This is a genomic window from Streptosporangium oxazolinicum, from assembly GCF_039537505.1.
GTDB lineage: Bacteria > Actinomycetota > Actinomycetes > Streptosporangiales > Streptosporangiaceae > Streptosporangium > Streptosporangium oxazolinicum.
Genome location: NZ_BAABAQ010000003.1, coordinates 561,713 through 618,220 on the forward strand (window position 1 = coordinate 561,713; position 56,508 = coordinate 618,220).

At 71.1% G+C, this 56,508-nt stretch carries 54 protein-coding genes, 3 tRNA genes and 1 riboswitch (2 of these 58 only partly in view); of the genes, 24 read left to right on the plus strand and 33 right to left on the minus strand.

The annotated features are described in order from the left end of the window. Positions 1–291 carry the final stretch of a FecCD family ABC transporter permease gene (locus tag ABD817_RS11990; protein WP_344917900.1) on the plus strand. It extends 813 nt beyond the left edge of the window, so the window shows 291 of its 1,104 coding nt (coding positions 814–1,104); its start codon lies beyond the left edge, outside the window; it ends in the stop codon at positions 289–291. Beyond that, positions 288–1,085, plus strand: coding sequence for an ABC transporter ATP-binding protein (locus ABD817_RS11995; RefSeq protein WP_344917901.1), 798 nt, complete (start codon positions 288–290; stop codon positions 1,083–1,085). Before ABD817_RS11990 ends, ABD817_RS11995 begins: the two co-directional genes overlap by 4 nt. 155 nt (positions 1,086–1,240) lie before the next feature. On the opposite strand, the gene ftsY is transcribed toward ABD817_RS11995, so the two are convergent. Together ftsY and smc are read right to left on the minus strand one after the other, a co-directional pair. Further along, on the minus strand, positions 1,241–2,428 hold the full coding sequence (ftsY, locus tag ABD817_RS12000) for a signal recognition particle-docking protein FtsY (protein WP_344917902.1): 1,188 nt from the start codon (positions 2,426–2,428) through the stop codon (positions 1,241–1,243). A 360-nt stretch (positions 2,429–2,788) separates the two neighbouring features. After that, positions 2,789–6,475 (minus strand): chromosome segregation protein SMC, encoded by a 3,687-nt coding sequence (gene smc, locus ABD817_RS12005; RefSeq protein WP_344917903.1) that lies wholly within the window; start codon positions 6,473–6,475, stop codon positions 2,789–2,791. 163 nt (positions 6,476–6,638) lie between these two features. Between smc and ABD817_RS12010 the strand changes: the two genes are divergently transcribed. Continuing rightward, on the plus strand, positions 6,639–7,433 hold the full coding sequence (locus ABD817_RS12010; RefSeq protein WP_344917904.1) for an alpha/beta hydrolase-fold protein: 795 nt from the start codon (positions 6,639–6,641) through the stop codon (positions 7,431–7,433). 87 nt (positions 7,434–7,520) lie between these two features. Here ABD817_RS12010 and ABD817_RS12015 read toward each other — a convergent pair whose 3' ends face one another. The 9 genes from ABD817_RS12015 to recG all read right to left on the minus strand — a co-directional run bounded on the left by ABD817_RS12015 (position 7,521) and on the right by recG (position 14,696). Beyond that, positions 7,521–7,715, minus strand: a complete 195-nt coding sequence (locus ABD817_RS12015) for a hypothetical protein (RefSeq protein ID WP_329085202.1) — start codon at positions 7,713–7,715, stop codon at positions 7,521–7,523. Between the two features lie 191 nt (positions 7,716–7,906). Further along, a complete protein-coding gene (locus ABD817_RS12020; RefSeq protein ID WP_344917906.1) occupies positions 7,907–8,182 on the minus strand; it encodes an acylphosphatase in 276 nt (91 codons plus the stop codon). Next, complete coding sequence (gene mutM / locus ABD817_RS12025) at positions 8,179–9,045, minus strand: bifunctional DNA-formamidopyrimidine glycosylase/DNA-(apurinic or apyrimidinic site) lyase (RefSeq protein ID WP_344917907.1); 867 nt, start codon at positions 9,043–9,045, stop codon at positions 8,179–8,181. The genes ABD817_RS12020 and mutM overlap by 4 nt, the downstream gene beginning before the upstream one ends. Positions 9,046–9,261: 216 nt before the next feature. Next, on the minus strand, positions 9,262–9,945 hold the full coding sequence (rnc, locus tag ABD817_RS12030) for a ribonuclease III (RefSeq protein WP_329094214.1): 684 nt from the start codon (positions 9,943–9,945) through the stop codon (positions 9,262–9,264). Between the two features lie 264 nt (positions 9,946–10,209). Further along, positions 10,210–10,389: a 50S ribosomal protein L32 gene (gene rpmF, locus ABD817_RS12035; RefSeq protein WP_012894381.1), complete on the minus strand. Its 180-nt coding sequence runs from the start codon at positions 10,387–10,389 to the stop codon at positions 10,210–10,212. A 1-nt stretch (position 10,390) separates the two neighbouring features. Then, positions 10,391–10,942, minus strand: coding sequence for a YceD family protein (locus tag ABD817_RS12040; protein ID WP_344918105.1), 552 nt, complete (start codon positions 10,940–10,942; stop codon positions 10,391–10,393). 66 nt (positions 10,943–11,008) lie between these two features. Then, positions 11,009–11,485, minus strand: coding sequence for a pantetheine-phosphate adenylyltransferase (gene coaD, locus ABD817_RS12045; protein WP_329085210.1), 477 nt, complete (start codon positions 11,483–11,485; stop codon positions 11,009–11,011). 15 nt (positions 11,486–11,500) lie between these two features. Further along, entirely contained in the window at positions 11,501–12,142 is a 642-nt protein-coding gene (locus tag ABD817_RS12050) for an RsmD family RNA methyltransferase (RefSeq protein ID WP_344917908.1), read from the minus strand. Between the two features lie 382 nt (positions 12,143–12,524). Then, positions 12,525–14,696 (minus strand): ATP-dependent DNA helicase RecG, encoded by a 2,172-nt coding sequence (recG, locus tag ABD817_RS12055; RefSeq protein WP_344917909.1) that lies wholly within the window; start codon positions 14,694–14,696, stop codon positions 12,525–12,527. Positions 14,697–15,072: 376 nt separating this feature from the next. Between recG and rpmB the strand changes: the two genes are divergently transcribed. Further along, complete coding sequence (rpmB, locus tag ABD817_RS12060; protein WP_012894387.1) at positions 15,073–15,258, plus strand: 50S ribosomal protein L28; 186 nt, start codon at positions 15,073–15,075, stop codon at positions 15,256–15,258. Between the two features lie 180 nt (positions 15,259–15,438). Here the strand turns inward: rpmB and thiD are convergent, their stop codons facing one another. The 3 genes from thiD to ABD817_RS12075 all read right to left on the minus strand — a co-directional run bounded on the left by thiD (position 15,439) and on the right by ABD817_RS12075 (position 18,600). Continuing rightward, positions 15,439–16,248 (minus strand): bifunctional hydroxymethylpyrimidine kinase/phosphomethylpyrimidine kinase, encoded by an 810-nt coding sequence (thiD, locus tag ABD817_RS12065; RefSeq protein ID WP_344917910.1) that lies wholly within the window; start codon positions 16,246–16,248, stop codon positions 15,439–15,441. 186 nt (positions 16,249–16,434) lie between these two features. After that, a complete protein-coding gene (locus ABD817_RS12070; protein ID WP_344917911.1) occupies positions 16,435–17,418 on the minus strand; it encodes a hypothetical protein in 984 nt (327 codons plus the stop codon). A 225-nt stretch (positions 17,419–17,643) separates the two neighbouring features. Further along, on the minus strand, positions 17,644–18,600 hold the full coding sequence (locus ABD817_RS12075) for a thiamine-phosphate kinase (RefSeq protein WP_344917912.1): 957 nt from the start codon (positions 18,598–18,600) through the stop codon (positions 17,644–17,646). A gap of 51 nt (positions 18,601–18,651) precedes the next feature. Between ABD817_RS12075 and ABD817_RS12080 the strand changes: the two genes are divergently transcribed. Both ABD817_RS12080 and ABD817_RS12085 read left to right on the plus strand, forming a co-directional pair. After that, on the plus strand, positions 18,652–18,885 hold the full coding sequence (locus ABD817_RS12080; RefSeq protein ID WP_344917913.1) for an Lrp/AsnC ligand binding domain-containing protein: 234 nt from the start codon (positions 18,652–18,654) through the stop codon (positions 18,883–18,885). 79 nt (positions 18,886–18,964) lie between these two features. Then, positions 18,965–19,411 carry a DUF3515 family protein gene (locus tag ABD817_RS12085; RefSeq protein WP_344917914.1) on the plus strand — a complete coding sequence of 149 codons (447 nt, stop codon included), beginning with the start codon at positions 18,965–18,967 and terminating at the stop codon, positions 19,409–19,411. Here the strand turns inward: ABD817_RS12085 and ABD817_RS12090 are convergent. From ABD817_RS12090 to ABD817_RS12105, 4 genes are all read right to left on the minus strand, one after another. Then, positions 19,394–20,503 carry a D-alanine--D-alanine ligase family protein gene (locus ABD817_RS12090; RefSeq protein ID WP_344917915.1) on the minus strand — a complete coding sequence of 370 codons (1,110 nt, stop codon included), beginning with the start codon at positions 20,501–20,503 and terminating at the stop codon, positions 19,394–19,396. The genes ABD817_RS12085 and ABD817_RS12090 overlap by 18 nt on opposite strands. Before the next feature lie 50 nt (positions 20,504–20,553). After that, the gene (locus tag ABD817_RS12095; RefSeq protein WP_344917916.1) at positions 20,554–21,768 is read right to left on the minus strand and encodes a trans-sulfuration enzyme family protein; all 1,215 of its coding nucleotides are present in this window, start codon (positions 21,766–21,768) and stop codon (positions 20,554–20,556) included. A 28-nt stretch (positions 21,769–21,796) separates the two neighbouring features. Beyond that, positions 21,797–22,807, minus strand: coding sequence for an NAD(P)H-dependent glycerol-3-phosphate dehydrogenase (locus ABD817_RS12100; protein ID WP_344917917.1), 1,011 nt, complete (start codon positions 22,805–22,807; stop codon positions 21,797–21,799). 280 nt (positions 22,808–23,087) lie between these two features. Then, positions 23,088–23,810 carry a lysophospholipid acyltransferase family protein gene (locus ABD817_RS12105; protein ID WP_344917918.1) on the minus strand — a complete coding sequence of 241 codons (723 nt, stop codon included), beginning with the start codon at positions 23,808–23,810 and terminating at the stop codon, positions 23,088–23,090. Positions 23,811–23,877: 67 nt separating this feature from the next. Between ABD817_RS12105 and cofC the strand changes: the two genes are divergently transcribed. Next, positions 23,878–24,573: a 2-phospho-L-lactate guanylyltransferase gene (cofC, locus tag ABD817_RS12110; protein WP_344917919.1), complete on the plus strand. Its 696-nt coding sequence runs from the start codon at positions 23,878–23,880 to the stop codon at positions 24,571–24,573. Between the two features lie 89 nt (positions 24,574–24,662). Then, entirely contained in the window at positions 24,663–24,866 is a 204-nt protein-coding gene (locus ABD817_RS12115) for a hypothetical protein (protein WP_344917920.1), read from the plus strand. A 132-nt stretch (positions 24,867–24,998) separates the two neighbouring features. Here ABD817_RS12115 and ABD817_RS12120 read toward each other — a convergent pair whose 3' ends face one another. The 4 genes from ABD817_RS12120 to leuC form a co-directional block, all read right to left on the minus strand. Next, complete coding sequence (locus tag ABD817_RS12120) at positions 24,999–25,298, minus strand: HU family DNA-binding protein (protein ID WP_344917921.1); 300 nt, start codon at positions 25,296–25,298, stop codon at positions 24,999–25,001. Positions 25,299–25,461: 163 nt separating this feature from the next. After that, complete coding sequence (locus ABD817_RS12125) at positions 25,462–25,716, minus strand: SCO5555 family protein (protein ID WP_344917922.1); 255 nt, start codon at positions 25,714–25,716, stop codon at positions 25,462–25,464. Then, entirely contained in the window at positions 25,695–26,282 is a 588-nt protein-coding gene (leuD, locus tag ABD817_RS12130) for a 3-isopropylmalate dehydratase small subunit (protein WP_344917924.1), read from the minus strand. The genes ABD817_RS12125 and leuD overlap by 22 nt, the downstream gene beginning before the upstream one ends. A 12-nt stretch (positions 26,283–26,294) precedes the next feature. Beyond that, a complete protein-coding gene (leuC, locus tag ABD817_RS12135; protein ID WP_344917926.1) occupies positions 26,295–27,671 on the minus strand; it encodes a 3-isopropylmalate dehydratase large subunit in 1,377 nt (458 codons plus the stop codon). A gap of 70 nt (positions 27,672–27,741) precedes the next feature. On the opposite strand from leuC, the gene ABD817_RS12140 reads away from it, so the two are divergent. Then, entirely contained in the window at positions 27,742–28,458 is a 717-nt protein-coding gene (locus ABD817_RS12140; RefSeq protein ID WP_329085241.1) for an IclR family transcriptional regulator, read from the plus strand. A 175-nt stretch (positions 28,459–28,633) separates the two neighbouring features. Next, a complete protein-coding gene (locus tag ABD817_RS12145; RefSeq protein ID WP_344917927.1) occupies positions 28,634–30,373 on the plus strand; it encodes a hypothetical protein in 1,740 nt (579 codons plus the stop codon). A gap of 284 nt (positions 30,374–30,657) precedes the next feature. Here ABD817_RS12145 and ABD817_RS12150 read toward each other — a convergent pair. The 3 genes from ABD817_RS12150 to ABD817_RS12160 form a co-directional block, all read right to left on the minus strand. After that, positions 30,658–30,730: transfer RNA gene (locus tag ABD817_RS12150), tRNA-Glu, on the minus strand. A 13-nt stretch (positions 30,731–30,743) separates the two neighbouring features. Further along, positions 30,744–30,819: transfer RNA gene (locus ABD817_RS12155), tRNA-Glu, on the minus strand. Between the two features lie 62 nt (positions 30,820–30,881). Continuing rightward, positions 30,882–30,953: transfer RNA gene (locus tag ABD817_RS12160), tRNA-Gln, on the minus strand. 175 nt (positions 30,954–31,128) lie between these two features. Between ABD817_RS12160 and ABD817_RS12165 the strand changes: the two genes are divergently transcribed. Then, positions 31,129–33,108, plus strand: coding sequence for a M3 family metallopeptidase (locus tag ABD817_RS12165; RefSeq protein ID WP_344917929.1), 1,980 nt, complete (start codon positions 31,129–31,131; stop codon positions 33,106–33,108). Between the two features lie 116 nt (positions 33,109–33,224). Next, positions 33,225–34,895, plus strand: coding sequence for a carboxylesterase/lipase family protein (locus ABD817_RS12170; RefSeq protein ID WP_344917931.1), 1,671 nt, complete (start codon positions 33,225–33,227; stop codon positions 34,893–34,895). A 246-nt stretch (positions 34,896–35,141) separates the two neighbouring features. On the opposite strand, the gene gltX is transcribed toward ABD817_RS12170, so the two are convergent. Beyond that, positions 35,142–36,473 carry a glutamate--tRNA ligase gene (gltX, locus tag ABD817_RS12175; protein WP_344918106.1) on the minus strand — a complete coding sequence of 444 codons (1,332 nt, stop codon included), beginning with the start codon at positions 36,471–36,473 and terminating at the stop codon, positions 35,142–35,144. Between the two features lie 28 nt (positions 36,474–36,501). After that, on the minus strand, positions 36,502–37,278 hold the full coding sequence (locus tag ABD817_RS12180) for a fumarylacetoacetate hydrolase family protein (protein WP_344917932.1): 777 nt from the start codon (positions 37,276–37,278) through the stop codon (positions 36,502–36,504). Positions 37,279–37,507: 229 nt separating this feature from the next. Between ABD817_RS12180 and ABD817_RS12185 the strand changes: the two genes are divergently transcribed. The 7 genes from ABD817_RS12185 to ABD817_RS12215 all read left to right on the plus strand — a co-directional run bounded on the left by ABD817_RS12185 (position 37,508) and on the right by ABD817_RS12215 (position 41,607). After that, positions 37,508–38,002 (plus strand): Asp23/Gls24 family envelope stress response protein, encoded by a 495-nt coding sequence (locus ABD817_RS12185; protein WP_425583324.1) that lies wholly within the window; start codon positions 37,508–37,510, stop codon positions 38,000–38,002. 461 nt (positions 38,003–38,463) lie between these two features. Then, the gene (locus ABD817_RS12190) at positions 38,464–38,922 is read left to right on the plus strand and encodes a hypothetical protein (RefSeq protein WP_344917933.1); all 459 of its coding nucleotides are present in this window, start codon (positions 38,464–38,466) and stop codon (positions 38,920–38,922) included. Beyond that, positions 38,919–39,107: a hypothetical protein gene (locus ABD817_RS12195; protein ID WP_344918111.1), complete on the plus strand. Its 189-nt coding sequence runs from the start codon at positions 38,919–38,921 to the stop codon at positions 39,105–39,107. The genes ABD817_RS12190 and ABD817_RS12195 overlap by 4 nt, the downstream gene beginning before the upstream one ends. Then, positions 39,104–39,697, plus strand: coding sequence for an Asp23/Gls24 family envelope stress response protein (locus ABD817_RS12200; RefSeq protein WP_344917934.1), 594 nt, complete (start codon positions 39,104–39,106; stop codon positions 39,695–39,697). Before ABD817_RS12195 ends, ABD817_RS12200 begins: the two co-directional genes overlap by 4 nt. Then, positions 39,697–40,494 (plus strand): DUF6286 domain-containing protein, encoded by a 798-nt coding sequence (locus ABD817_RS12205; protein WP_344917935.1) that lies wholly within the window; start codon positions 39,697–39,699, stop codon positions 40,492–40,494. The genes ABD817_RS12200 and ABD817_RS12205 overlap by 1 nt, the downstream gene beginning before the upstream one ends. Positions 40,495–40,499: 5 nt before the next feature. Beyond that, positions 40,500–41,081 (plus strand): Asp23/Gls24 family envelope stress response protein, encoded by a 582-nt coding sequence (locus ABD817_RS12210; RefSeq protein WP_344917936.1) that lies wholly within the window; start codon positions 40,500–40,502, stop codon positions 41,079–41,081. Between the two features lie 106 nt (positions 41,082–41,187). Then, positions 41,188–41,607, plus strand: coding sequence for an antibiotic biosynthesis monooxygenase family protein (locus ABD817_RS12215; protein ID WP_425583328.1), 420 nt, complete (start codon positions 41,188–41,190; stop codon positions 41,605–41,607). A 37-nt stretch (positions 41,608–41,644) separates the two neighbouring features. On the opposite strand, the gene ABD817_RS12220 is transcribed toward ABD817_RS12215, so the two are convergent. After that, complete coding sequence (locus ABD817_RS12220) at positions 41,645–42,241, minus strand: HD domain-containing protein (protein ID WP_344917939.1); 597 nt, start codon at positions 42,239–42,241, stop codon at positions 41,645–41,647. 318 nt (positions 42,242–42,559) lie between these two features. Between ABD817_RS12220 and ABD817_RS12225 the strand changes: the two genes are divergently transcribed. Further along, positions 42,560–44,239: a heparinase II/III family protein gene (locus ABD817_RS12225; protein WP_344917941.1), complete on the plus strand. Its 1,680-nt coding sequence runs from the start codon at positions 42,560–42,562 to the stop codon at positions 44,237–44,239. A 130-nt stretch (positions 44,240–44,369) separates the two neighbouring features. Here the strand turns inward: ABD817_RS12225 and cimA are convergent, their stop codons facing one another. Continuing rightward, positions 44,370–45,944: a citramalate synthase gene (gene cimA, locus ABD817_RS12230; RefSeq protein WP_344917943.1), complete on the minus strand. Its 1,575-nt coding sequence runs from the start codon at positions 45,942–45,944 to the stop codon at positions 44,370–44,372. 528 nt (positions 45,945–46,472) lie between these two features. Between cimA and ABD817_RS12235 the strand changes: the two genes are divergently transcribed. Together ABD817_RS12235 and ABD817_RS12240 are read left to right on the plus strand one after the other, a co-directional pair. Continuing rightward, on the plus strand, positions 46,473–47,126 hold the full coding sequence (locus ABD817_RS12235; protein WP_344917944.1) for an O-methyltransferase: 654 nt from the start codon (positions 46,473–46,475) through the stop codon (positions 47,124–47,126). A 103-nt stretch (positions 47,127–47,229) separates the two neighbouring features. Then, entirely contained in the window at positions 47,230–47,817 is a 588-nt protein-coding gene (locus tag ABD817_RS12240) for a Uma2 family endonuclease (protein WP_344917945.1), read from the plus strand. Positions 47,818–47,959: 142 nt separating this feature from the next. On the opposite strand, the gene ABD817_RS12245 is transcribed toward ABD817_RS12240, so the two are convergent. Together ABD817_RS12245 and ABD817_RS12250 are read right to left on the minus strand one after the other, a co-directional pair. Further along, complete coding sequence (locus tag ABD817_RS12245; protein WP_344917946.1) at positions 47,960–49,054, minus strand: branched-chain amino acid aminotransferase; 1,095 nt, start codon at positions 49,052–49,054, stop codon at positions 47,960–47,962. 173 nt (positions 49,055–49,227) lie between these two features. Then, entirely contained in the window at positions 49,228–50,274 is a 1,047-nt protein-coding gene (locus tag ABD817_RS12250) for a 3-isopropylmalate dehydrogenase (RefSeq protein ID WP_344917947.1), read from the minus strand. 140 nt (positions 50,275–50,414) lie between these two features. Further along, positions 50,415–50,648, plus strand: a riboswitch (cyclic di-AMP (ydaO/yuaA leader). Between ABD817_RS12250 and ABD817_RS12255 the strand changes: the two genes are divergently transcribed. Continuing rightward, positions 50,636–51,244, plus strand: a complete 609-nt coding sequence (locus ABD817_RS12255) for a C40 family peptidase (protein WP_344917948.1) — start codon at positions 50,636–50,638, stop codon at positions 51,242–51,244. (Overlaps the previous riboswitch by 13 nt.) A 652-nt stretch (positions 51,245–51,896) precedes the next feature. On the opposite strand, the gene serA is transcribed toward ABD817_RS12255, so the two are convergent. Beyond that, a complete protein-coding gene (serA, locus tag ABD817_RS12260) occupies positions 51,897–53,486 on the minus strand; it encodes a phosphoglycerate dehydrogenase (RefSeq protein WP_344917949.1) in 1,590 nt (529 codons plus the stop codon). 296 nt (positions 53,487–53,782) lie between these two features. Between serA and ABD817_RS12265 the strand changes: the two genes are divergently transcribed. After that, on the plus strand, positions 53,783–54,637 hold the full coding sequence (locus ABD817_RS12265) for an SPOR domain-containing protein (protein ID WP_344917950.1): 855 nt from the start codon (positions 53,783–53,785) through the stop codon (positions 54,635–54,637). Positions 54,638–54,858: 221 nt separating this feature from the next. Here the strand turns inward: ABD817_RS12265 and ABD817_RS12270 are convergent, their stop codons facing one another. Beyond that, on the minus strand, positions 54,859–56,508 hold the 3' portion of the coding sequence (locus ABD817_RS12270) for an FtsX-like permease family protein (RefSeq protein ID WP_344917951.1). It continues 960 nt past the right edge of the window; the window shows 1,650 of its 2,610 coding nt (coding positions 961–2,610); its start codon lies beyond the right edge, outside the window — the gene reads right to left on this strand; it ends in the stop codon at positions 54,859–54,861.

Consider the following 56,508-nt stretch of genomic DNA (forward strand, 5'->3'; position numbering starts at 1 on the left):
GTGATGATCCTCGCGGCCGTGCTGCTCGCGGCGACGGCGACCGCCTCGGCCGGGCCGATCGCGTTCGTCGCCCTGGCCGCCCCGCAGATCGCGCTGCGCCTGGCGGGGGTGGCCCAGCCCCCGCTGGTCGTCTCGGCCCTCGTGGGCGCGGTCCTCACCACCGGCGCCGACCTGGTGGCCCGCGTCGCGTTCACCCCGAACGAGCTGCCGGTGGGCGTGGTCACCGCGGTCCTCGGCGCCCCCTACCTGATCTATCTCCTCGTCCGTGTACGCAGAAAGGCCCGCCAGTGAGACTGCAAGCCGTCGATGTCAAGCTGGGATACGGAGACCGCGTCGTCGTCGACGGTCTCGACCTCGGGATCGAGGCCGGGACGGTGACCACGATCATCGGTCCGAACGGGTGCGGCAAGTCCACCCTGCTGCGCGCCCTGGGGCGGTTGCTCAGGCCCTCGGGCGGCGAGGTGCTGCTCGACGGCAAGCGCATCGACAGGATGCCCTCCAAGGAGGTCGCCAGGATCCTGGGCGTGCTGCCGCAGGCCCCCTCGGCGCCCGAGGGGCTCACCGTTGCCGACCTGGTCGCCAGGGGACGGCACCCGCACCAGACCTGGTACCGCCAGTGGTCCTCCGACGACGAGTCCGCGGTCGGCGAGGCCCTGGCCATGACCGGCCTGCTCGACCTGGGCGACCGCCCGCTGGACGAACTGTCCGGCGGGCAGCGGCAGCGGGCGTGGATCTCCATGGCCCTCGCCCAGGGCACCGACCTGCTGCTGCTCGACGAGCCGACGACCTTCCTCGACCTGGCCCACCAGATCGAGGTGCTGGAGCTGGTACGCAGGCTGCACGGGGAGCTGGACCGCACCGTGGTGATGGTCCTGCACGACCTCAACCTCGCCGCCCGCTACGCCGACCGCCTGGTGGCCATGCGGGACGGCAGGGTCGTCGCCGCGGGGCCTCCGGCCGAGGTGCTCACCGAGGCCCTGCTGGCGGAGGTCTTCGAGCTGGACGCCAAGGTCATCGAGGACCCGGTGGCCGGCACCCCGCTGGTCATCCCCATCGGCACCCTGTCCCAGCAGCCCCGGCACTGACCCCCCCACATCCGCCCGGGACCGGGCCGGAAGCGACCCGAGCACGAGCGCTCGTGCGGGACCGGGCCGAGCATCCGTACGGAAACGACCCGAGCACCCGCGACGCCCCGAGCCGATGACGGCACGGGGCGGGGCAGGACGGGACGGGCGGGGACTCAGTCTCCGAGGAGCGCGTCCACGAAGACCTCGGGGTCGAACGGGGCCAGGTCGTCGGGCCCCTCACCGAGGCCGACCAGCTTGACCGGGACGCCCAGCTCGCGCTGGACGGAGATGATGATGCCACCCTTGGCGGTGCCGTCGAGCTTGGTCAGGGCGATGCCGGTGATGTTGACGGCCTCGGCGAACACCTGGGCCTGGCGCATGCCGTTCTGACCCGTGGTGGCGTCGAGGACGAGCAGGACCTCGTCGACCGTGGCCTTCTTCTCGATGACGCGCTTGACCTTGCCGAGTTCGTCCATCAGGCCGGTCTTGGTGTGCAGCCGCCCGGCGGTGTCGACGATCACCACGTCGGCCTTCTCCCTGATGCCCTCGGCGACGGCGTCGAAGGCCACCGAGGCGGGGTCGCCGCCCTCGGGCCCGCGTACGACCTCGGCTCCGACGCGGTCTCCCCAGGTCTGCAGCTGGTCGGCGGCGGCGGCGCGGAAGGTGTCGGCGGCGCCCAGCACCACCTTGCCGCCGTCACCGATCAGGACGCGCGCCAGCTTGCCGGTGGTGGTGGTCTTGCCGGTGCCGTTGACGCCGACCACGAGGACCACCGCGGGGCGCTCGCCGTGCGGCGTGACGTGCAGCGTACGGTCCGTGTCGACGCCGATCTGCGCGAGCAGCTGCTCCTTGAGCAGGGCGCGCGCCTCCTCCGGCGTCCGGCTGCCCAGCACCTTCACCCGGGTGCGCAGCTCGTCGACCATCGCCCGGGTCGGCGTCACGCCGACGTCCGCGGTGATCAGGGTCTCCTCGATCTCGTCCCAGGCGTCGTCGTCGAGACGGTCACGGGAGAGCAGCTCCAGGAGCCCCTTGCCCAGCGTGCTCTGCGACCGGGCCAGCCGGGCACGGAGCCGCACCATCCGTCCGGCGGACGGCGGAGGAACCTCGATCACCGGGGCGACGACGGTGACCTCCGCGGGCTCGACCGGCTTGGCCGGCGGCGGCACGGTGGTCGTCGCGTCGTCCTCCAGGACCGAGCCCCGGCCGGGGGCCTTCGTCTCCTCGGGGATCGACGGCGCCTCGGGCGGTTCGACCCGCGGCGGCGCGGCCCTGCCCCCGGACCTGAACAGCAGGAGCATGCCGCCCGCCGCCAACAGGGCGATGACGACGATGATCGCGATTATGCCGAGATAGGCTTCCACAAGAGCACAGTTTTCCAGACGCCCCGGGATGCTCCGACACCCCGGTGCTCCGGACGGGCTCGCGGTCCCTCACATACGGTCACCGTTCGCCCCCTCGGCCCCGCGCTCCCCCGCCCGAGGAACCGCCTCACCCCGGCAATGGCCCGGACCCGCCCCTCCGCCCGGGGAAGCGCTGCCCTCGGGACCCGCCCGAACCTCCCGGCGGAGCCCCCTCACCCGAGAGACCACCACCCCTGGGACCAGCCCGTACCACCCGGCGGCGCCCCCCAGCCGAGAGACCACCGCCCCTGGGACCCGTTCGAACCGCTCCCGGATCCGCGCCTGCCCGAGGAACGAATCCGGCGATCCTCGACGGACGGCTCAGACGGACTCGTGTTCCCTGAGGCGCTGGCTGATGACCTGGGTGACGCCGTCCCCGCGCATCGACACCCCGTACAGCGCGTCGGCGATCTCCATGGTGCGCTTCTGGTGGGTGATGATGATGATCTGCGAGGTCTGCCGGAGCTCCTCGAAGAGGGTCAGCAGGCGCTGGGTGTTGGTGTCGTCCAGCGCGGCCTCGACCTCGTCCATCACGTAGAACGGCGAGGGGCGCGCCTTGAAGATGGACACCAGGAACGCCACCGCGGTCAGCGACCGCTCGCCACCCGACAGCAGCGACAGCCGCTTGACCTTCTTGCCCGGCGGCCGGGCCTCGACCTCGACGCCGGTGGTCAGCATGTTCTCGGGGTCGGTGAGCAGCAGCCTGCCCTCGCCGCCGGGGAACACCCGCGTGAAGATCGTCTCGAACTCGCGGGCCACGTCCGCGAAGGCGGCGCCGAAGACCTGCTCGACCCGGTCGTCGACCTCCTTGACCACGTCCAGCAGCTGACGGCGGGTCTTCTTGAGGTCTTCCAGCTGCGAGGTGAGGAACGAGTGCCGCTCCTCGAGCGCCACGAACTCCTCCAGCGCGAGCGGGTTGACCTTGCCGAGCTGGGCCATCTGACGGTCGGCCGCCCTGGCCCGCTTGAGCTGCTCGTCGCGGTCGTAGGGGACGGGCTCGCCGTCGGCCGTCGGGACCGGCTCACCGGGGCCGTACTCGGCGATGAGGGTGTCGGCCTCGACGCCGTACTCCTCCACCGCCCGCCCCTCCAGCTGCTCCAGGCGGAGCCGCTGCTCGGTGCGGGCCACCTCGCTGCCGTGCGCCCGGTTGACCAGCTTGTCCAGCTCGCCGGAGAGTTCCCGGACGCGGATCCTGACGGCCTTGAGCGAGGCGTCGATCTGCCCGCGTGCCCGATCGGCCTCGTCGCGCTCACCGGCCGCGACCCCAAGGGAGGTCTCCAGGGCGCGCAGCGCCAGCTCGGCGCCCCGGACGACCGCCTGCGCCGTCCTGGCCTGCCTGCGCCGCCACTCGCGGCGCTCAGCCGCCCTGGAACGCTCCTCGCGCTCACGCTCGGCGGCGCGCGTCAGCTCGTCGGCCCTGCCCTCGATGCCCCTGACCCGCTCCTCCGCCGTCCGTACGGCGAGCCGGACCTCCATCTCGTCCTGCCTGGCCGTCGCGCAGATCTCGGCGAGCTCGTCGCGCAGGTCGGTGGTGGGCTCGGTCTCCAGCTCCTCGGCGCCGACGGCGGCGGCGAGCCGCTCCTCCAGCTCGGCGAGACCGGCCGCGTCGCGGTCGCGCGCCTCCTCGGCGGCCCGTACGCCCCTGGCCAGGCGCTCGCACTCGTCGCGGGCCGCCGTGGCGGCGGCGCCCAGCTGGGCGAGCCGCTTCGCCACCGCGGCGACCTTCTGGTCCGCGTCGCGCTGCCTGGCCCTGACCCGGTCCAGGGCGGCCTGCGCCGCGTTCACCCCGGCCTGCGCGTTCTGCACGCCCGTCTGCGCCTCGGCGACCCGCGCCTGGGCGGTCTCGACCGCGAGCTGCGCCTCCGCCTCGGCCTCGGCGGTCTCCTCCAGCCCCGTTCCCGCCACCTCGGCGGCGACCCTCGCCCCGGCCAGGTCGGCGGCGGCCTCGTCGAGGGCGGCTCGCATCTGCAGCGCGGAGGTGCCGCCCGCGGAGCCTCCCCCGGCGGTGTGGACGCCCAGGAGGTCACCGGCCCGGGTGACGGCTCGCAGCTCGGGGCGCTGCTCGACCGCCTTCCTCGCCGTCGCGAGGTCGTCCACGACCAGCACGTTCGCGAGCAGGTGGGTGGCGGCGGCCCGCAGCTCGGCGGAGACCGTGACCAGGTCGATCGCCCACTCGGCTCCTGCCAGGGGCACCTGCCCGGGTGAGCCCTTCCCCGCCTCGCCGGAGGCGATGACGAGGGTGGCGTGGCCGCCGTCGTGGCCCCTGAGGAACTCGATGGCGTCGGCGGCGCTCTGCAGCGACTCGACGGCGACGGCCTCGGCGGCGGCCCCGAGCACGGCGGCGACGGCCACCTCCGCGCCGGACCGCACGGACAGCATGGTCGCCACCGGGCCGAGCACCCCGGCCAGGTCGGCGGCGAGCAGCGCGGCGCCGCCGTCGGCACCACCGGCCAGGCCCATCTCCAGCGCCTCGAACCTGGCCTCCAGAGCGGCCACCTGACGCTGCGCCTGCTGGTCGGCCTTGCGGGCGGCGGCGAGGGCGGCCCTGGCGGCGCCGAGTGCGGAGTTCGGGCCCGCGACGGCCGCCTTCGCCTCCTCGACCCCGGCCCTGGCCAGCTCGACGGACTCCCTGGCCTGCTCGACCGTCTCCAGGGCGATCTCCAGCTCCTCGGCGAGGGCGGGGTCGGCGGACGGCTCGGCGCGCTCCTGGCCCTCGTGCTCGGCCCGCGCCTCCTCGGCGCGCTGCTCGGCCTCCTCCAGCGAACGCCGCAGCCTGCCGATCTCCTCCTCGGCGGCCCCCGCCCGGCTGCGCGCGGCCCCGGCCTGCCCCCGGAGCCTGGCCAGGCTCTCGCGCCGGTCCGCGGCGGCCCTCGCCTCCGCGGCCAGCCGCCGCTCCTCGGCGGCGAGCGCGGCCTCGGTCTCGGCGCGCCGGGCCACCGCTCCAGCGAGCGACTCCCGCTCCCCGTCGAGCAGCTCGGCCAGGACCCGCTCCTGTTCGCGGACCTCCTCGGCCTCGCGCTCGAAGTCCTCGGGGTCGCGCCCGCGCCGCTCCACGGCGGTGTCGGTGGCGTGCCGGTGCCGCTCGGCGGCGAGCCCGGCCAGGCCCCTGAGGCGCTCGCGGAGGGAGGAGAGGCGGAAGAACGTCTCCTGGGCGGCGGCCAGGCGCGGCTGGGCCTCGGCCTCGGCGGCCTCCAGCTCGGACTCGGCGACCTGGCCCTGCTCCAGCTCGGTCTCCACCGTGGCGCGGCGGGCGAGGACGGCCTCCTCGTCGGCCATCTCCCGCTCCAGGGTGGTCCGCAGGGTGAGCACGTCGTCGGCGAGCAGCCGGAGCCTGGCGTCACGCAGGTCGGCCTGGATGACGGCGGCCCTGCGGGCGATCTCGGCCTGGCGGCCCAGCGGTTTGAGCTGGCGGCGCAGCTCGTTGGTGAGGTCCTGGAGCCGGGTCATGTTGGCCTGCATGGCGTCGAGCTTCCGCAGCGCCTTCTCCTTGCGCTTGCGGTGCTTCAGGACGCCCGCCGCCTCCTCGATGAACGCCCTGCGCTCCTCCGGTCCCGCGTGCAGCACCTGGTCGAGCTGGCCCTGCCCGACGATGACGTGCATCTCGCGGCCGATGCCGGAGTCGGACAGGAGCTCCTGGATGTCGAGCAGGCGGCAGGTGTCGCCGTTGATGGCGTACTCGCTCTGGCCCGCCCGGAACATCAGGCGGCTGATCGTCACCTCGGTGTAGTCGATCGGGAGCATGCCGTCGGTGTTGTCGATGGTCAGCGTGACCTCGGCGCGTCCCAGCGGGGCCCGCGAGGAGGTGCCGGCGAAGATGACGTCCTCCATCTTGCCGCCGCGCAGCGACTTGGCGCTGTGCTCGCCCATCACCCAGGCCAGGGCGTCGACCACGTTGGACTTACCGGATCCGTTGGGACCCACGACGGCGGTGATGCCCGGTTCGAACCGGAGCGTGGTGGCCGAGGCGAAGGACTTGAACCCGCGCAGGGTAAGGGTCTTGAGATACAACGAAACCCCCCATCCACGGCGCGGTCGCACCGGCCGGCGTGTCACGCGCCGCGTCCCGGGCGCCGGTGAACGCGTCTTCCCTTGTCAGCCCACGGCCTCGGTCACGCGGGAAGACTACCGTTCTTCACCCGCGCCCGCCCGCGCACCGCCTATGGTGCCCTGCATGGACGCGGAACGCGGTGGGGGCGAAGCTCCATCACACCCATCGGGCGGCAGGGGTCTTCTCAGGCGGCGCGCCTTCCTCGTGGGCGGCGGGCTGGCCGTGCTCGGCCTCGGTGGCGCCGCCCTGGCGGCCGGACCCGACGGCATCCGGGGCGCGTACGCCCAGATCGTCTGCGGCGCGGTCCCCGAACCTCCGGTGACCTCCCCCGGAACGCTCCAGCGGAGCCGGGTCGACCGGCGGCGCGTGATCGTCGGAATGCCGCCCGGGGCCGTGGACGGGCTGCCCGTGGTGATCATGCTTCACGGGGCCGCGGGGGACGCGCGCACGCCGTTCGACGTCTACGCCGTCGACCGCTACCTGGCCGCGGGCGGCGGGCGCTTCGCGGTCGCCTCCATCGACGACTGGCCCTCCGCCGACATCCCGGGCACGCTGCTGCCGTACCTGAACACGAACGGGATGGACACCGCGAAGATCGGGCTGATGGGCTGGTCGTCGGGCGGCGCCGGGGCGCTGAGGCTCGCCGCGGAGCTCGGCCCCGAGCAGGTGGGGGCGGTGGTCGCGGCGTCCCCGACGGTGAGCGCGGCGCAGGCGCCGCTACGCGAGCTCGTCGACATCCCGGTCTGGCTGGGGTGCGGTGAGCGCGACGCGTGGGCCCGGCAGACCCAGACCATGCTGAAGGGCCTGAAGGCGCTGGGCGCCACGGCTGAAGGAGGGATCAGCAAAGGCTGCCAGGACACGGCCTACCGCCGCAGGGTGTTACCCGAGCAGCTGGCCTTCCTGGCACGACATATATGACGCACGTGACGGGTGTGACGTACGTATCGATATGACAAGGGACGCCCCTCGAGGCGTCCCCAGACAGTGTGTTCCGCCCCGGCCCCGTTAGGTGAGGGCCGGCTCACGATCCTGCAGACGGTTGAACTCCTCGTCGCGGGTGCTAGCCGCGAGTTCGTCGTTCTGGGCCTGGAGCCGGGTGAGCTCTCCCTCGAGATCGCGGATGCGCTGCTGGAGGCGACGCATTTCCGAGACCATACGAGGGTCGGGACCGCCGACGTGGCCGAGTAGAGCCTTCGCCATAGTAAAGGGTCCTCCACGCTGAGTGACCAGACTGGTTCGCGCACTTCTTTGCCGCGGGAGGGGTGCGCGTGGTTCTTTGTCAAGAGTCGCACCGGTGAGGGAGGCGGTCAAGCTGAACGCTCCGGGTGGATGCACCAGTAGGCACTCTCGACAGTCAACTATACCTTATTTTGGGCGGTTTGGGGAAGTGGTCAGCGCTCGACAAAACCCTCGACACCGCTTTTGGTCTCGCTCCAGCGCTCGACGACTCCGTCGACCTTACCTGGCGTGTTCCCGCTCCTGAGCAGTTCAAGCAGCCTGGCGCACGATTCCTCCGGACCCTGCGCGACCACCTCGACCCGGCCGTCCTCTGTGTTACGCGCCCAGCCGGTCAGGCCGAGTTCGAGGGCCCTGGCACGCGTCCACCAGCGGAAACCCACCCCCTGCACCCTGCCCCTCACCCAGGCCGTCAGCCGCACGTCCGTCACGCCGTGACCCCCGTCGGCCTGGGCTGGCAGCGGGGACAACTGTAGGAGGAACGGTTCATGAACGATTCGCGGACGATCGGGGTACCGCACCGGGAGCAGGGTTCGTCGCGCCGACCGTAAACCGCGAGGGAACGGTCGAAATAACCGCTCTCCCCATTGACATTCACGTAAAGACTGTCGAAGGATGTGCCGCCCTCGGACAGGGCGGCGGACATCACCTCCCGGGCGGCGGCCAGCACCTCGGCCACCTTCGGCCCGGTCAGCGTCGCGGTGGGACGGGCGCCGTGCAGCCCGGCCCGCCAGAGGGCCTCGTCGGCGTAGATGTTGCCGACACCGCTGATCAGCGACTGGTCCAGGAGGGCCCGCTTGACCTCGGTCTGCCGGGCACGCAGCCGGTGGGCGAACCCGTCGTCGTCGAAGTGGCTCTCGAACGGGTCGGCCGCGATGTGCGCGATCGGCTCGGGCACCGCCCGGCCTCCGGCGTGCGTCATGCCGGTCACCAGCACGTGACCGAAGGTCCGCTGGTCGACGAAGCGCAGCTCGGGACCGCCGTCGGTGAAGCCGATCCGGACGCGCAGATGCCTCTCCGGCGCCGAGTCCGGCTCCATGACCAGCAACTGACCGCTCATCCCAAGGTGGGCGAGGATCGCGTCGGAGCCGTCCAGGGGCAGCCAGAGGTATTTGCCCCTGCGCTCGGCGGGACCGACCGTGCGGCCCTCCAGCCTGGCGGAGAACTCCACGGCGCCGGGGACGTGCCGCCTGATCGCCCTCGGGTGGAGCACCTCGGCGCGGGCGACGACCCGGCCGGAGACCCATCGCTCCAGGCCACGGCGTACCACCTCGACCTCGGGCAGCTCAGGCATGCGTCTCTCCTCGGGCGACTCATACGACACTCGTACGACATGGGTGAACTCAGGCTGAAACAGGCGACCCGTGCGGCGGGCGGCCGGATTCGTACCTGTCGCGATCCAGCTCGGGCGACGAGTGGCCGGTCAGCAGATTAGCTGGCCCCGCGCCCTTCGCGGCCCCGTTCGGTCCTGCTTCCTCGGTCCTGCTTCTTCGGGCGCCGGGCGAGCGGGTCAGCTCGCCTCGCGCCGCTCGCGGTCCTCGCGGATGCGGTTCCAGGCGGCCTCGGCGGCCTGCTGCTCGGCTTCCTTCTTCGAGCGCCCCGACCCCGAACCGTACGCCTCGCCACCGACGCGGACGACCGCGGTGAAGGACTTGGCGTGGTCGGGACCGCTCTCCTCGACATGGTATTCGGGCACGCCGAGCGACTCGGACGCGGTGAGCTCCTGAAGGGAGGTCTTCCAGTCGAGCCCTGCGCCGAGCGAGGCGGAGCGGGTGATGAGGGGGTCGAAGAGCAGGTGGACGACGCGGAACGCCTCGTCCAGGCCCCTGTTCACGTAGACGGCGCCGATGAGCGCCTCAAGGGTGTCGGCGAGGATCGAGGACTTGTCGCGCCCCCCCGTACCCTCCTCGCCCCGGCCGAGCCGCAGGAAGCGGCCCAGGCCCAGCGAGCGGGCCACGTCGGCGAGGGCGCGCATGTTGACCACCGCGGCCCTGAGCTTGGCCAGCTGCCCCTCGGGCAGGTCCGGGTGGTTGCGGTAGAGGGTGTCGGTGACGACCAGGCCCAGCACCGAGTCACCGAGGAACTCCAGGCGCTCGTTGGTCGGCAGGCCGCCGTTCTCGTACGCGTAGGAGCGGTGCGTCAGCGCCCGCTCCAGGATGGCGACGTCAAGGCGCACCAGCAGGAGGCGCTCCAGCTCTTCCTTGACGAACTCGACGGCGACAGGCTTGACGCTTGTACCCACGGCTTCTCCTCGCACGTTCTCTCAGCGAATGCGCGATGGCGAAGGAAGGAGTGAGAGATGCCCGAAGATGTGGTGGGCGCCGGGAGGGCACGCGTTCTACCGCGAACCCCGGCGTCCACCACAGCCGCGGGCGGACCGCCATCGCAGGGGGTGCAGACGGTGACGCCGACCGGGGCCCGTGAAGGACCCGGCCGGCATCCGTCGGTCAGAATGCGATCAGGCGGAGGGCTCGATCACCTGACGGCGGTTGTAAGTGCCGCAGGTCGGACACGCCACGTGCGGACGCTTCGGCGAGCGGCACTGGGGGCAGCTCACGAGCGAAACCGCGGCGGCCTTCCACTGCGACCTGCGGGAGCGAGTGTTGCTCCGCGACATCTTGCGCTTGGGGACAGCCACGTCAGCTCTCCTGATCGTTGTTATGTTCCGGAACCAGACCTTGCAGCTTCGCCCAGCGGGCGTCGATCACCTCGTGGCCGTGGCCAGGCTCGGCATCGGCCAGCCTGACCCCGCACTCCGCGCAGAGCCCGGCGCAGTCTTCACCGCAGACCGGGCTCAACGGAAGTGTGAGCACAACCGCGTCGCGAAACACGGGTTCGAGGTCGAGAAGCTCACCGTCGAGAAGCGGGTCACCCTCGGCAGCATCCTCTGCCGAGTAGAAGAACAGCTCCTGGAAGCCCACCTCGCTTCGCGAGATGACCGGCTCCAGGCAGCGTGCGCACTCCCCCCGCAGCGGGGCCTGCGCAGTGCCCGTGACGAGCACACCCTCCATGACCGCCTCAAGCCGGATGTCCAGCTCGACGTCGACGTCCTTGGGGACGCCGATCATTTCGACGCCGATGTCCGCCGGTGCCGGGAGAGCGAGATTCACCCGGCGCATCGACCCCGGTCGCCGCCCCAGATCATGGGTGGAGATCACCCATGGGGCGCGGGGGTCAAGGTGCTGAGTCATTTCGCTCTCATTAGGCATGGCGCATCATCGCCGTCGTGCAAGGCCGAAATAAGAGAATAGCAGGGCCTAGCCCCTGAGCCGTTCGACCAGGAGTTCCTGTACAAGATCAGGTACCAGCCCGGCCACGTTCCCACCGTACTTGACGATCTCCTTGATGCGGCTGGACGACAGGAAGGAGACCTCCGGCCCCGTGGCCATGAACAGGGTCTCCACCCCGGACATCCGGTAGTTGAGCTGCGCCATCTGGAGCTCGTAGTCGAAGTCGCTGACCGCGCGCAGGCCCTTCACGATGGCGGGGATCTCCTGTTGTCTGCAGTAGTCGACCAGGAGGCCGTGGAACTTGTCCACACGGACGTTCCCGTACTCCTTGGTGACCGTCTGGAGGGTCTGGATGCGCTCCTCCACCGTGAAGAGGCTCTTCTTCTCGATGTTGATCAGTACGGCTACGACGACCTCGTCGTACTGCCGGGAAGCCCGGCCGATGATGTCCAGATGACCGTTCGTGACGGGATCGAACGATCCCGGACAGACAACGCGACGCAAGGTGGACCCCCTGCTCTAAGGATTCCCGGCGGCGCGACCGTACCAAACGGACGCTTCGCCGTAACGACGGACCCTCTCCTCTTCATACCCCGGAGGCCAGACCAGATCCTTCCCCCTGCTCTCCCGCTCCACCGCGACCAACGCGTCCTCGGCCAGCCAGCCCCGGTCGCGCAGCAGCCCGAGGACCACCTCCACCTCCTCGGCGCCCAGCGCGTACGGCGGATCGGCGAAAACGAGGTCGTACGGCCTCCCGGCGTCCCCGGGGTCCTCGGCGTCTCCGGGATCTTCGGGGCTTCTGGGATCTTTGGGGCCTTTGGCATCTTGGGGGCCTTTGGCCAGCAGCCGCTCCACCCTGTCGGCGGCGACCTCGGCCCCCGGCAGGCCCAGCGAGGCGATGTTCTGCCTGATCGTCCGGATCGCCCTGGCGTCCGACTCCACGAGAAGCGCGTGGCCGGCCCCCCGGGAGAGCGCCTCGAGCCCGAGCGCCCCCGACCCCGCGTAGAGGTCGAGCACCCGGCACCCCTCCAGCGGGCCGATCAGCGATCCCACGGTGGAGAAGATCCCCTCCCTGGCCCGGTCACTGGTGGGGCGGGTTCCCCGCCCCGGCGGCACGGCCAGCCGCCGTCCTCCTGCGCTTCCCGCGATGACTCGGCTCACCCGGCCATCCTCTCAGTGCCGTCCTCGGCGCCGTTCCCGCCGCGGTCCACACGCCCGTCCCGGGGCGTCGTACTCAGCACGGCGTGTCGCGACGCATCACATAACCGCAGGTCAAAAGGGTCCTGGTAGGTGATCTAGGTCAAGAGTGGGCAAGGAGTGGCGACGAAAGCGTAAGGGTCGTTCCGTCCGGTGCCGGTCCCTTGCATGATGATTCCTGCGGCCTCCAAGTGACCCAGGGGGAGGCCGACCGGCGTGATCGTGAGCCCTTCCGCACGCCGGTGCTCTCGGCACCTGACCCGGGAGTGGGCCCAAGCGGGGACGGCATTCGGGGGGAGGCCGTCCCCGCAGTTGGGCCTCGGGGCCGGGCGTCCCACACCCCCCATCAGGTCTTCTCCAGGTATTCGGCGCGCTCGTCCGTGAGGAGCCCGTCGATCTCGGCGCGGAGCACGGGATGGCCCGCCAGCTCGGGGTCCGCCTCCAGCATGGCCTCGGCGTCCAGGCGCGCGGCGTGGATGACGTCCTCGTCGCGGAGGAGCCTGAGCATCTTCAGCGACGATCTGCGGCCCGACTGGGCCACACCGAGCACATCACCCTCCCTGCGCTGTTCCAGGTCGACACGGGACAGCTCGAAGCCGTCCAGGGTGGCCGCCACGGCGTCGAGCCGCGCCCTGGCGGGTGTGCCCCCCGGGGAGTCGGTCACCAGCAGGCACAGGCCGGGCAGCCCGCCGCGCCCGACCCGGCCGCGAAGCTGGTGGAGCTGGGAGACGCCGAACCGGTCGGCGTCCATGATGACCATGACCGAGGAGTTGGGGACGTCGACGCCGACCTCGATGACCGTGGTCGCCACCAGCACGTCGATCTCTCCCCTGGTGAAGGACTTCATCACCGCCTCCTTCTCCTCCGGCGGGAGCTTGCCGTGGAGCACCTCCGTACGCAGCCCGTGCAACGGCCCCGCCGAGAGCGTCTCCGCCACGTCGAGCACCGCCAGCGGCGGCCTGCGCTCGTCGTCGGCCTTCGACATGTCGCCCTCGTCGCCCTCCAGGTCACCGATGCGGGGGCACACGATGTAGGCCTGGCGGCCCAGCTCGATCTCCTCGCGCAGCCGCGTCCAGGTCCGGTCGAGGAAGTGCGGCTTCTCCGCGGCGGGGACCACGTGCGTGGTGATCGGGGCGCGGCCCGAGGGCAGCTGGGAGAGCGTGGAGACCGTGAGGTCGCCGAAGACCGTCATGGCGACGGTGCGGGGGATGGGCGTGGCGGTCATGACGAGCACGTGCGGACGGCCGCCCCCGGCCTTCTCGCGGAGCGCGTCGCGCTGCTCGACGCCGAACCGGTGCTGCTCGTCGACCACGACCAGGCCGAGGTCGGCGAACTGGACGCGCTCCTGAAGGACCGCGTGGGTGCCGACGACGATGCCCGCCGCGCCCGAGGCCGCGTCGAGCATGGCCGAGCGGCGGGCCGCGGCGCCCAGCGAGCCGGTCAGCAGGGCGACCGCGGTGCCGCCGAACATGCCGCCGGTGGCCAGGTCTCCGAGCATGGCCGAGATCGACCGGTGGTGCTGCTGGGCGAGCACCTCGGTGGGGGCCAGCAGCACCGCCTGCCCTCCGGCGTCGACCACCTGGAGCATCGCCCGCAGCGCGACGATGGTCTTGCCCGCGCCGACCTCGCCCTGAAGCAGCCGGTGCATGGGGTGGGGCAGGGCGAGGTCCGCCGCGATCTCCTCGCCCACCTCGCGCTGCCCCTCGGTGAGCTCGAACGGCAGCCGCCCGTCGAAGTCGGCGAGCAGCCCGCCGGAGATCGCGGGCCGGGGCGTGGCGGGCCAGGAGGCCGCGACCATCCGGCGCTGCAGCAGCACCGCCTGGAGCAGGAACGCCTCGTCGAACCTGAGCCGCTTGCGGGCCCTGGCCACGTCGGCGTGGTCACGCGGCCGGTGGATCGCCAGCAGCGCCTCCGACAGGCCGGGGAGTTTGTGCCGGGCGCGCAGTTCCCCGGGCAGCGAGTCGTCGAGCTCGCCCATCGTGTCGAGGACCACGCCCAGCGCCCTGCGGATGGCCCAGGGCGTCACGTCCTTGCCCGCCGGATAGATGGGCACGAGCGCGGCGGCGAACTCCTCGGCGCCCGTCTCGCTCTCCTCGATCATCTCGAACTCGGGGTGGGAGAGCTGCCACTTGCGTTTCTCGCCCTGGCCGAAGGCGCCGACCTTCCCGGCGAACATGCCGCGCCTTCCCGGCTTCAGCCGCGTCTCCGCGATGTGGGACGTCTTGCCGAAGAACGACAGGTAGATCTTGCTGCCCCGGGCGTCGACGACCTCGACCTCCAGCCAGGTGCCGCCCTTGTTGCGCATCGGCCTGCGCATCGCCCTGGTGACCTCGCCCACCACGGTGACGTGGTCGTCGACCCGCAGGTCGTCGAGGTCGGTCAGCTCGCCCCGCTCGGCGTAGCGCCGCGGGTAGTGCCGCAGCAGATCGCCGACGGTGCGCAGGTCGAGAACGCTCTCCAGCAGCTTGGCCGTCTTGGGGTCAAGCGCCTTCGTCAGCGGCTCGTCGAAGCTCGTCACCCCCGTTTTCTACCGTGCCGAGGCGACAGAATTCATCCGCCACGGCTCATCGGGCCGCTCGGCGCCGCCTCGCTCCACCCCGATCGGCGGCGGGTGGCCGCCTCGCCCGCCCTCGTCCCCGGCCGCCTCCGTCGCCTCCGTCCCCGATCCCGGCTCCCGGCTCCCGGCTCCCGGAGGAGATCAGCCGTGGCGTGTCCCGGAATGCGCTACGGTTGCCTCCGGAGATTATCCCCGTTCGACCGTTCACGGCGGCTCGCGTTCGCGTGCAGGGCCGGACATCGGATATCCTCGTGTGGCCAGCCGGTCGTCCCGGCGTGCCCGATGACCGCCGCCAGTGCGGCGGATCGAGCCTCTCGACTGATAAAAGGAGCGAACCGTGGCTTCCGTCTGCGACGTTTGCGCTAAGAAGCCGACCTTCGGCAACAACGTCTCCCACTCGCACCGCCGCACCCGCCGCCGCTGGAACCCGAACATCCAGCCCGTGCGCGCAGTGGTGAACGGCACGCCGAAGCGGCTGAACGTGTGCACCTCCTGCATCAAGGCCGGCAAGGTCACCCGCTAGCCAGACCTTCGCGAAGCCCGCCGTCCCCCTCGATGGGGCGGCGGGCTTCGCCGTTGTCCCCGACGGGCCTTCGTCCCGTTCGGGGGCCATCCCCCGCCTCAGGGACCGTCCCGTTCGGGAGACTCCGCCTCAGGACGCATTCCGCCGTAGGGGCCGCGCCACCTCGGGAGACCCTCCCGGTCAAGAATCGCGCAGGCGCCAGGCGTGGTCCACCGGGCCGATGCCCGCTCCCAGGGGGAAGCCGTGCGCGATCGCGCCGGTGACGTACGCCTTCGCCTTCTCCACCGCGGACGGGACGTCCTCGCCGAGGGCGAGGTGGGAGGCGATCGCGGAGGCCAGGGTGCAGCCCGTGCCGTGGGTGTGCCGGTTGTCGTGGCGCTCGGCGGTGAAGCGGAACTCCCGCGTGCCGTCGGTCAGCAGGTCGACCGGGGCACCGGGCAGGTGACCGCCCTTGATGAGCGCCCACCCGGGCCCGAGTCGCAGGACCGCGTCGGCGGCCCGGCGCAGGTCGGTTTCGTCCTCGACCTTCACCCCGGTGAGCTGCAGGACCTCCCACAGGTTGGGGGTGACCACCGTGGCCGTGGGCAGCAGGCGCGACTTCACCGTCTCCACGGCCTCGGGGGCCAGGAGCGCGTCACCGTGCTTGGAGACCCCGACGGGGTCGACCACGACGGGCACGTCCAGCCTCGCCAGGACCTCGGCCACCGTCTCCACCAGCACGGGTGAGGCGAGCATGCCGGTCTTGACCGCCTGTGCCCCGATGTCACCGAGTACCGAGTCAAGCTGGGCCCGTACCGCCTCCGGGGGAAGCTCCCAGTAGCCCTGCACGCCCACCGAGTTCTGCGCGGTCACCGCGGCGATCACGCTCATGCCGTGCACACCGAGGGCGAGCATGGTCTTCAGGTCGGCCTGGACGCCCGCGCCGCCTCCGGAGTCGGATCCGGCGACGGTCAGCACGCGAGGGGGGGTCAAAACGGTCATGGTCCTCATCCAACCAGCCCCGCTCCGGCCCGCGAAGCGCTCCCCCGGCTTTCCCCGTCCCCGGACACCGGGTCTCCCCACGCCCCCACGCCTCCCGACGCCGCCCCCGCCGCGCTGGGACACCCCGTGTAGGGCGAAAGCCGCTCTGGGATTACCTGGGCGGTTCGGAAGGCTCCGTCGTGGCGGCACTACGGGTCAGGCGACGGAGCACTCTCCCTGGTCGCTCTGGCAGCTGGCCGGAATCTCCGCGTCACCTCTCGCGGTGAAGGTGATGACGAGCTCCTCACCGGCGGCCAGGCCGTCCGGCGACTCGATCACCAGGTCGTCGCCGACCTGCTCCCAGTCCGCCCCGGTCACCGAGGAGACCTCCCCGCTGACCGGCACGCTCACCTTCAGGTTTTCGACGTTCTCGTCCGCGGCGACCACGAGTTCGACGGTGTAACTCCGCGACCTGTCGCTCACGACGTCGGCGCCGACCGTGATCGCGGCGCCCCCGGCGGGCGGGGGTGCGCTGAAGGTCGTCTCGGTGGGCACGGGGTCGGGCCCGGCGCTGCTCAGGGGCGACTCGGTGGGAGCCTGCGTCTGGTCGCCGACGACGAGGGACTGGGAGGTGGGACCGGACGTGGGCTCGTCGGCGGACTCGTCGGTGCGCGACGGCTCGTCGGTGGGCGGGGCGTCGGTCTCCAGGGGCGCGCGGGTGGCCTTCCGCGTCGGCGTGGGCCGGGGGGTGGAGGTGACCCCGCCTCCCCCTCGGGTGGAGGCGCGGTCGGGGGCGGGTGTGGGCCTCGCCCTCTCGTCATCCGGCTCCGGCGTCTCGTCTCCCGCCCCCGAGGGCTCGTCCTCCGGCACCGGCTCCTCAGCGGGTTCCTCAGCGAGTTCGGTTACGTCGGCCTCGGGCACCGGCTGGTTCGACGCCGCCGCGACGCAACCGGCGGGCGGGCAGTCGGCCGGGCTCTCGGAGCCCGCCAGGGCCCGGACGCCGATCACGGTCCCGCCGAGCACCACGGCCACCGCGGCGATGACCAGCAACGTCTTCCTGACGCGCCCGCCGGACCTCTCCTCGTCCTCGGGCCACGGGTCGAACGTGGTAGACGTGGTGGACGTCTCAGACCTGTCGGAGAGCTCGGACTCCGAAGTCCATCCCGACCCCAGGAAACCCGTCCGGGTCTCGGTGACCACCGACTCCTCGGGACGGAGCCGGCGCCCGATCGGCTCGTCCTCCCGACCTGGTCCCGGAGCGGACTCCGGCCCGCGTTTCCCCCGGTTCGAGGAAGCCTCTTCCCCGTTTGCCCCGTGGCGGCCCATATGGCCCCTTTCTCGAAGGGAATCTCGACCGCCCATCTTCATACCAGTTAGATAACCGTTTGTCGCAATTTTCACAGATGTCGCAGGAAGTGGTAAGCATCACTCCCGGAAGTGGTCCCAGCCTCCACGGTCGAGCAAAAGGCCCTTGACCTGCACGCCTTCGCCCTCGATGACGTGGCCCACCACGTTCCAGCCCTCCGGGAGCCGTACGTGGGCCGGGAAGGTCGCGGCGAGCGCGTGGTCGTCGCCGCCGGAGAGAACCCACTCCAGCGGATCGACGCCGAGCGGCCGGGCGGCCTCCCGCATCACCGGCGGGACGGTGAACGCCTCCGGGTCGAGGACGAGGGCGACCCCGGCCGCCTCCGCCACGTGGCCGAGATCCTGGAGCAGGCCGTCACTCACGTCGAGCATGGCGGTCGCGCCGAGCGCGGCGGCCTCCGGGCCGCGCGCGTAGGGGGGGCGCGGACGGCGGTGGGCGTCGATCAGTTCCACCGGCCCGGTCAGGCCCGCGCGGAGCAGCGCGAGCCCGGCGGCGGCGTGCCCGAGGCGGCCCGCGAAGGCGACCACGTCGCCGGGACGGGCCCCCGACCGGGTGACCGGCGCCCGGCCGCCCAGGTCGCCGAGGGCGGTGACGGCGACCACGACGAGGTCGCAGCGGGTGATGTCGCCGCCCACCACGCTGGCGCCGACGAGATCACACTCGTCGCGGAAGCCGTCGGTGAGCTCGTCCAGCCAGCCGGTGGCGGCGTCGGCGGGCAATCCTAGGCCGACCACGAGACCGGTGGGATCGGCCCCCATCGCCATGACGTCGGAGAGGTTCTGCGCCGCGGCCTTGCGGCCGATGTCGTAACCACTGGACCAATCGCGGCGAAAGTGCCTACCCTCAATCAACAGGTCAGTCGTCACGACGACCCGCTCGTCGGGAGCGCTCACCACCGCGGCGTCGTCCCCGGGGCCGAGCAACACGGTCCCACCTTGTGGCAAACGTCCGGCAATACGTGCAACAACCCCGAATTCGCCGAGATCTCCGACTGTGATGACACACCTCCCGTTCATCACAGGGTACGGTGGCCCTTCGGCACTGATCCAATCGCCCGGGAGGTCGTTATGGTGCAGGCCTACATCCTTATCCAGACCGAGGTCGGCAAGGCCGCGAACGTGGCGTCTGAGATCTCGGGCATCCTCGGTGTCACGCAGGCCGAGGACGTCACCGGGCCGTACGACGTGATCGTGCGCGCCGAGGCCCGCAACGTCGACGAGCTGGGGAAGCTCGTGGTGGCGCAGATCCAGGGTGTGGAGGGGATCACGCGCACGCTGACGTGTCCCATCGTGCACATCTGAGTCCGTAGTCTGGGGCCGTAATTTAGGTCCGGGACCCGAGCCGGTGCCCGGCCCCACCTTCGACCGTCTGGAACGTGACATGCCACTGCGGTTCGCCCGCCGGGCGGGGTGCGCCTTCGCCCTGCTGATCCTGGTGGGCTGCGGCGGCGCCGTCCGGGTCGAGCCACCGGCCCCCGAGGGGCCGGCCGCCGCCGCGTGCCGGGCACTCGCCGAGCGGCTCCCGCGGAAACTCGACGGCGCGGACCGGACGGAGTCCACCCCCGCCTCCCCCTACGTCGCCGTGTGGGGGGAGGCGCGCATCGCCCTGCGCTGCGGGGTGCCTCGGCCGGTGACGATGTCACCGACCGACCAGGTGCCCGAGATCGACGGGGTGGCGTGGTACGCCGACCCGGCCAGGCCGACGCTGTTCACCGCGATCGGCAGGGAGTCCTACGTCGAGGTGACGATCGCGCGGGAGCACACCCCGCAGAACGTGCTGGTCGACCTCGCGGCCCCCATCAAGAGCGCCCTACCGCAGACCGGGTGAGCGTCCGAGCGCGAGCTGGATCAGCCGGTCGACCAGCTCCGCGTAGGGCACTCCGGTGGCGGCCCACAGCTGCGGCGCGACCGACATCGCGGTGAAGCCCGGCATGGTGTTGATCTCGTTGACGATCAGCCGCCCGTCGGGGGTGTAGAAGAAGTCGACCCGCGACAGGCCCTCGCAGCCCAGCGCCTCGAAGGCGCGGACGGCCATCGCCCGCAGCTCCTCCGCCGTCTCCCGGGGGATGTCCGCGGGCACGGACAGGGACATGTCATCCCCGATGTACTTGGCCTCGAAGTCGAAGAACTCGTGGTCGCCGTGGACCAGCACCTCGCCGGGCAGGCTCGCCCTGGGCGCCTCGTCGCCCGGCGACTCCAGCACCGCGCACTCGATCTCGCGGCCCGTGACGGCGGCCTCGACCAGCACCTTGGGGTCGTGCTCGCGGGCGAACTCGATGGCCCGCTCCAGCTCCTCCAGGTTGGCGGCCTTGGAGATGCCCTGGCTGGACCCGGCGCGCGCGGGCTTGACGAACACCGGCCAGCCGAGCTCCTGGACCTCCTTGAGGACCCGGCCGCGGTCGGTCCGCCAGTCGCGGTCGCGGATCGCGACGTACGGGCCGACGGGCAGGCCGGCCGCGGCGAGGACCAGCTTCATGTACGCCTTGTCCATGCCCACCGAGCTGGCCAGCACCCCGGAGCCGACGTAGCGGACCCCGGCCATCTCCAGCAGACCCTGGATCGTGCCGTCCTCGGCGAAGGGGCCGTGCATCACGGGGAAGACGACGTCGACCCGGCCGAGCTCGACGGGGATGCTGCCGGGGTCGTACGCCACCAGCGAGCCGCCGCCGGACGCCAGGGCCAGTGTCGCGCTCGCCGCGTCGACGGCGGGCAACTCACCGCTCTCGATCTCGTAGCGCTGCTCCCCCGAGGCGAGCACCCACCGGCCGTCCTGGGCGATCCCGATGGGGACCACCTCGTACTTGGATCTGTCGATGGCCCCCAGCACGCTTCCCGCCCCGAGAATGGAGACGGCGTGCTCGGAATTGCGACCGCCGAAGACGACGGCGACCCTCGGTAGAGGTTCGTGCTGCTCACTCATGATGACCGAATGTACCCCCTGTTAGGGGGCAATCCGGCTGTTAGACGCGCCTACCTACCCGATGCGGGTAGTGAGTCGAGCGCCTTGGTCACGTCCATGATGAGATCCTCGGCGTCCTCCAGCCCGATGGAGAACCTGACCGCCGCCGCGTCGACCCCCGGCTCCTCACCGAGCCGCCGCTGGGTGGCCGAGGCCACGTGCGCGGCCTTGGTACGGGTTCCTCCGGCGGAGGTGGCGATCGAGACGAGCTTGAGGGCGTCGGCGAGGGCCACTCCCGCGCCGTAGCCGCCGCGCGGGGTGACCGTCACGCAGGCGCCGTACCTGGTGCCCTCGGGGCCGGAGTCGAACAGGTGCCTGGCGAGCTGGTGGCCGGGGTGTCCGGGCAGCCCCGGGTAGTCGACATGGCGTACGGCGGGGTGCTTGGCCACGGCGGCGGCGAAGACCATCGCGGTGGAGCACATCCGGCGGACCCGCAGCGGCAGGGTCTCCAGCCCCCGGCGGAGCAGGAACGCGTCGTCGGGGGAGAGGGTGCCGCCGGTGTCGATCCGGAACTCGCGCAGCTGGGCGATCAGGTCGGGGCGGCCCACCGCCACGCCTCCGGCGCAGTCGTCGTGGCCGCCGAGATACGTGGTCGCGGAGTGGATCACCAGGTCGGCGCCGTGTTCGAGGGGACGGCACACGATCGGGGTGGCGAAGGTGGAGTCGACCACCAGCAGCGCCCCCGCGGCGCGGGCGATCCGGTAGAGGCCCCGGATGTCGGAGACGGCCATGGTGGGGTTGGACAGCGTCTCCGCATAGATGATCTTCGTGTTGGGCTTGATCGCCGCCCGTACCCTGGCGAGCTCGCCGTAGCCGACGAAGTCCGCACTAACCCCGAACCTGGCCAGCACGTTCGTGATCAGCGAGTGGGTCCCGTCGTACAGCGGGACAGGGGCCACGATGTGCGCGCCCGCGCGCAGGAACGTCATCAGGACCGCGTTGACGGCGGCCATCCCCGAGGCGAACGCCTGCCCCGCCACGTCCTCGGGCGCCGCGGCGCCCTCCAGGGAGGCCACCGCCGAGGCGAAGGCGGCGGTGGTGGGATTGTCGATCCGGCCGTACGCGTAACCGGGCCCCTTCTCGTCGAACACCTCGGCGTACCCGGCGGAGTCGCCGAAGCCCCACGCGGAGTTGCGCCACACGGGAAGGCCGAGGGGGGTCTGCCGGGGCGTCTCGGGAGCGGGCAGGTGCACCGACCGGGTGTTCTCGCCCTTGCGTCTGCGCATCCGTCTGTTCATCGACCACGCCGTCCGTTCACAGGCCGTATCGTTCCGGCTTGGGAGTCCGCGACATCAGGAGCACCCCGGCCTCGCTGGGGGGCATCGCGTCGTGGACGACGGCGACCACCACCTCGGTGATCGGCATCTCCACGTCGTGTTTTCTGGCCAGTTCCAGCACCGACTCGCAGGACTTGACCCCCTCGACGGTCTGTTTCGTGGTGGCGATGACCTCGGCCAGCGTCATGCCCCGCCCAAGATTCTCACCGAAAGTACGGTTCCGTGCCAGTGGGGATGTACAGCTCGCCACCAGATCGCCCATGCCCGCGAGGCCCGCGAAGGTGTGCGGGTCCGCGCCGAGCACCGTACCCAGCCGGGAGATCTCGGCCAGCCCGCGCGTCATCAGCATCGCCCCGACGTTGTCGCCGAGCCCCATCCCCGCCGAGATGCCGACCGCGAGGGCGATCACGTTCTTGACGGCCCCGCCGAGCTCGACCCCGATGACGTCGGGGTTGGTGTACGGGCGGAACCAGGGTGGCAGGTAGCAGGCCGCCTGGAGGCGCTCCATCGCCCGCTCGTCGGTGCAGGCGACCACGGTGGCGGCCGGCTGGCCCCGGACGATCTCACCGGCCAGGTTGGGGCCCGACACCACCGCGACCCGCTCCTGAGGCACCTCGGCGACCTCGCAGATCACCTCGCTCATCCGCTTGGTGGTGCCCAGCTCGATGCCCTTCATCAGGCTGACCAGCACCGCGTCGGGCGGCAGGTGCGGCCTCCAGCGGGTCAGGTTCTCCCTCAGGCTCTGGGAGGGCACCGCGAGCACCACGAAGTCGGCGCCGTCGAGGGCCTCGGCGGGGTCGGTGGTGGCGCGCAGCGTCTCGGGCAGCACCGCGCCCGGCAGGTAGTCGGGGTTCTCGTGCCGCCGGTCGATCGCCTCGACGACCTCCGGCCTGCGGCCCCACAGCGTCGTCCGGGTGCCCGCCCCGGCGAGGATCATGCCGAAGGTCGTCCCCCACGAGCCCGTGCCGAATACAGCCGCCTTGGTCATCGGTTCTCCTCGGGCGTGGAAACCCCCGCCTCGGGGCGAGGGAGAGGGCGCGGCACGGCGCCGTACGGTTCGGCGACGGCGGTCACCAGGTCACCGCGGGGATGACCGGCGGCGTCCTGGCCGCCGGGATGGCGGAGCGGTGAGACGCCTGTGGAGCTGGGGTAGGACCTCAAGGGATTTCTCCTGGCGGGCGACCGGTGGTGAATCAGGAACTCTCACGGGCGACCGTGGGAACCCCCTCCCTTCGGGGAGGGGAGGATGTCAACACCGTACGCCGAAGTCAGTTGTCGGACGGTCGCTTGAACGGCGTCTCGGGTGCCTTCTCCCCGCGGATCTCGGCCAGCTGAGCCGTGATCGCCGCCATGATGTCGGCGGTCGCCTCGCGCAGCACGTCGGCGGAGAGCGGCTCCCCGTCGCGCAGCGCGTACTTCGACAGGTCGACCGGCGGCCCCGTCTGCACGTGGAAGGTCTTGCGCGGCAGCAGGCGGGGCCTCTTGGCGCCGTACGGCAGGATCTCCTGGGCTCCCCAGTGGGCGACGGGGATCACCGTCGCGCCGGTGGCCAGCGCGAGCCTGGCCGCGCCGGTCTTGCCCTCCATCGGCCAGAAGTCCGGGTCACGGGTGCAGGTGCCCTCCGGGTAGAACATCACGCACGCCCCGGCGGCGAGCCGCCGCCGCGACTCCTCCAGCGAGCGCACCGCGTCGGCGCTCCCCCGGTAGACCGGGATGGCCTGCAGCGCCCTCACCAGGGGGCCGACCAGCGGCACCGAGAACAGGCCCGACTTGGCGAGGATCGTCGGCCAGCGGCCGTGGTTGTAGAGGAAGTGCGCGACGAGGATGGGATCCAGCCACGACAGGTGGTTGGTCACCATGATGATCCCGCCCGTCCTGGGGAGGCGGTCGCTGCGGCGCCAGTCCTTCTTGACCAGGAGCCAGGAGATCGGCTTGACGATCACAACGGCGAAGGCGACCCAGAATCGCGAAGGCCATCCGGGGCGTCTCATGGGCTCCTCCATCTGAGCGGGATGCGCCCCAAGTCTCCCGGTTGGCTCCGGGGAATGTCGAGGCGGGATGCTTAAGGCTATGTCTGCTTCGGAAAACTCCGGCTGGACCCTCGTCGTCCCGGTCAAGACACTGGTCGCCGCCAAGACCCGCCTGTCGGCCGCGGCGGGCCCGCACCGGGCCGCGCTGGCCGTGGCGATCGCCTGCGACACCGTCGAGGCCGCGCTGAGCTGCGCTCTCGTCGCGCGGCTGGTCGTGGTGACGGGCGACCCGGTGGCCGCGGAGGCGCTCGGCGAGATCGGCGCGCACGTCGTCGGCGACCCGGAGGCGGGGCTGAACGCCGCCCTGCGGCACGGCGCCCTGGAGGCGGTGCGGCTGGCGCCCGATGACGCCGTCGGCGCCCTGCAGGCCGACCTCCCGGCCCTGCGCCCGGCGGAGCTGTCCCGCGTGCTGACCGCCGCCGCGGAGTTCGACCAGGTGTTCCTGCCCGACGCCGCCGAGATCGGCACGACCTTCTACGGCGTACGGCCGGGGGTGCCCTTCACACCGGGGTTCGGCGGCGAGTCGCGGGAACGGCACCTGCGGCGCGGCGCCAAGGAGCTCTTCGTGGAGGGGGTGGAGTCGGTCCGCCACGACGTGGACACCCCGGACGACCTGCGCCTGGCGCTCGCCCTCGGCGTCGGCCCCCGCACGCTGGCGATGGCGGAGAGGATCTCGGCGTCGAACCGGGACGGCGGGCGGGCGTCCGGCCCGATCGGCGGGTGAAGCGGGAACGGCCGGACGAACGGACGCGCGGGTTCGGAGGGAAGCGGTTCGGGCGGGGCGGGTCCGCGGGCGGGGGTTAGGCTGGGCGGATGCAGGCGACGGTGCGGGACTTCGACCCGGCGACCCGGTCGGGGTCGGTGTTCCTGGACGACGGGACCCAGATCCCGTTCGGCACGGCGGCGTTCGACGCGGGGCCGCTGCGACTGCTCAGATCCGGCCAGCGGGTCAACATCGTGATGGACGGCGACGACGTCACCTACGTGACCCTCTCGACCTTCCCCCTGCCCGGATAGCCGCCCCGGCGTCCGGTGGACGCCCCCGGACAGACCTCGGGACAAATCTCAGGCGAGCCCCGCACCGGGCCCGGCGGAAAAGCCGGGCGCCCGGACTCCCGTCGCGGGAGGCCGGGCGCCTGTGCCCGACGCCTACCTCTTCTTCGACGCCTTCTTGCCGCCGGTGTTGACGAGGTCCTTGAAGTCGGAGCCCGGCCGGAACTTCGGCCCCCAGCTCTCGGCGACGCGGATCTCGGCACCCGTCGAGGGGTTGCGGGCGGTGCGGGCCGGCTTGTGCACCATCTCGAAAGCGCCGAACCCCGTGATCGAGACCTTGTCGCCGTTCGCGACGGCGGTCTGGATGGCGTCGAGCACCGCGTTCACGGCCTCGGTGGCCGTCTTCTTGTCGCCCACCCGATCCGCGATGGCGTCGACGAGTTCCTTTTTGTTCATAAGGTTGCTCCCCCTGCTTACCGATGTCCGGGAGTGGGTCACGAGGCAGAAAACCCGTCTCACCCGATTTGTCACGGCGAGGGGTCTCATCACAGATCTCTCATCAACGATCACGATGAGAAACCCCTTGCCCGCTTGAAATTAGGGGACGGAGCCGTATGACTCAATCACCTTCCGCAATGTTTCCAGTGCTTGGCGTATCTGAAACCACGACATCAATGCTGAGAAGGAACAAATCAAGACGCCCGGCGGCGTGTTCGAGGTCGCGTTTGGCCATATCGCAGATGGCCAGAAGACGCCGGGCGAGACGTTTTCTCTCCTCGGCGGGGACGGGCAGGGACCGGACGCGGCGGTGCGCCTCGCGCAACCGCCACGCCAGCTCGTCTTCTGAACTCGTCAGACGGTCGTCGGCAGCCATGGCTGCCGACCATTCTCGTATGCCCCTATGGCATCGGCGTTGCGCAGGGTCAGCCCGATGTCGTCCAGGCCCTCCGTGAGCCGCCAGCGCGTGTAGTCGTCGATCTCGAAGGCGACGACCTCGCCGCCCCAGCGAACCTGGCGTTCTCCCAGGTCGACGGTGATCTCCAGGGTGGGGTCCGCCTCCACCGCGGTCTGCAGGGCCTCGACGACCTCGCCCGGCAGGACGACCGGGAGCAGGCCCATCTTGGTGGAGTTATTACGGAAGATATCCCCGAAGCGGGCCGCGATCACGACGCGGAACCCGTACTGCTGCAGGGCCCAGACCGCGTGCTCGCGGGAGGAGCCGGTGCCGAAGTCGGGTCCGGCGAGCAGGATCGTGGCGCCCTCGTGGGCGGGGTCGTTCAGGACGAAGGCGGGGTCCTCGCGCCAGGCGGAGAACAGGCCCTTCTCGAAACCGGTCCGGCTGACCTGCTTGAGCCAGACGGCGGGGATGATCTGGTCGGTGTCGACGTTGCTGCGGCGCAGCGGCACGGCCCGGCCGGTGTGGGTGACGAACGCTTCCATCGCGAGGACTCCTTACAGGTCGGCGGGCGCGGTGAGTTTGCCGGTGACGGCGGTCGCGGCGGCGACCTGCGGGGACACGAGGTGCGTACGGCCGCCCTTGCCCTGACGTCCCTCGAAGTTGCGGTTGGAGGTCGAGGCGCTGCGCTCGCCGGGGGTGAGGGTGTCGGGGTTCATGCCCAGGCACATGGAACAACCGGCCTCACGCCATTCGGCGCCCGCCTCCTTGAAGACCTCGTGCAGCCCCTCCTGCTCGGCCTGGAGCTTGACCAGCATCGAGCCGGGCACGATCAGCGTGCGCGTGACGACCCGGCGCCCGCGCAGCACGTCGGCCACGGCACGCAGGTCCTCCAGGCGCCCGTTGGTGCAGGAGCCCACGAAGACCGTGTCGACCTGGACCTCGCGGAGCGGGGTGCCCGCGGTCAGTCCCATGTACTCCAGGGCGCGGGCGGCGGCGGCCGGGTCGTCGGTGTCCTCGGGGCGCGGCACGGACGTCCCCAGCGGGGCGCCCTGGCCGGGGTTGGTGCCCCAGGTGACGAACGGGGTCAGCGTCGCGGCGTCGATCTCCACGACGGTGTCGAAGACGGCGTCCTCGTCGGTCACCAGCGACTTCCAGTACGCGACCGCGGCGTCCCAGTCGGCGCCGGACGGCGCGTGCGGACGGCCCTTGAGGTACTCGAAGGTGGTCTCGTCCGGAGCGATCAGGCCCGCGCGGGCGCCCGCCTCGATGGACATGTTGCAGATGGTCATCCGGCCCTCCATGGAGAGCTTGCGGACGGCCTCGCCTCGGTACTCGACGATGTAGCCCTGGCCGCCGCCGGTGCCGATCTTGGCGATGATCGCCAGGATCAGGTCCTTGGCCGTGACGCCGGGCGGCAGCTCGCCGGAGACCTCGATGGCCATCGTCTTCGGCCGGTAGGCGGGCAGCGTCTGGGTGGCCAGCACGTGCTCGACCTCGGAGGTGCCGATGCCGAACGCGATGCCGCCGAAGGCACCGTGGGTGGAGGTGTGAGAATCACCACACACGATCGTCATGCCGGGCTGGGTGAGGCCGAACTGCGGGCCGATGATGTGGACCACACCCTGACCCGCGTCACCCATTGGATACAGCCGGACGCCGAACTCCGCGCAGTTCTTGCGCAGCGTCTCGACCTGCACCCGCGACACCGGGTCGCTGATGGGACCGCGTACGGTCGGGACGTTGTGGTCCTCGGTGGCGACGGTGAGGTCGGGCCGCCGGATGGGGCGGCCGGCCAGGCGCAGGCCGTCGAACGCCTGCGGGCTCGTGACCTCGTGAATGAGGTGCAGGTCGATGTAGAGCAGGTCGGGTTCTCCCTCGGCACGTCGCACGACGTGCTGCTCCCATACCTTCTCCGCGAGCGTGCGGCCCATGTCGCCTCCTTGCGATCGGCTGTCCCACTCCCACTTGCTTTCTCATATGTCGAGACGGCAGTATCGGTGTATGGACAACTCTAGCGGAGTCGGCGTACTCGACAAGGCCGTCCTCGTGCTCAATGCCCTCGAAGCAGGCCCGGCGTCCCTCGCACAGCTCGTTCAGGCCACCGGCCTGGCACGGCCCACCGCCCACCGGCTGGCCGTCGCGCTGGAGCACCACCGCATCGTCTCCCGTGACACACAGGGCCGATTCGTGCTGGGCCCGCGCCTGTCCGAGTTGTCCACGGCCGCGGGCGAGGACCGTCTGCTCGCCGTCGCCTCTCCGGTTCTCACCCAGCTCAGGGACCTGACCGGGGAGAGCGCGCAGCTTTACCGTCGCCAGGGTGACGAGCGGGTCTGCGTGGCCGCCGCCGAGCGCGCCAGCGGGCTGCGCGACACCGTGCCGGTCGGCTCGGCGCTGCCGATGCTCGCCGGTTCGGCGGCGCAGATCCTGCTCGCCTGGGAGGAGCCCGACCGCCTGCACCGGGGCCTGCGCGGGGCCAAGTTCACCGCGGCCACCCTGGCGAGCGTACGGCGCAGGGGCTGGGCGCACAGCGTCGGCGAGCGCGAGCAGGGCGTGGCCAGCGTCTCGGCGCCGATCAGGGGCGCGGGCGGCAAGGTCGTCGCCGCGGTGTCGGTCTCCGGCCCGATCGAGCGCCTGACCCGCACCCCCGGCCGCCTCCACGCCGCCCCCGTGGTCACCGCCGCCGAGCGGATCACCGAGTCGATGCGCCGCGCCAACTGAGAGCCTGCGGGGGGCCTGCCGGGGCCTGCTGATGGCCTGCTGATGGTCCGCCGGGGGCCGCGTCCGCCCCCGGAGGGCGGATCGCCGGATCGGAGGGGGCGGCGACGGCTGACACCGTCCGACCGGTGGGCGATATGAGGAGGCGAGCACCCCTGCGGCCCCCTAGGCTGGGAAGGTGACAGATCGCATCGAGGCAGCCGCGGCTGAACTGCGTCCCCTGCTCCAAAACTTCATCCTCTGGGCGCGTGAGAACGCGCCCGGCAGCGATTCCAATCTGGTCGGCTCTGTCGCGCTGTGGCACCGCCTGATCGCCTCCGACGACGTCGGCCGCTGGAAGCAGTCCGACCTCCGCACGGTGCTCCTCGATCGGATGCCGCAGGTCGTCGAGGACCCCGACGCCGCCGCCGACGGCATGGTGCCCGCGATCCGCGCCTACCTGACCTTCCTGTCGGAGTCCGACCGCCTGGCCAAGGGCTCCGCCTCGCTGGGCGACCTGCTCGCCGAGCTCGACCGCCTCGAAGACGACTTCGTCGACGCCATGGAGGATCTCGTCGTCGAGGAGGACGAGGACGAGGAGTACGACGAGGAGGAGTCCGAGGGGCTCGGCGACTTCGAGCCGTTCGCCGACGAGCTCTCCGAGCTGCCGACGATCAGGCTCCGTCCGGACAGCGAGCTGGCCGAGGCCACCCGCGGGACGACCCTGATCGCCAAGGCCCGCGACCTCGCGGTCTGGGTCGGCTCCGAGCGCCGGGTGGGCGAGACGAGCCTGCTCGACGACACCGAGATCGCCGAGGCCCTGGCGGTCCTGAAACTCCCGGTCCCCGAGAAGGACGGCGCGTCGCTGGCCGACTCCGTCCCCGCCCTCTGGAACATCTGGAACCTCGCGATCGACCTCGACTTCCTCCAGCCCGAGGGGGAGGACACCGTCAGCGTCGACGCCGACACCGCGGAGTGGCCCTTCGAGGAGGACGACGACGCCCTCGACGCGTGGATGGCGGGCCTGCACTCCATCGACTACGGCGACCCCGAGCTGGAGGACGAGGAGGCCACGATCGCCCTGTCCGGGCTGACCAGGGCGCTGCTGGTCCGGGTGCTGCTGGCGACGGGCTCGAAGCCGCTGGCCGACCTCCGCGTCGAGCTGGCCGAGGCCGCCGCCGAGTACGACGACCTGGGCACCGAGGCCTGGACCGCCGCCACCGCGCAGTACGGCGACCCGCTCAACCCCGTGCTCGACTGGCTGACCGGATACGGCATGGTCGAGGTCGAGCACGACCAGGTGCGGCTCACGCCGCTCGGCATGGAGGGCGTGGTCCACCTCGTGGACGACGCCGACATCGAGCTGGACGCCCGGCCCGCCATCGACGCGATGACGGCCCACGACCTGCTCTCCTTCGGCGCCGAGCTTCCCGAGGAGGAGGCGGACGCCGAGTTCGCGGCCTGGATGGAGCTGCGCGCCCCCGAGCAGGCCGCCAAGGACCTGCTGGAGGCCGCGGCCGAGGACGACGCGGACGCGCTGATCCGGGTCCAGGCGGCCAGCATGGTCGGTTCGCTCGGCGACGTGGCCGTGCCCGCGTGGCGGGAGGCCCTCGACGAGCCGTCCCTGCGCCCGTACGCGGCCACCCACCTGGCCCAGCTGGGCGTCGAGGACGCTCCCACGCCCACCCAGGCCGACACCCACTGGCTCATCCTCGACATGCTGACCATCTCCGCCGGTCTCGGCCGCCCGGAGTTCGTCAGCAGTCTCGACGACATCGGCAACGTGCCGAATCTGGTCAGCCTGCTCGAAGTGATCTGGAAGGTGCCGCACCCGCACCTCGAGGAGCTGCTGGAGGCGATCGGCAAGGCCCACCCGGACAAGCAGGTGGGCAAGGCCGCCAAGCGGGCCCTGTTCAAGGCCCGCTCGGGACAGAACTAGCCCCCCGGTCCCGGAGCCTGTCACCCGGCTCCGGGACCGGAGACGGGATCGGCAGGGGCCGGGGCCATCCGGGGTCGGGGTCAGCGTCGAAGCCATCCGGGAGCGGGACCGGGGACGCCTGAGTACGGATTACGTACCCTGCACGGTATTGGATGAGCGGCACCGGACGGTCACCGGCGTCCGCTCGCGGGGGAAGCGCGAAAACGCGAAGGGGAGCGCGGGAATTTCGAGTAAATCCGGAAAAGCAAAAACCCCGGAAGCCGTTGCTTCCGGGGTCCGCGATGTAGCCCCGACCGGATTCGAACCGGCGCTACCGCCTTGAGAGGGCGGCGTCCTAGGCCACTAGACGACGGAGCCTTGCGAGAGACAGTGGTAGTCCCGACCGGATTCGAACCGGCGCTACCGCCTTGAGAGGGCGGCGTCCTGGGCCACTAGACGACGGGACCCTACACACTGTCATCAGATTCGGAGGGGACCGAATCTGCGGCATCTTCCAGGGAAGATGCAGCTGGGGTACCAGGACTCGAACCTAGAACAACTGAACCAGAATCAGCCGTGTTGCCAATTACACCATACCCCACCGCGCTGGACCCCCTTGCGGGACTCGCTGGCGACTCCGAAAGAATAGCCCAGGTTGGGGGTCAAGACCAAAACGATTGCCGTGGGCCGAATCGCGGTATCACCGGGCTGCCGCCACGAAGGTCAACTGTGTAACGCTGCCGGAGAGATCCAACCGCATGTGAGGAGTTTCCGCCTTGACCGACAACCCGTTCTTCACCCCCAGCGAGCTTCCCTACGGCCTGCCGCCGTTCGCCCAGGTCAGGGAGGAGCACTACCTTCCCGCCCTGGAGCGCGGCATGGCCGACCAGCTGCGTGAGGTGCGGGAGATCACCGAGAATCCGGCGCCCCCGACGTTCGCCAACACGATCGAGGCGCTGGAACGCTCGGGACGGATCCTCCATCGGACCGTCACCGTTTTCTTCAGCATCTCCGCCTCCGACGCGACCGACGGCATCCGGGAGATCGAGACCCAGGTCTCCCCCAGGCTGAGCCAGCATGCCGACTCCATCCGCCTGAACCGCCCCCTGTACGCCCGGATCAAGCAGGTGACCACCGACGACGCCGAGGAGGCGTGGCTGCTGGAGAAGTACCGCGTCGACTTCGTCAGGGCCGGGGCCGACCTGTCCGAGGCCGACCAGGAGCGTCTCAGGGAGCTCAACGAGGAGCTGACCAGGCTCTCCACGACCTTCTCCCAGAACCTGCTGACGGCCTCCACGGACTCCGCGCTGGTCGTCGAGGACGCCGCCCTGCTGGACGGCCTCTCCGAGAGCACGATCAAGGCGATCGAGAAGGACGGCTCGTACGTCCTGACGCTGTTCAACCACACCAACCAGCCCGCCCTCGCGGAGCTGACCAACAGGGAGACCCGCAGGAGGCTGTACGAGCTGTCCACGGGCCGGGCCCCGGAGAACTTCGAGCTGGCGGCCAGGATGGCGACGCTCCGCGCCGAGCGGGCGGCGCTGCTCGGCTATCCCAGCCACGCCGCCTACTCCGTCGCCGACCAGACGGCCAAGACCACCGAGGCCGTCGAGGAGATGCTCGGCAAGCTGGTGGGCCCGGCGGTGGCCAACGCCCGCAGGGAGGCCGAGGCGCTGAGCGAGCAGGCCGGTTTCCCCATCGAGCCGTGGGACTGGTCCTTCTACGCGGAGCGGGTGCGCAAGGCCCGGTACGACTTCGACGGCGCCGACCTGCGCCCGTACTTCGAACTGGACCGGGTGCTGCGCGACGGTGTCTTCCACGCGGCGGGCGAGCTGTACGGGGTCACCTTCTCCGAGCGGGACGACCTGGCCGGATACCACCCGGACGTGCGGGTCTTCGAGGTGTTCGACGCCGACGGCTCCCCGCTCGGCCTGTTCCTGTTCGACCCCTACGCCCGGCCCACCAAGCGCGGCGGCGCCTGGATGAACAACCTGGTCGACCAGTCGCACCTGTTCGACGAGCGGCCCGTGGTGATGAACAACCTCAACATCACCAAGCCCGCCGAGGGGCCGACGCTGCTCACGTTCGACGAGGTCAACACCGCCTTCCACGAGTTCGGCCACGCCCTGCACGGCCTGTTCTCCGACGTGCGCTTCCCCCGGGTCTCCGGCACGGCGGTGCCGCGTGACTTCGTGGAGTATCCCTCGCAGGTCAACGAGATGTGGGCCACCTGGCCGTCGATCCTCGCCAACTTCGCCAGGCACCACGAGACCGGCGAGTCCGTGCCCGCGGAGCTCCTGGAGAAGATGAAGGCCGCCGAGAGGTTCAACCAGGGCTTCGCCACCGTCGAGTATCTCGCGGCGGCTCTGCTCGACTGGTCCTGGCACAAACTGGCCCGGGGCAAGACCGTCGAGGACGCCGAGGCGTTCGAGAACGCGGCCCTGGAGCGCGCCGGGATCACCCTCGGCCTCGTCCGGCCCCGCTACCGGACCAACTACTTCGCCCACATCTTCTTCAGCGGGGTGGGCGGCTACAGCGCCGGTTACTACTCCTACATCTGGAGTGAGGTGCTCGACGCCGAGAGCGTCGACTGGTTCGAGGAGAACGGCGGCCTCGGGCGCGGGAACGGCGACCACTTCCGCTCCACCCTGCTGTCGGTCGGCGGCTCGCGGGACGTGATGGACGCCTTCCGCGACTTCCGGGGGCGCGACCCGCGCATCGAGCCCCTGCTGAAGCGCCGCGGCCTGCAGGTATAGCCGTACAACCCCTGCCCGCGTGGCCCTTCGCGCATCGCCGGGGTGTGGTTTCCCCCACCCCGGCGATGCGCGCGGAGCCAATGTGCGCGGCGCGCGCGGCGGGCATCGTAAAGGTCATGAGACGACCTTGGAACAGGATCGGTACCGCCCTCGTCGCCGGTCTGGCGGGAGCCCTGGTGCTCGGAGCCGCGGACCCGGCCGCGGCCCGGCGGGTGGAGCACGACACGCGAGGAGCCGTGACCTCGCCGACCTCGCCGACCTCCCTGGCCGGGACGGGCAGGGGCACGACGGTCCGTACCGACGCCGGGTGGGTGAGGGGCGTGGAGGCCGGTGACCGCCGGCTCTTCCAGGGCATCCCGTACGCCGCGCCCCCGGTCGGGGAGCTGCGCTGGCGGTCGCCGCAGGCCGTCGCCCCGTGGCAGGGGGTGCGCGACGCCACCGCGCCCGGCAGCCGGTGCGCGCAGAACACCGACGACTGGGGGCTGCCGGCGAGCGCGGCGGAGGACTGCCTCTATCTCAACGTGACCACTCCCACGCGGGACGGCGGGAACCGCCTCAGGCCGGTCGTGGTGTGGCTGCACGGCGGGAGCTTCACGAAGGGGGCGGGCAGCGACTACGACGCAGGCAGGCTGGCCGTGCGGGGCGACGTCGTGGTGGTGACGGTCAACTACCGGCTGGGAATGCTCGGGTTCTTCGGGCATCCGGCGTTCGAGGACTCGGGGGCGTTCGGGATCGAGGACCAGCAGGCGGCCCTGCGCTGGGTGCGGCGCAACGCGGCGGCCTTCGGCGGCGACCCGCGCAACGTCACCCTGGCCGGCGAGTCCGCGGGGTCGCACGCGGTGTGCGCGCAGCTCACCTCCCCCTCGGCGGCCGGGCTGTTCCACCGGGTGATCGCCCAGAGCACCCCGTGCGGGGCGGGGAGCTTCGAGGGCACCCCGCTGAAGCCGGTCCTGGACGTGCCCCTGTGGCTGCCCAGGGCCTCCTACGAGGGCTACGGGCAGTATCTGGCCTCCCTGCTGGGGTGCGCCGACCCGGGGACCGCGCTCGCCTGCCTGCGGGGCAAGCCGGTGGCCGACCTGCTCGCCGTACCCGTCCTCCCGCTGCCGGGGTACGGCAACGCGGTGCTGCCCGAGGATCCGGCGAAGGTGCTCAAAGAGGGCCGCTTCCACCGGGTGCCGGTGCTGACCGGCATCACCCGGGACGAGGGCACGATGTTCACGTCGATGATCTTCGAGGAACCGCTGACGGCGGAGGACTACGAGCTCAAGGTCAACACCACGTTCGGTGCCTTGGGGCCCGGCATCCTGGCCCGGTATCCGGTGGACGCCCACGACGGCCCGCCCCTCCAGGCGGTGGCCGCCATCATGAGCGACCTGGACTGGGCCTGGCAGGCGCGCGACACCGACCGGCGGTTCGCCCGGCACGTGCCGACCTACTCCTACGAGTTCACCGACCGTACGGCGCCCGCGCTCTTCCCGCTGAGGCACGAGGTCAAGCCGCTGGCCGCGCACGGCTCCGAGCTGTCGTTCCTGTTCGGGGTCGGCTGGGAGTCCACCCCGCTCACCCCCGCGCAGCGGCGGCTCGGGGACACGATGATCGACTACTGGTCGAGGTTCGCCGCCTCCGGCGACCCGAACCGGCCGGGCCTGCCCGTCTGGAAGCGCGTACACCCCGCCGACGACACGCCGTACGTGCAGGAGCTGGCCCCGGGGAGAGGCGGTGTCAAGCCCTTCGACCGCGCCTCGGCCCACAACCTCGCCTTCTGGGACGAGCTCGCCGGACGATGAACCCCGCCGGGTGGTGAACCTCGCCGGACGGTGAACCTCGCCGGACGGTGAGCGGAACGGGGGCGCCCTCCCGGCTCCCCGTCCCGAGATCACCTCTCACGGCCGTCGGGAGCCGACGGAGAAGGCGACGGCCCGCCCCCGGGCACAACCCGGGGGCGGGCCGTCAGACTGGAACCCTGGGCCCTCGCGGCCCGGTCCGGAGACCCGGCCGAGCCCGGAGAGCCTTCCCGGCCCGCGAGGATCCGGTCAGGCCTGGAGCCTCGCGAGGGCGGCGCGGAGGCGCTCGATGGAGCGCTCGCGGCCAAGGACCTCGATCGACTCGAACAGCGGCAGGCCCACGGTCCGGCCGGTGACGGCCACCCGCACGGGGGCCTGGGCCTTGCCGAGCTTGAGGCCCTGCTCGGTGCCGACCTCCTCCAGCGCGGTCTTCAGCGATTCCGAGTCCATGTCGACCGTCTCCAGGCGGGCGAGGTAGCCGGTGAGGATCTCCACGGCGGAGTTCTTCATGGCCTTGTCCCACGACGCCTCGTCGAAGACGGGCTCGTCCAGGAAGAGGAAGTCGACGTTCGCCGTGATCTCGGACAGGACCGCGATGCGGGTCTGGGCGAGCTCGGCGACCTTGGCGAAGGTCGCGCGGTCCCAGCCGGGCTCCAGCCACGGCTCGCAGCGGGCGGCGAACTCCTCCAGGGGCAGCGCCCGGATGTACTCGCCGTTGAACGCGCGGAGCTTCTTCTCGTCGAAGAACGCCGGCGAGGGGTTGACGTCCTCCAGCTTGAACAGCGGCACCATCTCCGCCCAGGGCATGATCTCCCGGTCGTCGCCGGGACCCCAGCCGAGCAGCATCAGGTAGTTGACCATCGCCTCGGCCAGGTAGCCCTCCTCGCGGTAGGACTCCAGGGCGACCTTGTCACGGCGCTTGGACAGCTTCTGGCGCTTCTCGTTGACGATCACCGGCACGTGCGCCCAGGTGGGCGGGGTGACGCCGAGGGCCTCCCAGAGCAGCTGCTGCTTGGGGGTGTTGGACAGGTGCTCCTCGGCCCGGACCACGTGGCTGACCCGCATCTCGACGTCGTCGACGACGTTGGCCAGCACGAACAGCGGGGAGCCGTCGCCACGCGCGATGACGAAGTCCTCCATCGCGTTGTTGGGGAACTCGACGGTGCCGCGGACGAGGTCCTGGACCACGGTGGCACCCTCGTCCGGGGTGCGGAAGCGGACCGCGCCCTCGGTCAGGCCCCGGTCGCGGCAGAAGCCGTCGTAGCCCTGGTGCTCGGAGCCGGTGCGCGCCTTCACCTCGTCGCGGGTGCACGCGCAGTAGTAGGCCCGGCCCTCGGCGACGAGCCCGGCCACGGCCTCGCGGTGCTGCTTCTCGTACGACGACTGGAAGTAGGGGCCCTCGAAGACCGGGCTGTCCTCGTTGATACCGATCCAGGCGAGCGCCGAGATGATGCCGTCGGTCCATTCCGGCCGGTTGCGCGCGGCGTCGGTGTCCTCGACGCGCAGCACGAACCTCCCGCCGGTCTGCTCGGCCAGGGCCCAGTTGAACAGCGCGGAGCGGGCGCCGCCGACATGGAACATGCCGGTCGGCGAGGGGGCGAAGCGAACCCTAATCACGGGAGACCACCCGGTTGCTGAGAGTGCCGATTCCTTCGATGAAAACGCTGACCTCGTCGCCGACCTTGAGCGGGCCGACCCCGTCGGGGGTCCCGGTGAGGATGACGTCACCGGGGATCAGGGTCATGACCGCGCTCACGTGGGCGATCAGCGCGGGGATGTCGTACATGAGCTTGGAGGTGCGCGAGCTCTGCTTGACCTCGCCGTTCACCGACGTGACGATGCCGACGTCGCTCGGGTCGAGCTCGGTCTGGATCCACGGGCCGAGGGGGCAGAAGGTGTCGAAGCCCTTGGCCCGGGTGAACTGGACGTCCTTCTTCTGCAGGTCCCGCGCGGTGACGTCGTTGGCGCAGGTGTAGCCGAAGATGACCTCGTGCGCCCGCTCACGGGGCACCTCGCGGCAGAGCCTGCCGATCACCACCGCCAGCTCCCCCTCGTAGTCGACCCGCTGGGAGAGCGCCGTCGGGTAGGCGATGGCCTCACCCGAGCCGATCACCGAGGTCGACGGCTTGAGGAAGACCAGTGGCTCGTCGGGGACCTCGCCGCCCATCTCCCGGGCGTGGTCGGCGTAGTTCTTGCCGATCGCGACGACCTTGCTGGGCAGCATGGGCGCGACCAGTTTGACCTGGGAGAGCGAGTATCGCTCGCCGGTGAACTGGATCGGCCCGAACGGATGACCGGAGATCCCGGAGATGAACTCCTCCCCTGGGCCGCCCTCGACCACCCCGAACCCGACACCGTCTCCTGTGGAGAACCTCGCTATACGCACACGACAAGGCTAGTCGGGCTCCGGGTCCCGCCGGACCGTCCCGCGTCCCCGCCCCACCATCCGGGAACCAACGTCGTACATCCCAAAAACAGCTACAAGTCCGATTTTATCAATACCGCCATGTTTGCCCCAAGAAAAGCTATGTCCTGATTTGTATGTATATGGGGGGTATGACCGCCTCAGAAGCGTCGGGGGACCAGAGGGTCTTCCTTCGGGGGAAGGAACGGACGTGACTGAAGCCAGCACGGTGAACAGGCCCAAGGGCGACGAGGCCACGGTGCCCCGGGCTCGCACCGACAGTCCCGGATCCCAGAGTGGCCTGGTCACCCCAAAGGGGACCACCACCATCGACAGCGGGGTCGTATCGAAGATCGCGGGCCTCGCGGCCAGGGAGATCCCTGGTGTGTACAACATGGGCGCGGGCCCGGCGCGCGCTCTCGGCGCGGTACGCGGGATGGTCGGCGCCGACAAGAGCGCCACCCAGGGCGTATCGGTCGAGGTGGGCGAGCGGCAGGCCGCCGCCGACCTGGAGGTGGTCGTCGAGTACGGGATCGCCATCCCCGACCTGGCCGCCGCCGTACGCCGCAACGTGATCACGGCGGTCGAGCGCATGACCGGCCTTGAGGTCACCGAGGTCAACATCAAGGTCTCCGACGTCCACATGCCCGGCCAGGACAAGGACAGGCCGGAGGAGTCGTCCGAGCCGGAGCCCCGCGTCCAGTGAGAGGCCCGGCAGGCGGCGCGAAGGGACCGGGCCGCGAGCGCGAGGACCCGGGCCGCGAGACCGTCACGCCTCCGGCGCCGGCGGATCCCGGCCGCGGGACGCCCGCGTCCGGAGGCGGGAAACCCGGTCGCGAGACGAACGCTCCCGCGCCACACGGGAAGCCCGGCGGCGAGACGACCGGACCCGCACGGCGTGGGGAACCCTGCGGCGAGACAACCGGACCCACGCGACACGGGGAGCCCGGCGGCGAGACGACCGCGCGCGGGCCGGAGGGTCCCGCCCGCAGATCGGCCGTCCCGACACCGGCGACGGCCATACCCGCGCACAGACCCGAGGATCCGTCCCGCAGACCGGCCGTACCCCGGCAGAAGGCCGCGCCGACGCGCAGGCCGGAGGATCCCGCCCGCAAACCGGCCGGTCAGAGCCGGGAGGCGGGTCCGAGCCGGGAGACCCGGGAAACGGTGAGGACCCCGCGCAAGCCGGAGGACCCGGCCCGCGGGGCGACGACCGCGACGGCCGCGACCCCGGCGCCGGGTCCCGCACGCGGGACAGGCGCGACAGAGGGGACAGGAGGGACAGGGGGCACGACGGAGACTCCCCGAGGTCCCCGGGAGACGGTCGCCGCCCGCGAACCGGAGGACCCCACCCGCGAGGCGGCCGGCCTCGCGCACAGGATCGCCGATGTCGTGCTGCGCTGTCCCGACGTCGTGGACCTGTCGGGCGGGCCGTTCGGGACCGTGGCGACCTACCTGCCCGGCGAGCGGCTGCCGGGTATCGCGCTGCGCGAGAACGAGGTCGAGGTCTCGGTCGTCGCCAGGCTGGGACGCCCGCTACCGGAGATCGCCGACGAAGTGCGAACGGCGATCGCCCCGATGGTGGGCGACCGGCCGGTAAACGTCCATATCGGAGGTTTGAGATGAACAATTTCCCAGTGTGGTCCGTAGTCGGCACGATCGTCGGTGTCCTTCTGGGCTTCGCCGCGGCCTTCGGCGGCCTCGGCGCGTTCCTGCTGGTGCTCGTACTGGGCGCCGTGGGATTCCTCATCGGCCGCTTCGCGGAGACCGGAGAGATCGACCTGTCCCGGATGGCGGCGAGACGGCGATGAACACCCCCGTCGAGCACCGTTCCCCGTCCTCGGGGACGGTCGCGGATCCGGACCCCTCTTCCACGCGGCGAGAGAACTCCGGCCTCGCGGAAGGCGAGCGGTCCGGACTGCCCGCCGTACCCGCCCAGCCGTCATCTCGGGGCGTACCGGCCGAGCGACGCGGCAGGACCGAGATATCCGACCGGGTGGTGTCGCGCATCGCGGCTCACGCGGCCGGAGAGGTGGCACGGGTGGGGGAGGTCGGCGAGCGGGGGCCGTTGTCCTTTCGCGGCGGTACCCGCGCCACCCTCGACGGTGAGCTCGCGACGCTCCGGCTGGACGTGGCCGTGGAGTACCCGGCCCCGATCCGCGAGGTGGCCGAGGAGGTCAGGCGTCACGTCGCCGAGCGGGTCATGGCCCTGACCGGCAAGGACGTCGGCTACATCGACATCATGGTCACCGGTGTGACCCCCGCCCGCGACACCTCGCGGACCCGGGACGCCGTACCGGCCGGGGAGGACCCGGCGCGCGACACCGGGGACCCGGAACGGGCCGCCGAGCCCGCCGACAACCCCACCGAGGACATCGTCCCGCTACGTGAGGAGCGATGATGGCCAGGAAGGTACCCGACCCGGCGGAACCGGTTCCCGGAGCGGAACCGACCGGTGAGACGCCGACCACACCCCGTGCGGAGACGCCGGAACCGGCCGGACCACCGGCGTACGGGGCCGGACCACCGGCGTACGGCACCACGGAACCCGCCGGACCACCGGCGTACGGCGACGTGGAGCAGACCGCGCCGATGTACGGCGCGACGGAACCGGCGCCGCCGATATACGGCACGGTGGCCAAGGACGCCTCCGCGGACCGTGCGGCGATCAGGGCGTTCCGCCCGCGCCGGGTGACCCCCTCGGTCATCACGGCCGTCCTGATGACCCTGGTCGGCCTCCTCCTCGCGCTGGAGGTCATCTCCGCGCTGCTGGGCCGCCCGCTCCGCCTGGTGCCGTACGACCGGCTCCTGTCCTGGGCGACGTCGACACCGTGGAACGACCCTCGGGTGATGGCGGGCGCGGGCCTGGTCGGGCTGCTCGGCCTGCTGCTGGTACTGCTCGCGATCATCCCGGGGCGGCCCACCCTGATCCCGGTGAGGACCGGGGACAAGGACCTGGCCATCGGCATGCAGCGCCGGGGCTTCACCCGGTCGCTGGCCCACGCCGCCGAGCAGGTGCAGGGGATCGAGCACGCCCGGGTACGGCTGCGGGGCAAGGCCGTGCACGTCGCGGCCGACAGCGGCATGCGGGACACCCGCGGGCTGGCCGACGCCGTACGGGAGGCCGTGACCATGCGGATCACCGCGCTCTCCCCCGTCTGGAAGTATCCCGTCCGCGTGTATCTGCGAGAGAAGTGAGCGCCATGGACGACAAGACCGCCCGGGGCAACCGGCTGGGGTTGCTGATCGTGGGACTGGCGCTGATGGTCCTCAGCGCCCTGACGATCGCACGCGGCGCGGGGGCGTTCCCCCGGGTGCCCGCGCGCGGCCCGCTCGTGGACGGCTCGGTACGCCAGCCGTTCGCCACCTACAACCCGTGGCTGTGGTGGGTGATCGCCGCGGCGGGCATCGTGCTCGCGCTGTTCGGCCTGCGCTGGCTGCTGGCCCAGGCACGTCGCGGGAAGCTGGGCGGCATGCGCCTGGAGGGCGGCCCCACCGGGGTCACCGAGGTCGACACGGGAAGCGTCACCAACGCGGCGGCGGCCGAGGCGGGCACGCACCCCGCGATCATCAACGCCACCGCCGACGTCGTCGGCACGAGCGAGCACCCGGCCGTACGGATGCGGATGGTGGTCGCCGAGGACGCGCCGATGAGCGCGATCCGCGAGCAGCTGGGCGGGGTGGTCATCCCGCACATGCGCCAGGCCCTGGAGACCGGGCACATGCCCGCGGTCGCCCGGGTGAACCTGGCGGACGCGCCGCGTCGCCCGAGGACCGTCGCCTGACCCGCGTGACGGAGCGCCGATCATAGAGTGATCAGGGAAACCAACGCTTCGAGGAGACGATGTGCCTTCGGTCGTGAAGATAAACGTGCTGACGGTGTCCGAGGAGATGCGCGAGGAGCTGGAACGCCGCTTCTCCGGGCGTGCGGGGATCGTCGAGTCCGCGGACGGGTTCGAGTGGTTCGAGCTGCTCCGCCCCGTGGACGGCGGCGACCGGTACCTGGTCTACACCCGCTGGCGCTCCGAGGAGGACTTCAGGCGCTGGACCGAGAGCCAGGCCTTCCAGCGGGGGCACGCCCAGGCCGCCGCCGAGGCGGCCCAGGGCCACGGGCACGGCAACGCCCACAGCGCGGCCCAGGGGCACGGGCACGGGCAGGATCCGGGAGACCAGGGCCCGCCCCAGGGTCACGGCCATGGAGCCCAGGGCCAGAGCCACGGCCACGGTCACGGGCAGGGGCCCGCCGCCACCGGGGCCGAGCTGTGGTCCTTCGAGGTCGTCCAGAGCACCGGTCCCGCGTCGGGAGCCTGACCGCCGACGAGAGGACGAGGGCTCCCGCGAGGAGCCCTCAGCGGTCCAGGGGGTTGGCGGCGATGCGCCCGGCGACCCCCGAACGGACGAACCGCCCGGCCAGGCTGTCCGGCTTGCGCGCGGCCTGATCGACGAAGCAGGCGGTGAACTCCGGGCCGATCCCCAGCCGGGGGTAGCGCTCCAGCACCTCGGCGCGGAGCTCCGCCGGGAAGTCCTCCGGCCGCCGCCCGGAGATGTCGAGCCCGGTGGACAGTTCGAGCAGGTAGCCCTCGGGATCCTGCTCGGGGTGCACGTCGTCCCACATGTGGCGTACGACGATCTCCGACGCGCGGACGCGGCGCTCCACGGGCCACCCCGCCCCGGCGGCGAAGACCCACGCGACGTGGCCGCCCGCCTCCTCGAACGGCACGGTGTGGCTGTCGAACTCCTTGACCAGGCCGATGTCGTGCATCATCGACGCGACGTACAGCAGCTCGTCGTCGAAGGCGACGCCGTTCATCGCACCGTGGGCCGCCGCCCACAGGTAGGCGCGGACGGAGTGGTTGAGCAGGGCGGGCGAGCAGTAGGCGGTGGCCACCTCCAGCGCGCCACGGGCGGCCGGTGTACGGGGGATGACGATGTCGGCGAGTCTCATGCCCCTCAGCCTGCCGAAACGCTGCGGCGCCCGCGAGTGACCGGAGGGACATCGATCGATGGAATCGCGCCACGGGAGTGGCCGAGGCTCATCGGGACTCAGCGGACGGTCGGACGGCGTGGACAGCGTGGACGGCGTGGACGGCGCGGACGCTGTGTCCCCTGTGGTTTCGGTGACCGCTGTGAACGCTGTGAGGAAACTGGGAGACCCGCATCTAGTTGCTAACGATGTTCCGGAAGGGACCACCCCAGCTTGACCGGTTTGTTGGGATTCGGACAGCATGATCCGCCCCCCTCGTTCGGCCCGGAAGGAACTGGCGTGCGCCGCCGCACACAAGCACTCGTTCTCTGCATCGTCCTCCTGATGACCTGCGGCGTCACGGCCGGTACCGCGCAGGCGAGGGAGGCGAAACGCACCGCCGAGTGCCAGGGCGACTGGCTGCCCGCCACACCGACGGCGTCGGACATCATGGGCGGCGAGGTCGACTTCCTCGACCTGGCCCCGGTGAAGGTCGGCAAGGACGTCGACTGGCGTACCGACCCCTACCGGAACCGGTCGTGGAGCATGGTCTTCCACTCGCTGCGCTGGATGGGCCGTCTCGTCGCCGACTACGAGACGAACGGCAACGAGGCGTACCTCACGCGGGCCGTCGAGATCGCCAAGGACTGGGTGGCCGACAACCCCCGTGGCGGCGCGAAGACCAGTCCGTACGCCTGGCAGGAGCACCCGATCGCGCTGCGCGCCCCCGCGCTGGTCTGCCTCAGCAAGCACGTCAGCGAGTCGTGGCTCTCCGGCAGCCTGGCCGAGCACGCGAAGATGCTCTCCGACCCCAGGCTGTACGAGAAGGGCCACAACCACGGCATCGACCAGGACATCGCGCTGCTCGGCATCGGCTGCCGCTACGGCCGCGACCAGTGGTCCAGCCTCGCGATCAGGCGCCTCACCGAGACCGTGAAGCTCGACGTCGACTCCCAGGGCGCGCTGCGCGAGCAGGCCCCGCGCTACGCGCTCTACGTCTACGACCGCCTGAAGGTCGCGATGGACAACATCAAGGCGTGCAAGCGGAAGGTGCCCGACGACATCTTCCGGCGCTGGGAGTCGCTGGAGGACTTCATCTCCCACTCCACCCAGCCCGACGGGTTCATGGTCCCGATCGGCGACGGCGGCGCGGACGTGCGGCCGGTCGGCTACAGCCACCCGAAGCAGACCGTACGGGTGTTCGGCGGCGGCTACGTCTACGGGCGCACCGCCTGGGACAAGCCGGAGTCGGCGTTCTACTCCATCCGCTTCGGGCCCGGCATGAAGTATCACGGCCACGAGGACCACCTGGGCGTGACCTACTACGCCCAGGGCCGTGACGTCCTGGTCGACGCCGGCTTCGACTCGTACGAGAACAGCGGCTACCGCGACTGGACGATGTCCCCGGAGGCGCACAACACGTCGATGGTGGCCGGGGCGAGGTTCCGCGGCAAGTCCGCCAGCGCGCTGAGCAGGTCCTCGATCGGGTCGGACCGGCAGAGTTACCGGCTGACCGACAAGGCCTACGGCGTGCCCAGGACCCGCTCGGTGCTCGTCAACCATCGCCAGGACGTGATGGCCGTGCTGGACACGGTTCCCAAGGGCTCGAAGGTCCGCAACGTCTGGCACTTCTCCCGCGACCTGTCCACTGTCTCCAGCGGTGGCGGCCAGGTCGTGGTGAAGGACAAGGCGGACTGGAGGGCGACGCTCGTCCAGGTCTCGATGCCGTCCTGCCGGCCGGTCGCCGGGCTGAAGGTGGTCCGCGGCCAGAAGAACCCGTACCAGGGCTGGGTCTCCTCCGCCTACCTGCAGAGACACCCCGCCCCCGCGGTCGTCTCGCCCGCCTCGGGCGACGCCGTGCTGACCGTGGTGGTGCCCGGCACCGGCAAGCCGTCGCTCTCCTGCTCCGGCGGCAAGGTCAGCCTGGAGACCTCCGAGGGCCAGGTGAGCTTCCGCGTCAGCGGCGCCACCCTCTCCTGACGGGATCTTCCCGTCGGCGGCGACGCGGGCGGGTGCCCCCCGGCACCCGCCGCGCACGGCTTCCGGAGGCCGCCCCCTAGGTGATCCGGGTGCCCCGGGGTGGCCCGGGGCACGGGTCGGGCGGTGTGGGTCAGGCGGTGTGGCCCGCGCGCAGGAGCCCGTAGGTCACGGCCTGCTCCAGCGCCTGCCAGGATGCCTCGATGATGTTCTCGTCGACACCGACCGTGGACCACTCCCCGGCCGCGTCGCTGGAGGTGATCAGCACGCGCGTGACGGCGTCGGTGCCGTGCGCCCCCTCCAGGATCCGCACCTTGAAGTCGATCAGCTCGACCCCCGCCAGCTCGGGGTAGAGCCGCTCCAGCCCCAGCCGTACGGCCCGGTCGAGGGCGTTGACCGGGCCGTTGCCCTCGCCGGTGGCGACGATCCGCTCCCCCTTGGCGTGCAGCTTCACGGTGGCCTCGCTGACGACCTCGCCGCCTCGTGCCCGCTCGACGATCACCCGCCAGGACTCGACCTGGAAGTGGCGCCTGCTCTCGCCCGCGACGGTGTCGCGCAGCAGGAGCTCGAAGGAGGCGTCGGCGGCCTCGAAGGTGTAGCCCTTCGCCTCCATCTCCTTGACCCGGTTCACCAGCTCCCGCGAGGTGTCGGGGGCCAGCTCGTAGCCCAGCTCGCGGCCCTTGAGCTCGACCGAGGCGCGTCCGGCCATGTCGGAGACGAGCATGCGCATGTCGTTGCCGACCTCGGCGGGGTCGATGTGCTGGTAGAGGTTGGGATCGACCTTGATCGCGCTGGCGTGCAGCCCGGCCTTGTGCGCGAAGGCGGAGACGCCCACGTAGGGGGCGTGGGAGTTGGGGGTGACGTTGGTGACCTCGGTGATCGCGTGGGCGATCCTGGTCATGTCGGCCAGGGCCTCCTTGGGCACGAGGTCGAATCCCCGCTTGAGCTGCAGGTTGGCCACCACGGTGAACAGGTTGGCGTTGCCCGAGCGCTCACCGTAGCCGTTGGCGCAGCCCTGCACGTGGGTGGCGCCGGCCTTGACCGCGGCCAGGGAGTTGGCGACCGCGCAGCCGGTGTCGTCGTGGCAGTGGATGCCGATCCTGGCCGACGTTCCGACGGCCGCGTGCACGACCTCGGCCAGCTCGTCGGGGAGCATGCCCCCGTTGGTGTCGCACAGCGCGATCACCGAGGCCCCCGCCTCGGCGGCGGTGCGCAGGACCTCCAGCGCGTAGTCCGGGTTGGACTTGTAGCCGTCGAAGAAGTGTTCGGCGTCGAGGAAGACCCTCTGGCCCTCCGCACGAAGGTGGGAGACCGTGTCGCGGATCATCGCGAGGTTCTCCTGGAGGGTCGTGCGGAGGGCCAGTTCCACGTGCCGGTCGTGACTCTTCGCCACGAGGGTCACCACCGGCGCGCCGGATTCGCGCAGCGCGGCCACCAACGGGTCGTCGGCTGCCTTCATACCTGCCCGGCGGGTCGCGCCGAACGCGGCGAGCTGCGCGTGCTTCAGGTCGAGCTCTGTTTGAGCGCGCCTGAAGAACTCCGTGTCCTTGGGGTTGGCACCGGGCCAGCCGCCCTCGATGAAGCCGACGCCCAGAGCGTCCAGGTGACGCGCGACGGCCAGCTTGTCGACCACCGTGAGGTTGAGCCCCTCCTGCTGGGCGCCGTCACGGAGCGTCGTGTCGTACACGTGGAAGCGATCGTCGGCCATGGTGTTCTCCTTCGCGGGTTCGATGATTCGCCGCGCGCTCATTCGGCTTCTGGAAACAAAAATGACCCCTCACGGACGTGAGAGGTCTGCGCGCCGGCGGTGTCCCTTTTCAGCCAGCGCGCCTGCCGATAATGAGCAGACCGTAGAACATGATGCTTCGGAGTCTGCCACACGCGGACACCATCTGACACATCGATCTCAGGATCCGAGACCCGCGGCATGCCGGAACGGCCCGGATCCAGGCCGAATCCAGCCTGGATCCGGGCCGAGTTCGAGCCGGATCCAGGCCGGATCCGAGCCGTGTCCGAGCCGTGTCCAGGCCGGGCGGGACTCCGGACACGGGCGGGGCAGGGCCTCGCGGGCGAGGTCGGACAGGATCCCCGCGTACGGCCCGCCGAGATCCCGGACACGGGCCGGAGCAGCCTCACACGCGGCCCGGGGCAGGACCCTGGACACGGGCCGGGCGGGATCGGGACACGCCCCGGGATCACCCTCCTCCACCGGCCGGCACGGGCGAGAATGGGCTCCATGAAGGCGACCTATCTCGACCCCACCGTGGGGCAGTATCTGCTCGCGCACACCACCCAGCCCGACGACGTCCTCGACGCGCTCGCCCTCGAGACCCGCGAGCTGACCGGCGACAACGCGTCGATGCAGATCACCCCCGACCAGGGGCGCTTCCTTACCATGATCACCCAGGTCGGCGGCGTCAGGAACGCGGTGGAGGTGGGCACCTTCACCGGTTACTCCTCCATCTGCCTCGCCCGCGGGCTCGCTCCCGGCGGCGGGCTCACCTGTTTCGACGTGAGCGAGGAGTGGACGGCGGTCGCCCGGAGTTACTGGGACAGGGCACGGGTCGCCGACCGCGTCGAGCTGAGGATCGGCCCGGCGGCCGAGCGTCTGCGCGAGCTTCCCGAGCACCCGGCCATCGACCTCGCGTTCATCGACGCCGACAAGATCAACTATCTCGTCTACTACGAGATCCTCATGCCGCGCCTGGCTCCCGGCGGGGTGATCCTCGTCGACAACACCCTGTGGAAGGGCCACGTCGCCGATCCCACCTGGGACGACGAGACCGTCAGGCACATCCGCGAGTTCAACGACATGGTCAGCGCCGACGAGCGGGTCACCTCGATCATGCTCCCCATCGCCGACGGCCTCACCATGATTCGAAAGCACTGACGAGAACTTTCCCGAATCCCGGGCGAGCGGAAACCTTTCCGATTACTTTAAGCGACATGCCAAACACGTTGCGCCCACCCGCTCGGGGGGAAAGGATGACCTCATGGGACTGCTCATGGAGAGATCGACCGCCTACCAGATCACCGATCAGGAAGACCTCGAACGGCTCTACCTGGAGCTCGTCGACCGGTTCGAGAAGCATCGAATCGAGATCGTCAGCGGCCGGATCGTGGTGAGGGAGATGCCCACGATCGCCCACGCCGATGTTGTGTACCACCTGATGGCGCAGCTCATACCGTTCGCGATGGAGAAAGGATGGCGCGTCTATCCGGAGGCCAGGCTCCTCCTGCAGGTGCAGGCGGATCGCTTCGAACCCGACCTCATCGTCGTTCCCCCGAATCCTCCCCTCTGGGATCCCAGCCACGTGTACGCCAACGCCACGCTGTTGGTCGCCGAGGTCGTCTCCCCGAGCAGCGGCCACGATGACCACGTGGTCAAGCCTCGGGCCTGCGCGCTCGCGGGAGTTCCGCTCTACCTGGTCATCGACACCTTCGCGAACCGGTTCAGGCTGCTCAGCCGACCGGGCCCGGAGGGTTACGCCGACGAGATCACCGAGTCACTGGGCAAGCCCCTTGAGCTCCCCGCGCCCTGGAACCTCACGATCGACACCGGCAAGCTGGTCGAGGGGTAGGTCTGTTCGGGAGGAGGCCCGGCCGGGTGGGAGGCCGGGTCGCCTCCTCCACGAGGGATCCCCGCCCGCGCGCCCAGCGCCGCTTGGACGCCGCCTGCGCGCAGTGGGAGGCCCGGTCGCCTCCACGAGGCTCCGTACGGGGCTAGCAGATCTTGTGGACCCAGCTGTGCGGGTCGGGGCGGGTCCCGTACTGGATGCCCACGAGCTCCTCGCGGATCTTCGAGGTGACGGGGCCCTGGGTGCCGTCGCCGATCGTCCAGGCACGGTCGGCGCCCTTGACCGAGCCGACCGGGGTGACGACCGCGGCGGTTCCGCAGGCGAAGACCTCGGTGAGCTCGCCCGTCTCGCAGCCCCGCTGCCACTCCTCGACCGACAGGCGCCCCTCCTCGGCGTGCAGGCCGAGGTCGGCGGCGAAGGAGAGGATCGAGTCGCGGGTGATGCCGGGCAGGAGCGTGCCGGTGAGCGCCGGGGTGAGCAGGCGGTCGCCGTAGACGAAGAAGAGGTTCATCCCGCCCATCTCCTCGACGTAGCGGTGCTCGCCCGCGTCGAGCCAGACCACCTGGTCGCAGCCCTGCTCGACGGCCTGGCGCTGGGCCACGAAGGCCGCCGCGTAGTTGCCGCCGCACTTGGCGAAACCGGTGCCGCCGGGGGCCGCGCGGGTGTACTCGGTGGAGAGCCAGACGGTCACGGCCTTCCCGCCCCCGAAGTAGGCCGCGGCCGGAGAGGCGATGACCATGTACCGGTAGGTCCTGGACGGGTAGTTGACACCGAGCGCCGGCTGTGTGGCGATCATGAAGGGGCGCAGGTAGAGGCTGTGTCCCGGCGTGGTCGGGACCCACTCGCGGTCGGTCTGGACGAGCAGCTCCAGCGACTCGACGAACGTCCCCTCGGGCAGCTCGGGCATCGCCATCCGCCGCGCGGAGGTGTTGAAGCGGGCGGCGTTGGCCTCCGGCCGGAAGGTCACGATCGTGCCGTTCTCCTGGCGGTAAGCCTTGAGTCCCTCGAAAAGCTCCTGCGCGTAGTGGAAGACCGACGTCGCGGGGTCGAGGCTGAGCGGGCCGTACGGCACGAGCGCGGCGTCGTGCCAGCCCTCCCCCTCGGTGTAGTCGATCGAGATCATGTGGTCGGTGAAGACCTGACCGAACCCCGGGCTCGCCAGTACCTGCTCGCGCTCTGCCGCGGTGCGAGCGTGGTCGGAGAGCTGCACGTCGAAGCTGAGCTTCTGAGCGGTGGTCATCGCACGGATCCTTCTCTTGGTGTCTGGCTTACCCTCTGGTCCATTCTGCGTCGGACCGGGTAACGGGAAACTACTCCATCCATGCCGAAAACCGGCAGTGCTGGAGAAACAAAAACGCGCCTGGCGGCTCGGGTGAGCCGCCAGGCGCGTCGGGGTCGAGGGAGGCGGCTTCCTCAGCCGGCTACTCGGGCGGTGATGTCGTCGCCGATCTCGCGGGTGGTCCGGCCGGTCCGGCCGGCCGGCCGCTCGGCCAGGTCGTCGGCGACGGCCTGCTCGACCCTGGCGGCCTCGGCGGCCATGCCGAGGTGGTCGAGGAGCATGGCGACCGACAGGATCGTGGCGGTCGGGTCGGCCTTGCCCTGGCCCGCGATGTCGGGGGCGCTGCCGTGGACCGGCTCGAACATGCTCGGCGCGGTGCGGTCGGGGTTGACGTTACCGCTGGCCGCGAGGCCGATGCCACCGGCGATCGCCGCGCCGATGTCGGTGAGGATGTCGCCGAAGAGGTTGTCGGTGACGATCACGTCGAAGCGCTCCGGCTGGTTGACGAAGAACATCGAGGCCGCGTCGACGTGGCAGTAGTCGGTCTGGACGTCGGGATACTCCAGGCCGACACGGTCGAAGGTGCGGGCCCAGAGATCACCGGCGTAGGTGAGCACGTTGGTCTTGTGGACCAGCGTCAGCTTCCTGCGGGGGCGGCCGAGCGCCTTGTCGAAGGCGTAGCGCACGACGCGCTCGACACCGTAGGCGGTGTTCAGCGACTCCTGGGTGGCGATCTCCTGCGGCGTGCCCCGGCGCATGACGCCACCCGCTCCGGCGTACGGGCCCTCGGTGCCCTCGCGGACGACGATCATGTCGATGTCCTCGGGGCGGGCCTTGCCCAGCGGTGTCTCGACGCCGGGGAAGAGCTTGACCGGGCGCAGGTTCACGTAGTGGTCGAGCTGGAAGCGGAGCTTGAGCAGCAGGTCGCGCTCCAGGATGCCCGGGGGCACGCTGGGGTCGCCGACCGCGCCGAGCAGGATCGCGTCGTATCCGCGCAGCTCGTCGAGGACCTGGTCCGGCAGGGTCTCGCCGGTCTCGTGGTAGCGCTTGGCACCGAGGTCGTAGCCGGTGGTCTCCACCTTCGTGCCGACCGCTTCGAGGACCTTCAGCCCCTCGGTGACGACCTCGACGCCGATTCCGTCCCCGGGGATGACCGCCAGGCGAATGTTACGCGAATCCATGCAGGCACCCTACCGGTCCGTCTCGGTGATCGAACACCGGTCTCATTCCTCGGACGTGACCGCGTGGCGGCACCCCTGATCGTTTTGTCCTTTTTTGCTCGGTATTGACCGTTTCGGGAGGTTTCGTTATGGTCCTCCCATTCACATCACTGCCTAATCCGTACGGGCCATCCCCTTATCGGGCCCGCACGGAGCCGGGGAACCACTCTTTCCGGAATCCGCCGGGCCCCCGGGAACCCCGCTCCTCCCCCGGAGCGCGTTCCCGCTCGCCATCACACGGATTCCTTGGGGCGAATCAGCGCGTTCTCGCGCCGTAGGGCGGCCTCCACGCCCGAGCCCGACAGCTCACCCGGCCGGCCTTATGGAAGGAATCATCCTGTCCGGCACAGTTCTCCCCCGCGTCCTGTCCATCTCCGCCTCCATGATCGTCGCCGGCGCCGCGGTGCTCGCGACCTCCACCGCCGCCCTGGCCGCCTCCCCTCCCCCGGCCCCCGGCCCCGCCGCGCTCAACGCGCCCGCGCTGAAGCAGGCACTGAAGGCCACGGCCGTCAAGCCCGCCTGGAAGAAGGCCGTCGACTGGGCCATGTCCAAGCGCGGAACGCCCTACGTCTGGGGCGGCACCGGCCACGGCGGCTTCGACTGCTCCGGCCTGATGCTCCGCGCCTACCGCGCCGCCGGGATCAAACTCCCCCGCGTCACCTACGACCAGTACGACGCGTTCTCCAAGAAGATCGCCTGGAAGGACCTCAGAGCCGGCGACCTGGTCTTCTTCAGCGGCCTCGGCCACGTCGGCATGATCACCAAGCCCGGCTACATGGTCCACGCCCCGCAGACCGGAGACGTGGTCAAGGAAGAGAAACTCGACTCCTGGCGCCGCGACTCCTTCGCCGGCGCGGTGCGCCCCGACCCGCAGGGCGTCGAGCTGAGCGAGCGGGTCGAGCGCGCGACCCAGATCGTCGCCGGCGGATGAGACACGCCGGCGAACCGTCGCCGGGAGACCCCGGCGGCGAGGGAGACCGGTTCAGCGGCTGGGAGCGCCGCCGTTGTCCCTGCGGTCCAGAGCGGTCTGCAGCGCGTCGATGGCCTCGTCCTCGGTCTCGTCGGGACGGTTCCAGGGATACATGTCGTACATGGCGAATCTCGTCTCGGTCGCATGCGAGCAAGGAAGGTGGTCGAGACTCCGGTCGGGACTCCGACCAGGCCTGATGTCACGGGTCCGGATCACGGACCGCCGACGAGGGGCTTGGAGCCGGCAGGCGCCACGACACCGTGGCGAGTCGCCGGTCCGCCCCTGTCAGGCCCCGCCGCGGCAGGTAGGAATGACAGGAACCTGGCGCATTTCACTCCAGGCTACCTGGCCACGGGAACGCCGTCTCGCCCGGCGTACACACTTCTCACATGCTGAGACGAGCTGTGGCCGCCGCCCCGGTCTCCGGGGCGGCGGCCACAGGGGCGGGACGGTTAGGGTCTGTTTTGTGGATCTTTCCGCCTACTGCGGTCGCCCAGGCGGCGCCCCGCGGCGTTGTCGTCGTCGCCCATAACTCCGTTATGGACTCCTCCTCCGCCTTGCGGGGCATCCACCTGGACGATCCTCGCCACGGCGAAGATCCACAAAACAGACCCTAGTCGGCCAGGTCGACGGAACGGCCGCTGTCGGCGCCGATCTCCGAGCCGATCTGGTCGATCACGTCGGCCGGGATGGCGGTGTCGACGGTGAGCGCGATGAGCGCCTTGCCGCCCTTGGCGTCCCGGGCCACCTGCATCGAGGCGATGTTGATCGAGTGGTCGCCGAGGATGCGGCCGACCACGCCGACGATGCCGGGGCGGTCGGTGTAGGTGAAGAACGACAGGTGGTCGGTCGGCTCGATCTCCATCTGGTAGCCGTTGACCTCGACGATCTTCGTGATCTGCCTCGGCCCGGACAGGGTGCCGGAGACCGAGACCGCGCGGCCGTCGGCGAGGACGCCGCGGACCGTCACGACGTTGCGCCAGTCGGGGCTGTCGGAGCTGGTGATCAGCTCGACCGACACACCGCGGTCCTTGGCCAGCAGCGGGGCGTTGACGTAGGTGACCGAGTCCTCGACCACGTCGGTGAAGACACCCTTGAGCGCGGCCAGCTCCAGCACGCGGACGTCGTGGGAGGCGATCTCGCCGCGTACCTCGACGTCGAGCTTGGTGGCGACCTCGCCCGCGAGGGCGGTGAACACCCGGCCGAGCTTCTCGGCCAGCGGCAGGCCCGGCTTGACGTCCTCGGCGACGGCGCCGCCCTGGACGTTGACCGCGTCCGGCACGAACTCCCCGGCGAGGGCGAGCTTCACGCTACGCGCGACCTGGGTGCCGGCCTTCTCCTGGGCCTCGTGGGTGGAGGCGCCCAGGTGCGGGGTGACGACGACCTGGTCGAGCTCGAAGAGCGGGCTGTCGGTGACCGGCTCCTTCGGGAACACGTCGATGCCGGCGCCGGCGACGCGGCCCTCCTTGATCGCGGAGTAGAGGGCGTTCTCGTCGATGATGCCGCCGCGGGCGACGTTGATGAGGCGCACGTTCGGCTTGACCGCGTGGAGCTCCCTGTCGCCGATGAGGCCGATGGTCTCCTTGGACTTGGGCAGGTGCACGGTGATGAAGTCGGCCTCGCTCAGGGCCTCCTCCAGCGAGACCAGCCGGACGCCCATCTGGGCGGCGCGGGCCGGCTGCAGGTAGGGGTCGTAGGCGATCAGCTCGACACCGAACGGCTGGAGGCGCTGCGCGACCAGCTGGCCGATCTTGCCGAGACCGAGGATGGCGACGACCTTCTCGTCGAGCTCCACGCCGGTGTACTTCGAGCGCTTCCACTCGCCGCCCTTGAGCGCGGAGTGCGCCTGGGCGACGTTGCGGGCCGAGGCGAGGATGAGGGCGACGGTGTGCTCGGCGGCGCTGGTGATGTTGGAGGTCGGCGCGTTGACGACCATGACACCGGCCTTGGTGGCGGCCTCCACGTCGACGTTGTCCAGGCCGACGCCCGCGCGGGCGACGACGCGGAGCCTGGGGGCGTTGGCGATCGCCTCGGCGTCGACCTGCGTGGCGCTGCGCACGATGAGCGCGTCCACGTCGGCGAGGGCGGGAAGGAACTGGGCACGGTCGGCGCCGTCGGTGTGGCGGACTTCGAAGTCCGCGCCCAGAACCGCGAGACCGGCCTCGGAGAGTTCCTCAGCGACCAGTACGACGGGCTTGTTCACAGGCTGGATCCTTACTAGACGGTGAGGGGTGCACGGACCTCACGTAGTCTATCGGCGCTTGTGAACGCGTTCACGAGTGTCCCGCGATCCGAGACGCTCCGCGCCGCCCCGGGAGGCTCCCGAAGGCGCGGGCAGGCCCCGGAACGCTCCAGGACAGCGAGGCGCTTCGCGACCCAGAACGCGGTCTTACCCGTCCTTGACAGATCTCATGCTCCCAAAATTCAAGTTGGTATTGATCCCAGGAAAACTTCGCGATTACCCTGATAAGCCGTGGTCCACTACCTATCGTTCCTCATATGAGCATCGGGAACCCCGCTCTCGGCAACGTGCTCGCGCAGCACGGCGATCCGCACCGGCTGCTTGCGGCGCTGGCCGAATGGGGACTCCTGGTTGCCGTGCGACCCGACCGTTCCGTCGTGCTCGGCACGACCCAGGCCGGTGATCGTGTCCTCCTCGGATACACCTCGGCGGACACCTACGCGCGGCACCGTGGCAGCCACTCGTTGTCGGCGTGCGACGCCGACACCATCCTCGACATCCAGCGCGTCACCGGTGTGCGGGAGATCGTGATCGACGCGGCGGGCCCGGCGGCCGCGGCCGTGCCGATCGAGGATCTCCAGCGCTATCTGCTCTCGACACGCGGCGGCCCCACGCCGGCGCTGTCGAGCGCGGCGCCGACGGCGTACGCGACCGGGGCGATGGCCACGGTCTCGCGTCCCGCGCCCCCGCGCCCGCAGAGAACGCCGGTGCCCGCCGCGCCCTCCCAGTCGTGGATCCCGGCGCCCCGGCCGCACCTGTCGGGCCCGATGCAGCTGGTGGATCCGGGATACCGCCGGTGCGACCACCCGATCCTGCCCGCGCTGCGCGCCGCGATCTCGCACCTGCTCGTCGACTACCCGCTCGTCCACCATGTGTGGATCTCCGAGGCCGGCACCTCCTCCGGCGCCCCGGGGATCATGTTGCACGTGAAGGTGCACATGTCGGCGGCCGAGGACGTGGTCAGGGACATCCATCGCGGGGTGCGGGCCCGGCTGCCGCAGCTCGCCGCGAGCGAGGCGCCGATCCTGATGGCCAGGGTCGCCGACGCGCGCAGCGAGCAGCGGATGATCGAGCTGGGCGCCCACGTGGTCTGCGCCGACGTCACCGACTGACCGGCGCCCCGCCGGTGCGACGCCCCGGAAGGGCGGCTCTGGAGAACGGCTTTCGTACGGGGTGACGCGGAAAGGCGGCCCCGCCGGATGACGGCGTTCTCACGTCGCCGTCCGGGGGCCGCCGTCCGCTCCCGGGCCTCTCACGCGGCGAGGCCCGCCGAGGAGTGCCGCCGCACCCGCCCGTGGCGTCCCCCTCACCGCGCCGGGAGACGCCACGGGCGCTAGCCGGTCCTGCGGGTCAGGGTCACCCTCGTCCGGGCGAACGCCCCCGCCACCAGGGCGGCCAGCACCGGCAGGCCGATCACCACGGCCACGAGGAGGAGCCAGGGGATCTCGATCGTCGGCGGCACCGACGAAAGAGGGGGAATCTCCCCGGCCGGCGTCAGCATGACGCTGCCGTACGTGCTGGTCGTCATGGGCCAGGCCGCGGCGACTCCGGTCACGGCACCGGCGACCGCGCCGGTCAGGACACCGAGCCCGGCGATGAATCCGGCCTGCCCGGCGACGACCAGCCTGCGCGTGCCCGGCGGCGCCCCGACGGCGGCCATCGTCGCGAGATCGGAGCGCATGTCGGCGGCGGCGAGCCCGGTGGCGACGAACGTGCCGCCGAGCACCAGGATGAACGCCGCTCCCATGAGCAGCCACAGCACGGGGACGACGTCGTTCTGGAACCCGTGCTGGATCGTGACCCGGAGGTCGGTCCGGGGGACCACTCCCGCGAGCTCCCACTCCAGATCCAGCTCCTGCCGGGGGGTGAGGTCGTGCGAGGCCGCGTCGGCGTACAGAACGCGGGGCCTGGTCTCCAGGCCGGCGCTCCGCAGGGCGGCGGGTGGCAGCACCGCGACGGCCTGCTGGGGATCGGCGGCCCTGGCCAGGACGGCGGGGACCGTGATCTCACCGGGTGGCGGATCCTCGCCCTCGGTCGGCTCCAGGATCAGGGGGAGTCTTCCGTCCCGGATCAGCCGGGGGTGGAACACCACCGCCTTTCCCGAGGCGAACGCGGCCGACGCCACCGGATCCCGCCGTCCCTGGACGAGCGTGAGCAGGCGCTCGTCCCCGATCGGAAGACCCAGGTAGGAGTCGGCCATCACGGTCCCTCCGGCGGATCGGACCACCATGCCGACGGCCAGCCCCCCGGTGTCCGTCGCCACGGCGCCCTCGATCAGCGGCACCCCGGGCAGCTCGCGCCGGGCGGTGGCTTTCAGCGTGGCCCAGCGGTCGTCGTCGAGCTTCCCGGCCTGGATGGTCATGGTCCCGGCCGGGACGATCGCCTGGAAGCTGTCCCGGTTGTGGGCGAAGTTGCTGTTGTTCGCGATGGCGACCGCGACGACCGCGGCCGTGGCGGTCATGACCGCCGCGACGGCGGACGCGGTGCGGCCCCGGTGGCGGGAGGCGTCGCGAGCGGCCAGGCGGAAGGGGAGCGGCAGCCGGGCCGCCAGGCCCGCCGCCCCCCTCACCAGCCTCGGCGCCAGCGCGACCAGCCCCAGCTGCGCGAGGACGGCGGCGCAGTAGACCCAGACCACGTCGTACCTGACGGCGAGCACGGTCGCCGCGGCCCCCGCGGCGAGCAGGAGCAGGCCCAGCGCCGGGCGTCCCACCCGGTCGCGCACCGCGCTCCCGCGACCGGCGAGCACCGCCGCCGGGTCCTGGCGGGCCGCCCGCGCCGCGGGGATCAGCGCGGCGACGAGCCCGCTGGCCGCTCCGAGCAGGGCGACCGCCGTCACGGGCCCCCAGGGGATCTCCAGGGGACCGGCCACGCCGACCAGCTCGCCCAGCAGCGAGGGGGTGGAGGCCCACGCCAGGCCGACCCCGAGGACCAGGCCGATCACCGCCGCTCCGCAGCCGAGGACGACACCGTCGGCCAGGACGAT

Coding starts and splice junctions, on each gene's coding strand:
- ABD817_RS12125 (WP_344917922.1), bottom strand. CDS start 25,716: ATGGCTGCCGACGACCGTCTGACGAGTTCAGAAGACGAGCTGGCGTGG.
- ABD817_RS12220 (WP_344917939.1), bottom strand. CDS start 42,241: ATGAGACTCGCCGACATCGTCATCCCCCGTACACCGGCCGCCCGTGGC.
- ABD817_RS12210 (WP_344917936.1), top strand. CDS start 40,500: ATGGACGACAAGACCGCCCGGGGCAACCGGCTGGGGTTGCTGATCGTG.
- leuD (WP_344917924.1), bottom strand. CDS start 26,282: ATGGAAGCGTTCGTCACCCACACCGGCCGGGCCGTGCCGCTGCGCCGC.
- ABD817_RS12115 (WP_344917920.1), top strand. CDS start 24,663: ATGCAGGCGACGGTGCGGGACTTCGACCCGGCGACCCGGTCGGGGTCG.
- ABD817_RS12265 (WP_344917950.1), top strand. CDS start 53,783: ATGAGCATCGGGAACCCCGCTCTCGGCAACGTGCTCGCGCAGCACGGC.
- ABD817_RS12040 (WP_344918105.1), bottom strand. CDS start 10,942: ATGACTCAGCACCTTGACCCCCGCGCCCCATGGGTGATCTCCACCCAT.
- ABD817_RS12105 (WP_344917918.1), bottom strand. CDS start 23,810: ATGAGACGCCCCGGATGGCCTTCGCGATTCTGGGTCGCCTTCGCCGTT.
- mutM (WP_344917907.1), bottom strand. CDS start 9,045: ATGCCTGAGCTGCCCGAGGTCGAGGTGGTACGCCGTGGCCTGGAGCGA.
- ABD817_RS12120 (WP_344917921.1), bottom strand. CDS start 25,298: ATGAACAAAAAGGAACTCGTCGACGCCATCGCGGATCGGGTGGGCGAC.
- ABD817_RS12200 (WP_344917934.1), top strand. CDS start 39,104: ATGAACACCCCCGTCGAGCACCGTTCCCCGTCCTCGGGGACGGTCGCG.
- ABD817_RS12090 (WP_344917915.1), bottom strand. CDS start 20,503: ATGAGTGAGCAGCACGAACCTCTACCGAGGGTCGCCGTCGTCTTCGGC.
- ABD817_RS12015 (WP_329085202.1), bottom strand. CDS start 7,715: ATGGCGAAGGCTCTACTCGGCCACGTCGGCGGTCCCGACCCTCGTATG.
- ABD817_RS12085 (WP_344917914.1), top strand. CDS start 18,965: ATGCCACTGCGGTTCGCCCGCCGGGCGGGGTGCGCCTTCGCCCTGCTG.
- cofC (WP_344917919.1), top strand. CDS start 23,878: ATGCTTAAGGCTATGTCTGCTTCGGAAAACTCCGGCTGGACCCTCGTC.
- ABD817_RS12250 (WP_344917947.1), bottom strand. CDS start 50,274: ATGGATTCGCGTAACATTCGCCTGGCGGTCATCCCCGGGGACGGAATC.
- ABD817_RS12235 (WP_344917944.1), top strand. CDS start 46,473: ATGAAGGCGACCTATCTCGACCCCACCGTGGGGCAGTATCTGCTCGCG.
- ABD817_RS12170 (WP_344917931.1), top strand. CDS start 33,225: ATGAGACGACCTTGGAACAGGATCGGTACCGCCCTCGTCGCCGGTCTG.
- ABD817_RS12205 (WP_344917935.1), top strand. CDS start 39,697: ATGGCCAGGAAGGTACCCGACCCGGCGGAACCGGTTCCCGGAGCGGAA.
- ABD817_RS12010 (WP_344917904.1), top strand. CDS start 6,639: ATGGACGCGGAACGCGGTGGGGGCGAAGCTCCATCACACCCATCGGGC.
- ABD817_RS12075 (WP_344917912.1), bottom strand. CDS start 18,600: ATGAACGGGAGGTGTGTCATCACAGTCGGAGATCTCGGCGAATTCGGG.
- ABD817_RS12195 (WP_344918111.1), top strand. CDS start 38,919: ATGAACAATTTCCCAGTGTGGTCCGTAGTCGGCACGATCGTCGGTGTC.
- ABD817_RS12240 (WP_344917945.1), top strand. CDS start 47,230: ATGGGACTGCTCATGGAGAGATCGACCGCCTACCAGATCACCGATCAG.
- ABD817_RS12140 (WP_329085241.1), top strand. CDS start 27,742: ATGGACAACTCTAGCGGAGTCGGCGTACTCGACAAGGCCGTCCTCGTG.
- ABD817_RS12095 (WP_344917916.1), bottom strand. CDS start 21,768: ATGCGCAGACGCAAGGGCGAGAACACCCGGTCGGTGCACCTGCCCGCT.
- thiD (WP_344917910.1), bottom strand. CDS start 16,248: ATGAGGACCATGACCGTTTTGACCCCCCCTCGCGTGCTGACCGTCGCC.
- ABD817_RS12245 (WP_344917946.1), bottom strand. CDS start 49,054: ATGACCACCGCTCAGAAGCTCAGCTTCGACGTGCAGCTCTCCGACCAC.
- leuC (WP_344917926.1), bottom strand. CDS start 27,671: ATGGGCCGCACGCTCGCGGAGAAGGTATGGGAGCAGCACGTCGTGCGA.
- ABD817_RS12215 (WP_425583328.1), top strand. CDS start 41,188: ATGCGCGAGGAGCTGGAACGCCGCTTCTCCGGGCGTGCGGGGATCGTC.
- ABD817_RS12100 (WP_344917917.1), bottom strand. CDS start 22,807: ATGACCAAGGCGGCTGTATTCGGCACGGGCTCGTGGGGGACGACCTTC.
- ABD817_RS12080 (WP_344917913.1), top strand. CDS start 18,652: ATGGTGCAGGCCTACATCCTTATCCAGACCGAGGTCGGCAAGGCCGCG.
- gltX (WP_344918106.1), bottom strand. CDS start 36,473: ATGTTCCATGTCGGCGGCGCCCGCTCCGCGCTGTTCAACTGGGCCCTG.
- ABD817_RS12255 (WP_344917948.1), top strand. CDS start 50,636: ATGGAAGGAATCATCCTGTCCGGCACAGTTCTCCCCCGCGTCCTGTCC.
- cimA (WP_344917943.1), bottom strand. CDS start 45,944: ATGGCCGACGATCGCTTCCACGTGTACGACACGACGCTCCGTGACGGC.